Source organism: Actinomadura darangshiensis, from assembly GCF_004349235.1.
Taxonomy (GTDB): Bacteria; Actinomycetota; Actinomycetes; order Streptosporangiales; family Streptosporangiaceae; genus Spirillospora; species Spirillospora darangshiensis.
Genome location: NZ_SMKY01000015.1, coordinates 1 through 54693 on the forward strand (window position 1 = coordinate 1; position 54693 = coordinate 54693).

General features: G+C 71.3%; 61 protein-coding genes and 1 pseudogene (1 of these 62 only partly in view). 38 read left to right on the forward strand and 24 right to left on the reverse strand.

The genetic code is table 11. The features are described 5' to 3' along the window. Positions 1 to 21 precede the first annotated feature (21 nt). Genes E1293_RS05555 through E1293_RS05570 form a run of 4 tightly spaced genes read left to right on the forward strand, consistent with a single transcriptional unit; the run spans position 22 to position 4527 of the window. Positions 22 to 1239, forward strand: coding sequence for an ABC transporter substrate-binding protein (locus E1293_RS05555; protein ID WP_132194494.1), 1218 nt, complete (start codon positions 22 to 24; stop codon positions 1237 to 1239). A 14-nt stretch (positions 1240 to 1253) separates the two neighbouring features. Next, positions 1254 to 2048, forward strand: coding sequence for a class II aldolase/adducin family protein (locus tag E1293_RS05560; RefSeq protein WP_207938678.1), 795 nt, complete (start codon positions 1254 to 1256; stop codon positions 2046 to 2048). After that, positions 2045 to 3310, forward strand: coding sequence for an amidohydrolase family protein (locus E1293_RS05565; protein WP_132194496.1), 1266 nt, complete (start codon positions 2045 to 2047; stop codon positions 3308 to 3310). Before E1293_RS05560 ends, E1293_RS05565 begins: the two co-directional genes overlap by 4 nt. An 8-nt stretch (positions 3311 to 3318) precedes the next feature. Beyond that, positions 3319 to 4527: a cytochrome P450 gene (locus E1293_RS05570; RefSeq protein ID WP_165978087.1), complete on the forward strand. Its 1209-nt coding sequence runs from the start codon at positions 3319 to 3321 to the stop codon at positions 4525 to 4527. On the opposite strand, the gene E1293_RS05575 is transcribed toward E1293_RS05570, so the two are convergent. Next, complete coding sequence (locus E1293_RS05575; RefSeq protein WP_132194500.1) at positions 4524 to 5261, reverse strand: FadR/GntR family transcriptional regulator; 738 nt, start codon at positions 5259 to 5261, stop codon at positions 4524 to 4526. The two genes, E1293_RS05570 and E1293_RS05575, sit on opposite strands and share 4 nt — an antisense overlap. Positions 5262 to 5335: 74 nt before the next feature. Here E1293_RS05575 and E1293_RS05580 point away from each other — a divergent pair, with 74 nt between their 5' ends. Then, positions 5336 to 5773 (forward strand): acyl-CoA thioesterase, encoded by a 438-nt coding sequence (locus E1293_RS05580; protein ID WP_165978088.1) that lies wholly within the window; start codon positions 5336 to 5338, stop codon positions 5771 to 5773. On the opposite strand, the gene E1293_RS05585 is transcribed toward E1293_RS05580, so the two are convergent. Then, positions 5770 to 6390 carry a winged helix-turn-helix transcriptional regulator gene (locus tag E1293_RS05585; RefSeq protein ID WP_132194504.1) on the reverse strand — a complete coding sequence of 207 codons (621 nt, stop codon included), beginning with the start codon at positions 6388 to 6390 and terminating at the stop codon, positions 5770 to 5772. The two genes, E1293_RS05580 and E1293_RS05585, sit on opposite strands and share 4 nt — an antisense overlap. 78 nt (positions 6391 to 6468) lie before the next feature. Here E1293_RS05585 and E1293_RS05590 point away from each other — a divergent pair, with 78 nt between their 5' ends. Next, entirely contained in the window at positions 6469 to 7305 is an 837-nt protein-coding gene (locus E1293_RS05590; protein ID WP_132194506.1) for a maleylpyruvate isomerase N-terminal domain-containing protein, read from the forward strand. Here E1293_RS05590 and E1293_RS05595 read toward each other — a convergent pair. The 3 genes from E1293_RS05595 to E1293_RS05605 form a co-directional block, all read right to left on the reverse strand. After that, positions 7291 to 8463 (reverse strand): serine hydrolase domain-containing protein, encoded by a 1173-nt coding sequence (locus E1293_RS05595; RefSeq protein WP_132194508.1) that lies wholly within the window; start codon positions 8461 to 8463, stop codon positions 7291 to 7293. The two genes, E1293_RS05590 and E1293_RS05595, sit on opposite strands and share 15 nt — an antisense overlap. A 175-nt stretch (positions 8464 to 8638) precedes the next feature. Then, a complete protein-coding gene (locus E1293_RS05600; RefSeq protein WP_132194510.1) occupies positions 8639 to 8821 on the reverse strand; it encodes a DUF397 domain-containing protein in 183 nt (60 codons plus the stop codon). Beyond that, positions 8812 to 9618: a helix-turn-helix domain-containing protein gene (locus tag E1293_RS05605; protein ID WP_132194512.1), complete on the reverse strand. Its 807-nt coding sequence runs from the start codon at positions 9616 to 9618 to the stop codon at positions 8812 to 8814. Before E1293_RS05605 ends, E1293_RS05600 begins: the two co-directional genes overlap by 10 nt. 159 nt (positions 9619 to 9777) lie before the next feature. Here E1293_RS05605 and E1293_RS05610 point away from each other — a divergent pair, with 159 nt between their 5' ends. Beyond that, positions 9778 to 10173, forward strand: coding sequence for an ATP-binding protein (locus E1293_RS05610; RefSeq protein ID WP_132194514.1), 396 nt, complete (start codon positions 9778 to 9780; stop codon positions 10171 to 10173). A 7-nt stretch (positions 10174 to 10180) separates the two neighbouring features. Beyond that, on the forward strand, positions 10181 to 10381 hold the full coding sequence (locus tag E1293_RS05615; protein ID WP_132194516.1) for a hypothetical protein: 201 nt from the start codon (positions 10181 to 10183) through the stop codon (positions 10379 to 10381). A 69-nt stretch (positions 10382 to 10450) separates the two neighbouring features. Here the strand turns inward: E1293_RS05615 and E1293_RS05620 are convergent, their stop codons facing one another. The 3 genes and pseudogenes from E1293_RS05620 to E1293_RS05630 form a co-directional block, all read right to left on the reverse strand. Then, positions 10451 to 10873 (reverse strand): VOC family protein, encoded by a 423-nt coding sequence (locus tag E1293_RS05620; RefSeq protein ID WP_132194518.1) that lies wholly within the window; start codon positions 10871 to 10873, stop codon positions 10451 to 10453. 95 nt (positions 10874 to 10968) lie between these two features. Next, positions 10969 to 11067 (reverse strand): annotated as a pseudogene (locus E1293_RS50650) (IS5-like element ISMra2 family transposase); the annotation flags it as partial. Between the two features lie 189 nt (positions 11068 to 11256). Further along, positions 11257 to 11754 (reverse strand): MarR family winged helix-turn-helix transcriptional regulator, encoded by a 498-nt coding sequence (locus E1293_RS05630; protein ID WP_132194520.1) that lies wholly within the window; start codon positions 11752 to 11754, stop codon positions 11257 to 11259. A 125-nt stretch (positions 11755 to 11879) separates the two neighbouring features. Between E1293_RS05630 and E1293_RS05635 the strand changes: the two genes are divergently transcribed. Continuing rightward, positions 11880 to 12743, forward strand: coding sequence for an NAD(P)H-binding protein (locus tag E1293_RS05635; RefSeq protein WP_132194522.1), 864 nt, complete (start codon positions 11880 to 11882; stop codon positions 12741 to 12743). A 57-nt stretch (positions 12744 to 12800) separates the two neighbouring features. Here the strand turns inward: E1293_RS05635 and E1293_RS05640 are convergent, their stop codons facing one another. Continuing rightward, complete coding sequence (locus E1293_RS05640) at positions 12801 to 13697, reverse strand: zinc-binding dehydrogenase (RefSeq protein ID WP_132194524.1); 897 nt, start codon at positions 13695 to 13697, stop codon at positions 12801 to 12803. A 99-nt stretch (positions 13698 to 13796) separates the two neighbouring features. Here E1293_RS05640 and E1293_RS05645 point away from each other — a divergent pair, with 99 nt between their 5' ends. Further along, positions 13797 to 14189 (forward strand): winged helix-turn-helix transcriptional regulator, encoded by a 393-nt coding sequence (locus tag E1293_RS05645; protein ID WP_132194526.1) that lies wholly within the window; start codon positions 13797 to 13799, stop codon positions 14187 to 14189. Here the strand turns inward: E1293_RS05645 and E1293_RS05650 are convergent. Further along, positions 14186 to 15775, reverse strand: coding sequence for a class I adenylate-forming enzyme family protein (locus tag E1293_RS05650; protein WP_207938679.1), 1590 nt, complete (start codon positions 15773 to 15775; stop codon positions 14186 to 14188). The genes E1293_RS05645 and E1293_RS05650 overlap by 4 nt on opposite strands. A 98-nt stretch (positions 15776 to 15873) precedes the next feature. On the opposite strand from E1293_RS05650, the gene E1293_RS05655 reads away from it, so the two are divergent. From E1293_RS05655 to E1293_RS05690, 8 genes are all read left to right on the forward strand, one after another. After that, a complete protein-coding gene (locus E1293_RS05655; RefSeq protein WP_207938680.1) occupies positions 15874 to 16746 on the forward strand; it encodes a branched-chain amino acid ABC transporter permease in 873 nt (290 codons plus the stop codon). Between the two features lie 46 nt (positions 16747 to 16792). Beyond that, positions 16793 to 17821, forward strand: a complete 1029-nt coding sequence (locus E1293_RS05660) for a branched-chain amino acid ABC transporter permease (RefSeq protein WP_132194530.1) — start codon at positions 16793 to 16795, stop codon at positions 17819 to 17821. Then, entirely contained in the window at positions 17818 to 18597 is a 780-nt protein-coding gene (locus tag E1293_RS05665; protein ID WP_132194532.1) for an ABC transporter ATP-binding protein, read from the forward strand. The genes E1293_RS05660 and E1293_RS05665 overlap by 4 nt, the downstream gene beginning before the upstream one ends. Positions 18598 to 18661: 64 nt before the next feature. Beyond that, on the forward strand, positions 18662 to 19390 hold the full coding sequence (locus tag E1293_RS05670) for an ABC transporter ATP-binding protein (RefSeq protein ID WP_207938681.1): 729 nt from the start codon (positions 18662 to 18664) through the stop codon (positions 19388 to 19390). 49 nt (positions 19391 to 19439) lie between these two features. Continuing rightward, the gene (locus tag E1293_RS05675; RefSeq protein WP_132194534.1) at positions 19440 to 20261 is read left to right on the forward strand and encodes a FadR/GntR family transcriptional regulator; all 822 of its coding nucleotides are present in this window, start codon (positions 19440 to 19442) and stop codon (positions 20259 to 20261) included. A gap of 402 nt (positions 20262 to 20663) precedes the next feature. Continuing rightward, the gene (locus E1293_RS05680; protein ID WP_132194536.1) at positions 20664 to 23042 is read left to right on the forward strand and encodes an ATP-binding protein; all 2379 of its coding nucleotides are present in this window, start codon (positions 20664 to 20666) and stop codon (positions 23040 to 23042) included. A 99-nt stretch (positions 23043 to 23141) separates the two neighbouring features. Beyond that, the gene (locus E1293_RS05685) at positions 23142 to 23768 is read left to right on the forward strand and encodes a TetR/AcrR family transcriptional regulator (RefSeq protein WP_132194538.1); all 627 of its coding nucleotides are present in this window, start codon (positions 23142 to 23144) and stop codon (positions 23766 to 23768) included. A 28-nt stretch (positions 23769 to 23796) separates the two neighbouring features. After that, positions 23797 to 26001, forward strand: coding sequence for a beta-glucosidase (locus E1293_RS05690; protein ID WP_132194540.1), 2205 nt, complete (start codon positions 23797 to 23799; stop codon positions 25999 to 26001). 7 nt (positions 26002 to 26008) lie between these two features. Here E1293_RS05690 and E1293_RS05695 read toward each other — a convergent pair whose 3' ends face one another. Beyond that, positions 26009 to 26539 (reverse strand): family 1 glycosylhydrolase, encoded by a 531-nt coding sequence (locus E1293_RS05695; RefSeq protein WP_243716039.1) that lies wholly within the window; start codon positions 26537 to 26539, stop codon positions 26009 to 26011. Positions 26540 to 26548: 9 nt separating this feature from the next. Between E1293_RS05695 and E1293_RS50655 the strand changes: the two genes are divergently transcribed. Both E1293_RS50655 and E1293_RS05705 read left to right on the forward strand, forming a co-directional pair. Then, a complete protein-coding gene (locus E1293_RS50655) occupies positions 26549 to 26896 on the forward strand; it encodes an alpha/beta hydrolase family protein (protein WP_207938682.1) in 348 nt (115 codons plus the stop codon). A 41-nt stretch (positions 26897 to 26937) separates the two neighbouring features. Then, positions 26938 to 27495: a DUF6817 domain-containing protein gene (locus E1293_RS05705; protein WP_207938683.1), complete on the forward strand. Its 558-nt coding sequence runs from the start codon at positions 26938 to 26940 to the stop codon at positions 27493 to 27495. A 31-nt stretch (positions 27496 to 27526) separates the two neighbouring features. On the opposite strand, the gene E1293_RS05710 is transcribed toward E1293_RS05705, so the two are convergent. Both E1293_RS05710 and E1293_RS05715 read right to left on the reverse strand, forming a co-directional pair. Next, positions 27527 to 28378, reverse strand: coding sequence for an SDR family NAD(P)-dependent oxidoreductase (locus E1293_RS05710; RefSeq protein ID WP_132194542.1), 852 nt, complete (start codon positions 28376 to 28378; stop codon positions 27527 to 27529). A 52-nt stretch (positions 28379 to 28430) separates the two neighbouring features. Continuing rightward, positions 28431 to 29216, reverse strand: a complete 786-nt coding sequence (locus tag E1293_RS05715) for an SDR family NAD(P)-dependent oxidoreductase (RefSeq protein ID WP_132194544.1) — start codon at positions 29214 to 29216, stop codon at positions 28431 to 28433. A 102-nt stretch (positions 29217 to 29318) separates the two neighbouring features. Between E1293_RS05715 and E1293_RS05720 the strand changes: the two genes are divergently transcribed. After that, complete coding sequence (locus E1293_RS05720; protein WP_243716040.1) at positions 29319 to 29903, forward strand: TetR/AcrR family transcriptional regulator; 585 nt, start codon at positions 29319 to 29321, stop codon at positions 29901 to 29903. On the opposite strand, the gene E1293_RS05725 is transcribed toward E1293_RS05720, so the two are convergent. Then, complete coding sequence (locus E1293_RS05725; protein WP_132194546.1) at positions 29900 to 30226, reverse strand: cupin domain-containing protein; 327 nt, start codon at positions 30224 to 30226, stop codon at positions 29900 to 29902. The genes E1293_RS05720 and E1293_RS05725 overlap by 4 nt on opposite strands. 71 nt (positions 30227 to 30297) lie before the next feature. Here E1293_RS05725 and E1293_RS05730 point away from each other — a divergent pair, with 71 nt between their 5' ends. Beyond that, positions 30298 to 31269 (forward strand): GlxA family transcriptional regulator, encoded by a 972-nt coding sequence (locus E1293_RS05730; RefSeq protein ID WP_132194548.1) that lies wholly within the window; start codon positions 30298 to 30300, stop codon positions 31267 to 31269. Here the strand turns inward: E1293_RS05730 and E1293_RS05735 are convergent. From E1293_RS05735 to E1293_RS50115, 5 genes are all read right to left on the reverse strand, one after another. Then, on the reverse strand, positions 31255 to 33450 hold the full coding sequence (locus E1293_RS05735; RefSeq protein ID WP_132194550.1) for a DUF4132 domain-containing protein: 2196 nt from the start codon (positions 33448 to 33450) through the stop codon (positions 31255 to 31257). The genes E1293_RS05730 and E1293_RS05735 overlap by 15 nt on opposite strands. A gap of 37 nt (positions 33451 to 33487) precedes the next feature. Beyond that, positions 33488 to 34228, reverse strand: coding sequence for an MBL fold metallo-hydrolase (locus E1293_RS05740; RefSeq protein WP_341770174.1), 741 nt, complete (start codon positions 34226 to 34228; stop codon positions 33488 to 33490). A gap of 16 nt (positions 34229 to 34244) precedes the next feature. After that, on the reverse strand, positions 34245 to 34868 hold the full coding sequence (locus E1293_RS05745; RefSeq protein ID WP_165978089.1) for a TetR/AcrR family transcriptional regulator: 624 nt from the start codon (positions 34866 to 34868) through the stop codon (positions 34245 to 34247). Between the two features lie 10 nt (positions 34869 to 34878). Then, the gene (locus tag E1293_RS05750; protein WP_132194556.1) at positions 34879 to 35283 is read right to left on the reverse strand and encodes a hypothetical protein; all 405 of its coding nucleotides are present in this window, start codon (positions 35281 to 35283) and stop codon (positions 34879 to 34881) included. Positions 35284 to 35487: 204 nt separating this feature from the next. Then, entirely contained in the window at positions 35488 to 35958 is a 471-nt protein-coding gene (locus E1293_RS50115; protein ID WP_132194558.1) for an ATP-binding protein, read from the reverse strand. Positions 35959 to 36139: 181 nt separating this feature from the next. On the opposite strand from E1293_RS50115, the gene E1293_RS05760 reads away from it, so the two are divergent. The 3 genes from E1293_RS05760 to E1293_RS05770 are packed head-to-tail and all read left to right on the forward strand — an operon-like array spanning position 36140 to position 37277. Then, a complete protein-coding gene (locus E1293_RS05760) occupies positions 36140 to 36895 on the forward strand; it encodes a helix-turn-helix domain-containing protein (RefSeq protein WP_481725985.1) in 756 nt (251 codons plus the stop codon). After that, the gene (locus tag E1293_RS05765) at positions 36879 to 37067 is read left to right on the forward strand and encodes a DUF397 domain-containing protein (RefSeq protein ID WP_132194562.1); all 189 of its coding nucleotides are present in this window, start codon (positions 36879 to 36881) and stop codon (positions 37065 to 37067) included. The genes E1293_RS05760 and E1293_RS05765 overlap by 17 nt, the downstream gene beginning before the upstream one ends. Positions 37068 to 37091: 24 nt before the next feature. Beyond that, the gene (locus E1293_RS05770; protein ID WP_132194564.1) at positions 37092 to 37277 is read left to right on the forward strand and encodes a DUF397 domain-containing protein; all 186 of its coding nucleotides are present in this window, start codon (positions 37092 to 37094) and stop codon (positions 37275 to 37277) included. Between the two features lie 14 nt (positions 37278 to 37291). Here the strand turns inward: E1293_RS05770 and E1293_RS05775 are convergent, their stop codons facing one another. Then, positions 37292 to 37798 (reverse strand): GNAT family N-acetyltransferase, encoded by a 507-nt coding sequence (locus E1293_RS05775; protein WP_132194566.1) that lies wholly within the window; start codon positions 37796 to 37798, stop codon positions 37292 to 37294. Between the two features lie 11 nt (positions 37799 to 37809). Next, positions 37810 to 38259, reverse strand: coding sequence for a nuclear transport factor 2 family protein (locus tag E1293_RS05780; protein ID WP_132194568.1), 450 nt, complete (start codon positions 38257 to 38259; stop codon positions 37810 to 37812). An 88-nt stretch (positions 38260 to 38347) separates the two neighbouring features. Between E1293_RS05780 and E1293_RS05785 the strand changes: the two genes are divergently transcribed. The 6 genes from E1293_RS05785 to E1293_RS05810 all read left to right on the forward strand — a co-directional run bounded on the left by E1293_RS05785 (position 38348) and on the right by E1293_RS05810 (position 43991). Continuing rightward, positions 38348 to 38887, forward strand: a complete 540-nt coding sequence (locus E1293_RS05785; protein WP_132194570.1) for a PadR family transcriptional regulator — start codon at positions 38348 to 38350, stop codon at positions 38885 to 38887. Positions 38888 to 38917: 30 nt separating this feature from the next. Then, a complete protein-coding gene (locus tag E1293_RS05790; RefSeq protein ID WP_132194572.1) occupies positions 38918 to 39850 on the forward strand; it encodes a TIGR01777 family oxidoreductase in 933 nt (310 codons plus the stop codon). A 20-nt stretch (positions 39851 to 39870) separates the two neighbouring features. Further along, positions 39871 to 40386, forward strand: coding sequence for a potassium channel family protein (locus E1293_RS05795; protein ID WP_132194574.1), 516 nt, complete (start codon positions 39871 to 39873; stop codon positions 40384 to 40386). A 95-nt stretch (positions 40387 to 40481) separates the two neighbouring features. Continuing rightward, positions 40482 to 42977, forward strand: a complete 2496-nt coding sequence (locus E1293_RS05800; protein WP_132194576.1) for an ATP-dependent Clp protease ATP-binding subunit — start codon at positions 40482 to 40484, stop codon at positions 42975 to 42977. A gap of 37 nt (positions 42978 to 43014) precedes the next feature. Then, positions 43015 to 43563, forward strand: coding sequence for a CGNR zinc finger domain-containing protein (locus E1293_RS05805; RefSeq protein WP_132194578.1), 549 nt, complete (start codon positions 43015 to 43017; stop codon positions 43561 to 43563). After that, positions 43560 to 43991: a protein-tyrosine phosphatase family protein gene (locus tag E1293_RS05810; RefSeq protein WP_132194580.1), complete on the forward strand. Its 432-nt coding sequence runs from the start codon at positions 43560 to 43562 to the stop codon at positions 43989 to 43991. The genes E1293_RS05805 and E1293_RS05810 overlap by 4 nt, the downstream gene beginning before the upstream one ends. Before the next feature lie 27 nt (positions 43992 to 44018). On the opposite strand, the gene E1293_RS05815 is transcribed toward E1293_RS05810, so the two are convergent. Continuing rightward, positions 44019 to 45623, reverse strand: a complete 1605-nt coding sequence (locus tag E1293_RS05815; protein WP_132194582.1) for a GMC family oxidoreductase — start codon at positions 45621 to 45623, stop codon at positions 44019 to 44021. Positions 45624 to 45814: 191 nt separating this feature from the next. After that, positions 45815 to 46375 (reverse strand): dihydrofolate reductase family protein, encoded by a 561-nt coding sequence (locus tag E1293_RS05820; protein ID WP_132194584.1) that lies wholly within the window; start codon positions 46373 to 46375, stop codon positions 45815 to 45817. A 124-nt stretch (positions 46376 to 46499) separates the two neighbouring features. Between E1293_RS05820 and E1293_RS05825 the strand changes: the two genes are divergently transcribed. The 7 genes from E1293_RS05825 (at position 46500) to E1293_RS05855 (ending at position 54635) form a co-directional block, all read left to right on the forward strand. After that, complete coding sequence (locus E1293_RS05825; protein ID WP_165978092.1) at positions 46500 to 49169, forward strand: ATP-binding protein; 2670 nt, start codon at positions 46500 to 46502, stop codon at positions 49167 to 49169. Positions 49170 to 49461: 292 nt separating this feature from the next. Further along, entirely contained in the window at positions 49462 to 49983 is a 522-nt protein-coding gene (locus E1293_RS05830) for a lytic polysaccharide monooxygenase auxiliary activity family 9 protein (RefSeq protein WP_132194588.1), read from the forward strand. Further along, positions 49983 to 50774, forward strand: coding sequence for a chitinase (locus tag E1293_RS05835; protein ID WP_132194590.1), 792 nt, complete (start codon positions 49983 to 49985; stop codon positions 50772 to 50774). Before E1293_RS05830 ends, E1293_RS05835 begins: the two co-directional genes overlap by 1 nt. Before the next feature lie 348 nt (positions 50775 to 51122). Further along, a complete protein-coding gene (locus E1293_RS05840) occupies positions 51123 to 51680 on the forward strand; it encodes a SigE family RNA polymerase sigma factor (protein WP_132194592.1) in 558 nt (185 codons plus the stop codon). Between the two features lie 62 nt (positions 51681 to 51742). Further along, a complete protein-coding gene (locus E1293_RS05845) occupies positions 51743 to 53569 on the forward strand; it encodes a rhamnogalacturonan lyase (RefSeq protein WP_165978093.1) in 1827 nt (608 codons plus the stop codon). Between the two features lie 113 nt (positions 53570 to 53682). After that, complete coding sequence (locus tag E1293_RS05850; RefSeq protein ID WP_132194594.1) at positions 53683 to 54060, forward strand: VOC family protein; 378 nt, start codon at positions 53683 to 53685, stop codon at positions 54058 to 54060. 5 nt (positions 54061 to 54065) lie between these two features. Beyond that, complete coding sequence (locus tag E1293_RS05855; RefSeq protein ID WP_132194596.1) at positions 54066 to 54635, forward strand: dihydrofolate reductase family protein; 570 nt, start codon at positions 54066 to 54068, stop codon at positions 54633 to 54635. Here E1293_RS05855 and E1293_RS05860 read toward each other — a convergent pair. Next, positions 54614 to 54693 carry the 3' portion of an oxygenase MpaB family protein gene (locus tag E1293_RS05860; protein ID WP_341770175.1) on the reverse strand. It continues 1138 nt past the right edge of the window, so only the last 80 of its 1218 coding nucleotides appear in the window; its start codon lies beyond the right edge, outside the window; it ends in the stop codon at positions 54614 to 54616. The two genes, E1293_RS05855 and E1293_RS05860, sit on opposite strands and share 22 nt — an antisense overlap.

A 54693-nucleotide genomic window follows, 5' to 3' on the forward strand; every position in this document is an offset into this window, starting at 1 on the left:
ACCCACCCCTAGGAGGACCTCATGGCACGCAACAAGACGATCCCCCGTGGTAGAGCCACGATCCTGGTCGCGGCGGCGCTGCCCGCGCTGGCGGCGACCGCGTGCGCGTCCGGCTCCGGATCCGTCAAGTCCGACGACAACACGATCGTCATCGGCATGGACCAGGACACCTCCGGCGGCGCCGCGGCCTACGCGTCGATCGTCGGCAAGACGATCAAGGACGCGGTCGCGCAGCTGAACGACAAGGGCGGCGTCGGCGGCAAGAAGCTGAAGCTCGTCGTGAAGAGCGACGACAACGACCCGACGAAGGCGCCGACGATCGTCCGGCAGCTGATCAGCCAGGGCGCGCAGACCGTGATCATGAACTCGGGCGGGCAGTCGGTGATGCAGGTCCAGTCGCTGCTGAAGCAGCAGAAGATCCCCGCCATCGCGCCGGTGAACATCACCCCCGGCATCGGGGACGGCCCGAACTCCGCCTACACCTACTCCCTCGCCAACCCGACCGACGACTTCGGCAAGGTCTACGCCGAGGCGCTCAAGAAGGGCGGCTTCAAGCGGCTCGCCCTGCTCAAGGACGACAGCGCGTCCATCGAGGGGATGGAGAAGGCGCTGATGACCCCGATCAAGGACGCGGGCATCCAGGTCGTCGCGACGGAGACGGCGCCGGTCGACGCCAACGACGTCACCGCCCAGGTCACCCGCATCAAGCAGGCGAAGCCGGACGCGATGCTCGTCGCCGCGCTGGGCGGGCAGATGGAGGTGCTCGTCCACAACACCTCGCACCAGCTCATCCCGGACGTGGACCGGTTCTCGCTCGCGTCGATCGGCAACCAGCCGAGCCTGTGGGGGCAGGCGAAGCCGGGGTCGCTGGACAAGCTCGTCTTCGTCGGCTCCATCACCGACCAGAACGAGAAGAGCGTCGAGCTGGAGAAGTTCCTGACGTCCAAGCGCGGGAGCGAGGTGAGCCTGACCGCCTACGACGCGCAGGCGTACGACGCGGTCGGGATGCTCGCCAAGGCGATCGAGAAGGCCGGGCCGAAGGTGGACGGCGAGTCCATCAACAAGGGCCTGGAGCAGGTGTCGGGCTACCCGTCGTCGTTCGGCCAGAAGGGCTACACCCTGTCGTTCAAGCAGGGCAAGCACAGCGGCACCGACGGGATGTGCGGCCTGATCCTCATGCAGTTCGAGAACGCCAAGCCGGGCCGCCAGTGGCCCACCTACCAGCCGGCCTGCGGCTGACGGAAGGAGGAGCCGTGACAACGGACGTCGGAAGCCGCGCCGCACCGCGCCCGGTCGAGGGAGGTGCCGCCGAGTGGACGCCGAAGGTGATGCCGCCCATCGGCAGGGACCTCGACGACCGGCAGAAGCTCGCGTGCGCGTTCCGGATCCTCGGGCGCTCGGGGTTCACCGAGAACATCGCGGGCCACATCACCGTCCGGGTGGACGGGTCGGAGGACCTGCTGATCAACCCGTGGGGGCTGTGGTGGGAGGAGATCACCGCGTCCGACATCTGCCGGGTGTCCCCGGAGGCGGAGGTGCTGGACGGCAAATGGGACGTCACCCCCGCCATCCACATCCACACCGAGCTGCACCGCCGCCGCCCGGACGTGCGGGTCGTGGTGCACAACCACCCGTACTACGCGACCGTCCTCGCGGCGCTCGGCGTGCTGCCGGAGTTCCTGCACCAGACCGGGTCGATGTTCGACGGCGACCTGGCCTTCGTGGACGAGTACACCGGTGAGGTCGCCACCGCCGACCTCGGCGCCGACCTCGCCGACCGGATCGGCGACAAGTCGGTCGTGCTGCTCGCCAACCACGGCGTGATCGTGACCGGCCCGTCGGTCGAGGAGGCCACCTACCGGGCCGCGACGATCGACCGGCAGTGCCGGCTGATGTACGACGTGCTGGTCACGGGGCGTGACCACACCCTGGTAGCGCCTAGCCTGCGACGAAGCATGAAGGCGTCGCTCCTCGAACGCGGAACCGACTTCTTCTGGAACGGCGCGGTCCGCGCGCTGCTCCGCGACCACCCGGAGGTGGCGGAATGAGCATCAACATCGACGACCTCGCGGCCAACACCAGCTTCACCACGGGCGGCAAGGGCGCCGAGGGGCCGACCTGGCTGCCCGAGCCCGAGCGCCGCGACCGCGCGTACACGGTGATCTCCGTGGACGACCACATCGTCGAGCCCCCGGACACGTTCGAGGGGCGCCTTCCGGCCAAGTTCGCCGACCGAGCCCCCAAGGTCGTGGAGCGCGACGACGGCGCCGAGGTGTGGGTCTACGACGGCAACGACTTCCCGAACGTCGGGTTCAACGCCGTCGTCGGGCGCCCGGTGTCGGAGTACAGCTTCGAGCCGTCCCGGTTCGACGAGATGCGCCGCGGCGCGTGGGACATCCACCACCGTGTCAAGGACATGGACGTCGCCGGCATCTACGCGTCGCTCAACTTCCCGTCGTTCCTGCCCGGGTTCGCGGGGCAGCGGCTGCAGCTCACCACGTCCGACACCGAGCTGTCGCTCGCCGCCGTCCGGGCCTGGAACGACTGGCACCTGGAGGAGTGGGCGGGGTCGTACCCGGACCGGATCATCCCGTGCCAGATCCCGTGGCTGCTCGACCCGGAGCTCGGCGCGGAGGAGATCCGCCGCAACGCCGAGCGCGGCTTCAAGGCGGTGACGTTCTCCGAGGCGCCGCAGAAGCTCGGGCTGCCGTCCCTGCACACCGGATATTGGGACCCGATCATGCGGGCCTGCGCGGAGACGGGCACGGTCGTCAACCTGCACATCGGGTCGTCCGGGACGTCCCCGGCGACCGCCGACGACGCCCCGCCGGACACGGTCGGCGTGCTGTTCTTCGGGTACGCAATGTTCGCCGCGGTGGACTGGCTGTACTCGATGCTGCCCGTCCGCTACCCGGACCTGAAGATCTGCCTGAGCGAGGGCGGCATCGGCTGGGTCGCCGGCCTCATGGACCGGCTCGACCACATGCTCAGCTACCACGACATGTACGGGACGTGGACGAAGGACATCGGCCTCACCCCCGCCGAGGTCCTCAAGCGCAACTTCTGGTTCTGCGCCGTCGAGGACCAGTCGTCGTTCGTGCTCCGCGACCGCATCGGCGTGGAGAACATCCTGCTGGAGAGCGACTACCCGCACTGCGACTCGACGTGGCCGGACACCCAGTCGGTGATCGAGTCGGAGATCGGCGGCCTGCCCGCCGCGGACGTCCAGCGTTTCACCTGGCAGAACGCGTCCGAGCTGTACCGGCACCCGGTCCCGGCCGCGATCCAGGCCGATCCGAACGCGTACTGATGACGACAATGCGCCCACTGGGCTCCGGCGCCTCCGGGGAGTACGACCCCTTCTCCCCGGAGGTGCTGGAGGACCCGGCCTCCGCGCACCGCGCGCTGCGGGACGAATGCCCGGTGCACCACCACGCGGGGTTCGGCGAGAAGGGCTTCTACACGCTCTCGCGGCACGCCGACGTCAGCGAGTTCTTCGGCGACTGGGGCCTCTGGTCGTCGGAGTGGGGCCAGGGCCCGATCTACGTGCGGGAGGGCGGGCTGAAGTCCGACCCGCCGGAGCACACCGTCTACCGGAAGCTGGTGACGTCGGGGTTCACGGCCCGCCGCACCGCCGCCCTGGAGGACTGGATCACCGCGACGGCCGGCGAACTGATCGACGGCTTCGCGCCGGAAGGCCGCGCCGACCTGTGCGCGTCGTTCGCGATCCCGCTGCCCGTCATGGTGATCGCCAAGATACTCGGCGTGCCCGCGTCCGACCGTGCCGACTTCAAGGACTGGTCGGACCAGTTCATGGCGGGCCAGAACGCCGCCGACCCGGCGGTGCAGGGCGCCGCCCGAGCCAAGATCGACGCCTATTTCGGCGGGATCCTGGCGCAGCGCCGCGAGGCGGCCGCCGCCGACGGCCCAGAGGCGCTGCCGGACGACCTCCTCACCGCGCTCCTCCTCGCCGAGCACGACGGACGCCCGTTCACCGACGAGGAGTTGCTGCCGCTGATCCTGCTCCTCCTGGTCGGCGGCAACGAGACCACGACATCGCTGATCGCGAACGCGGTGTGGCGGCTTCTGCACCTCGGTTTGTGGGAGGACATCCGGTCACGTCCCGAACTGGTGGACGCGGCAGTGGAAGAAAGCCTCCGCTACGACCCGCCCGTCCTCGGCCTGTACCGGACGAACACTCGTCCGGTCGTCCTGCACGGCACCGAGATCCCGGAGAACTCGAAGGTGCAGGGGCTCTACGCGTCCGCCAACAGGGACCCGGACGCATGGGACGACCCCGACACCTTCCGCCTCGACCGCGACGTCAACGACCTGCGCCGCCGCCACCTGTCATTCGGCGTCGGCCAGTACCTCTGCCCCGGCGCGGCACTGGCACGCCTCGAGGCCCGTATCTCGCTGCAACTGTTCGCCGAGCGGCTACCCGGCCTGCGCCTGGACGGCGAGCCGACGCGCGTCGACTCGTTCATGATGTGGGGCCCGTCCGCTCTGCCCGTGGCCTGGGGTTAGTGCTCCAGGACGTGGCACTGGGCGGCGGTCAGGTGGCGCCGCGCGGCGCGTTCGGCGCCCGCGGCGTCACCGGCCGCGATCAGCTTGATCAGCCGGCGGTGCGCCCGCACGCCGTCGGAGCGCTGGTCGAGCCCGGGGAAGTCGCCGCGCCCGGCGGCGCCGCCCGCCCATTCCTGCTCGGCGGTGGTCCAGAGCCGTTCGAGCGCGCCCACTGCCACCGCCATCGCGGCGTTCCCGCAGCAGAACACGAGCTGCGCGTGGAACTCCCGCGCCGCACGGACGAAGCCGAGCGGATCGTCCACGCTCTCCTCGGCCTTCCGCTGCGCCGCCTCCAGTGCCGGGACCACGCCGCTCTCCCGGTCGGGACGCTCCGCGCACAGGCCCGCGCACAGCGGTTCGAGCCGCACCAGCGCGACCGCGATGTCGTCCGGCGCCGACTGCTGCGTGCGCAGCACGAGGTCAATGGCCTGCGCGGCCGTCTCAGTCCGGGGGACGTGCACGATCGCGCCGCCCTTGTTGCCGCGCAGCACCGTGATGAGCCCCTCGGACTCCAGGATGCGCAGCGCCTCCCGCATGGACGGCTTGCTGACCCCGAACTCGGCGAGCAGGTCGTCCTGCGGGCCGATGAGCTCACCGTCGGCGAGTTCGCCGCTCACGATCCGCTCGCGCAGGACGGAGGCGACCATGTCGGCGAGGCGGGGCTGGCGAATGCGCGCCGGGCGCGTTCCCTCCACCGATCCCCCGTGATGAGTGTGATGGGCCGACCGGCCCTTAACATATAAATCTTAGCACCTACAAGGGAGCGAATGTGCCGGACGAACCACTGCACCGGGTGACCTTCCGCCTGTCCTACGGCGACTGCGACCCCGCCGGGATCGTGTACTACGCCAACTACCAGCGCTGGATGGAACGCACCCACACCGAATGGTGGTTTCTGCAGGGCCTCCGCTTCGACGAACTCCCGTCCCGCCTAGGCGTCGCCGTCGTGACCCGAGCGTCCAGCGCCGAGTACGAACGCACGATCACCCTGTTCGACCAGATCGAATGCCGCCTCTACGCGTCCCGCCTGGGCCGCACGTCCTTCACGATGCGGGCCGACTTCATCCGCGAGGACGCCACCCGGGCTAGCACCGCTTCGCTGACCCTGGTCTGCGTAGACCCGTCCACCCCAGAGAAGCCGGTCCCCGTCCCAGAACCGATGCGCCGCCTGCTAATGGACGGCGGCGCCGAACCCGGCCGGTGTTAATGGAAGAGAGCTTGCGCGGCGCCTTCGTCGCCTTCGATGTCGAGGAGCCCGAGCGTGTCGTCGAAGGTGAGCGCACCCGCTGCCAGCCCGAGGACGACCGGAGCATCGGCGTGCACGACGGCGTCGAGATCGCGGCCATCATGCGGGCTCACCTCAACACCCGAGTGCGTCGCCCGTAGTTGGAGCAGTTGACCGTCGACCGCTATCCCCACCGTCGAGGACCGGTGGGCGGACGCCTTGCCGGCGAACAGGGCTCGTAGAGCGACGACGAGCCATTCGGTCTGGAATCGGTCGCCACCTGGTCCGCGCACCATGAGGGGCGTGGACCAGCGGATGAGGCTCTCGACCGGCTCCCGCAGTTCGGCGCCCCACTGGGTGAGCGCGTACACGATGGCGTTGCCCTCCTCGCCCAGCCGCCGCTCGACGACTCCGTCGGTCTCCAGCCCGCGGAGACGGTCGGTCAGCAGGTTCGTGGCCACACCGGGGAGCCCATCGAGCAGCTCGCGATAGCGGGCGGGAGCGATGAGGAGTTGGCGGACGATGAGCAGATTCCACCGATCGCCCACGACATCGAGCGCTCGGGCGAGCCCGCAGTACTGGCCATAGCTCCGACTCATGATGGTCACTTTACATTCTCAAGCGTACCTGACAATATCCAGCACTGACCAGGATGTGCTGCTTAGGAAGGTGCCGACATGGTCCAGGCTCCGACGCACAGTGATGCGCCCGACACCATGGCCCAGGCTCGTGCGGCGTTGCGGGATGTTGTCTCCAGCCTGGTCACACTGGTGCGGAGCGTCCCTGACGCCGACTGCGCTTCGGTCGGCACCTGGACGGTGGCCGATGTCGCGGCGCACCTTTCCCACGCCTTCCGCCTCGACACCGACGCCCTCGCCGGACGACCGGTCCCCGAAGCCAAGGTGACCACGGCGGGAATGGCCGAGGTCAACGCGAGGCTGCTGGCCGAGGACGGCGAACGCGACCCTGCCGCACTCGCAGATCGCATCAGCGCGCTGGCCCACGAGTTCGACGACGTCGCGTCACGTTCGCGAGCGGCCTCCGTCGACTGGTTGCAGGGGGCCCGCTTGCCGCCTCCGGCGGTCGCGTGTCACCTGCTAGAGGAATGCCTGGTCCACGGCCACGACATCGCCAGAGCCACCGGGCGCTCATGGCCGATCCAGCGCCACCACGCTCTGCTCGCGGTCGAGGGCGGCGTGCTTCCGCTCATCTCCGCCCTGCCGCCCACGGCCCTGCTGAACCAGGAGAAGGCCGGATCCTTCCGAGCTCGCTTCGACCTGCGCCTGCGTGGAGGTGGACGTACGTTGATGGCCTTCGACCACGGTTCGCTGACCCTCGGCGCAGGAGGCACGCGTGACGTCGACGCCCACCTCTCCGCCGACCCCGCCGCTCTCATGCTGCTCTTCATCGGCCGGCAAGGGATAGGAAAGCCGCTCGTCGGCGGCAAGCTCGCCGCATGGGGGCGCCGGCCTTGGAAACTCGCCCGCATGCTCACCGTCCTAAGCCCTCCGTAGCGTCCCCGCCCGGGAAGCGGTGGCGGCGCGGTGGACTGCGGCGGCCAGGTGGTCGTGTTCCGGGTAGGACCAGTTGAAGGAGAAGCGGCGGCGGGTGTAGCCGAAGGCGATGCCGTTATGGGGGTCGGCGAAGGCTTCCGAGCCCGCTGAGCCGTTGTGGCCGAACGCCCTGGCGCTGAGGAACGGGTAGCGCAGACCCTTGGCCTGGAATCCCAGCGCGTACTGGCCGTGGGGGCCGACGACCAGGTCGCCGCCGGTCGAATGGAGCATGGTGAACTCGCCGAGGACGTCGGGCTTGAGCAGCGGGGGTCGGCCGTCCAGGCCGGAGACCGCCGCCGTGTACATGGCGGCCAGCCCCCGCGCACTGGCCACGCCGCCGCCGGACGCCTGGCCGAGCGCCCGCACCCGCCGGGTGTTGGCGAAGGCGACCTGGTCCAGGGGCGGGGTGGAGTTGAGGCCGTATCCGATCCCGGTGATGCTGTGCGGGCCCGGGGCGTTCGCCCAGAACGCGGCGAGATCCTCCGGGTCGGCCAGGCCCGGTAGCACCTCCCGATACCGGTCCTCCAGTGCCTCCGGCAGCCCAAGGTGGACGTCCAGTCCGTGCGGTGCGCGGACCCGCTCCTCGAAGATCTCTTGCAGGGAGCGGCCGGTGGCCCGGCGGATCACCTCGCCGACGATCGCGAAGGACACGAACCCGCCGTAGCCGCAGGCCGTGCCCGGCCGCCAGTACGGACGCTGCCCGGCCAGCCGCGCCGCGATCACCCGGTCATCGGCGAGTTCGGCCGCCGTCAGCCCGCCGTCGACACCGATCACACCGGACCGGTGCGACAGGACGTCCCGCAACGTGATCTCGGCCTTGCCCGCCGCGGCGAACTCCGGCCAGCGCTCGGCCACGGGCTCGTCCACGTCGAGGACGCCGTCCTGTACGAGCAGCGCCACCACCAGCGTGGCCGCGCCCTTGGTCGAGGAGTACACCCCGGTCAGGGTGTCGCCGGCGACCCCGTCCCCGGCCCACAGATCCACCATCTGGCGGCCACCCACGTACGCCGCCAGTTGCGCCCCGGACTCGCCGTCCTCAGCGGCCACCGCGGCGGCGAACTCCTCGCGCACCTCATCGAAACCGTCGGCTACCGTCCCCTGGATCGCCAACTCGCTCATGGTTTTCCTCTCCCGCTCGTCCTTGATCGCAGCTATGACGGACAGGTCGTGGCGAATGTGACCGGCTGCGTGCGTCACCGCACCCGTGGTCGGGTTCGGATCGATGGTTAGGGGAGGGCATGCAAGAACCCCGGACCCTCGAAAGAGGCCGGGGCTCCAATTGCTGGTCGGGAGGTCAGTGCTTCAGGATCGCCGCGAGGGCCGCGAACTCGTCGCGTCCCATCAGCAGCTTCGGCCCGTCCGGGTCCTTGCTGTCGCGGACGGCGATGATTCCGGGGGCCGCCGCCAGCTCGACGCACTCCCCGCCGTTGGAAGCGCTGCGGGACGCCTTGCGCCAGTGAAGATCGTTCAAGTCCATCGTTCCTTCACCGTTCTGCGAATGAGGTCGGCCGACTGGCCAACGGGTAGTGCCAACGAGCGTATCTCCCGAAGGGCGCGACGCACCTCGGAGATGTCCTCCACCTCGCCCATCGTGAAACCACGCGCGACGGTCTCCACATACGCCACCTCTGTGAGGTCTTCCAGCGTCGCGACCGTGAACGACCCGACGTTGCCGATGTGCTCGCCGTGGGACGGGACCACCTGGACCGTGACTCGGTTGGAGGGGGGATTCAGCAAGTGCTCCAGTTGATCTCTCATCACCTCCGGTCCGCCGACCTCTCGGTACAGGACACCTTCGTCCATCAGGAAGGTGCAGTCCGGCGGGTCCTCGCGGACAAGGATCTCCTGGCGCTTCAGTCGTGCTTCGATCGCTTCGGTGTTCCCGTGCAGTAGGGCCGCTGCGTATGCAGGGGTCTGCAAGAGGCCGTGGATGAGCATCGTTTGCCAGCTCTCCAACGCCCGCGCCATCTCTTCGATGCTCACCCAGTCGAACCACACCGGGAAGGCCGCGTCCTTGACAAGGTCGTCCCACAGGGCGATCAGTTCGCCGTCGGCCTCAAGGATCTCGTCCATGGCTTCGGTGAATTCACGGGTACAGCGGGTTCGGCCCGTCTCGATCGCGCCGATGTACTGCGGGGTGACGCCCTCCCCGTCGCGAGCCCTGCGTGCGAGGTTCTCCTGACTCCAGCCCTTCGCCTCCCGGAACCTGCGGAACCTGCGACCGAACGGGAGGAGTGCAGGGCTCACCTTGGCCTTGTTACGGCGTGGCGTCATGTCGTCATCGTCCCTCAAGCAGGGCTCAACCGGCCAGCAAGTCCGGCGAACTCATGACCGGGATCTTGTCCAGCTTCACCTGCACTTCGTGACGCTGCGCGTTCGTCCGGTGGCTCAATTGGGGCGTCCATCCGGAGACCTTCCGAAGGAGTCGTACCGATGCCAGCAGCGGCGCTCGCTCCAGAGACCCCGCCCACAGTCGTCCTCGAACCCAACGCCCAGGCGCCGAGTTTGGCGCGGCGGTTTCTTGCCGCTCGGTTCGCCGAGTGGGGGATCGAGGACGACTACGTGGGGCGGCTCGTGGTCTGCGAGCTGGTGACCAACAGCTACCTGCACGGGGTTGGGCAGATCGTCGTGCGGGTGTTCCGGGACGAGCGGGACGGGCGGGTGGTCGTGGAGGTGTGGGACGCCGGGGAGGGGCGCCCGGCGATCCAGCCCGAGGACGACGGCGCCACCTCCGGACGGGGGCTGCTGCTCATGGCCGAGCTCGTCCACGACTGGGGTGTCCGTCCCCTCAACGAGGGCGGCAAGGCTACGTGGGCCAAGCTTCGCTGAGGGGACGATGAACGAGCCCGTGACGTTGCTGCTGCTCCGCCATCTGTTTCCTGAGTGGACGATCGCGCGGGTTGGTGAGGGTGGTTGGTGGGCCGCTGGCCGCGTCCTAGTCTCAGCGTCCGATCTGGACGAGCTGCTGGCTTCGCTTGTCGTCGCCGATCCTGATGCCACCAGGCGTGCCGTCGGGCTGCTGAGGGAGAGCGGTTGACCGGCTGGAGACGGTAGCGGGCCGTTCGACCGATGGGCCTAGGGCGTGTTTTGAAAGTGGGGGGAGCCGTTAACCGGTGATTGGTGGCTGCGATGCGATGCGGGGGCGATGGGCCCGGACATCCACAGGGCGTCCATCGGGATCGCGAGCCGTCATCGTCCACTGCGTGGGCAGTGTCTCGATCTCTCCGACCGGGCACCCGGCACCCAGGATTTGTTCGCGAATCTCACACAGTTGCGCGTATGTTCCGACGCGCAGTCCCCATCCCGCCCGGCTCAGAGGGTCGAGTTCAGTGGTGGGGGCGGTAGCGGTTTCGACGATCATCAGATGGTCGTCCCCGCCGACATCGATGACGGCGATCCGAGGATCAGAAGCAGTTGCAGCGCGCCCGAACGCGAGCCGTGCTCCGAGCAACTCCGTGTAGTACGTCACGAGCCGGTCGAGGTCGGTCGTGGATAGCGTCAGATGGTTGATTCCGTGCAGGTCAGGCATGATCAAGCAACTCTAGTGCAACCGCCATCCGGCGCCTGGGGCTTGTTTTGGAACCGATCACAGCCACTCGTTGATACAGGCGATCTGCACGGTCGCCCCCGCTGCCCGGCCGTCAACACCACCGACAGCGGTTTCTGTCCCTGCTCGGCAGCCAGGTGCAGCTTGGTGGTCAGCCCACCCCGCGAGCGGCCGAGCCCATGGTCGTCCGGCTCGGGGGCACCGGTCCCGCCGGGCGGTTCCTTCTGCAGTTCCCTCTTTTGCGGGCACCGGCGGCATGCTGGTGGGCCCGCGCGATGGTGGAGTCCACGCTGACATCCCAGGTGATCAGCCCCCAAGATCATCCAGAAGTGGACCACCTTGGTGATCCACTTCTGAAACACGCCCTAGAGGCCGTGCCTGTCAGTCGCGGCTCGGGACTTCGGGTCCGGGGCGGCCGAACCGTCGGGTTCCGCCGGGTCGCCGTTGAGCAGGTCGCCGGCCGATCGGTGGATCTTTGCCAGCGCGCTCATGAGGTACTTGCGCTCGGTCGCGGTGAGGTTCTCGGTGAGCTTCTCCTCTAGGAGTCGCCGTTCCGTCTCGACCGGCTCCTGCAGTGCGCGGCCCGCATCGGTGAGCCAGAGACGGACGAGGCGGTTGTCCCGCTCGTCGCGTCGCCGGGTGAGCAGCCCGGCTTCGGACATCCGGGCGGCCACCTTGGTGACGGCGGGCGTGGTGACGTTCGTCGCCGCGGCGATCTCGCCGGGGGTACGGCCATCCTGCTCCCACAGCGCCGCGAGCAGGTGGTCGTGACCGAGGCGCAGCCCGTGGCGGCGCATCGCGGCATCCGCCGCGGCCCGGATCGCCTTGGTCGTTCTGCTGTGCAGGTCCAGGAGTTCGGGCACCACGTGCCTCCGGTGGAGTGTGCGGAGCGGGTCGAGGCCGCCGGGCCGTTTGACGACAAATCGTTTACCGGTTAACGTTCCATCCGACGCAAGACGTTAACCGGTAAACGATTCTAGGGAGCCTCATGTTACTGGTCACCGGCCCCACCGGGCGCGTCGGACGTGAACTCGTCCGCGAGCTCGACGTCGGCGGCGCGGCCTTCCGCGTCCTGGTACGCGACCCCGGCCGCGCGGCCGGCCTGCCGGAACGGGCCGAGCGCGTCGTCGGCGACCTGGACCGGCCGGCGACGCTGGCGGCCGCCCTCGACGGCGTCGAGCGGCTGTTCTTGCTGGTGCCCGGCACCGGCATCGAGCACACCGAGCACGCGATCGCCGCCGCACAGAAAGCCGGCGTACGGCACATCGTGTACCTGTCGTCTTACGCGGTCATCGGCGACCCGATTCCTGCGATGGGCCGCTGGCACCACGAACGTGAGCGGCTGATCCGGGCCAGCGGCATTCCCGCCACGTTCCTGCGGCCGTGCGGCTTCATGACCAATGCCTTCGACTGGTTGCCCACCCTCCGGGAGGGGGGCTACGTCCTGGATCCCGTCGGCCCCGGCCGCTCCGCGCCGATCGACCCCGCGGACATCGCCGCAGTCGCCGCCCTCGCACTGACCGAGGACGGCCACGAAGGCGAGGAGTACCTGCTGACCGGCGATGAGGCGTTCACCGTCGCGGAGCAGGCCCAGATCCTGGCCACGGCGATCGGCCGCGACATCGAGGTCCGGACGGCGGCCACACCGGCCGAGGCGGTCCGGTTCCGTTACCCCGAAGGGGCCCCGCCGGCGCTCGCCGAGGCCATCGTCGAAGGGCTCACGCTGATGCGCGCCGACACCGAGGGAGTGCGCGGCGACACCGTGCGCCACCTGCTGGGACGCCCGCCCCGAACGTTCGCGGACTGGTGCACGCGCAACGCCCGCGCGTTCCCCGGGCCGGCCGTCGCCTGAGCGGGTACCGCTCCTCGGAGCGGCGCCGTCCGACCGCGCCGCGACCCGGCGTGCCGGTCAGGGGAGGAGCAACCAGCGGCCGCGTTGGGCGCCGCCGGCGACCTTGTCGTAGGCCGTTGCGGCGTCGGTCAGGGGCACTCGGCCCGCTACCCGTGGTTCTAGGACGCCGTTGGCGGCGAGGGTGAGTAGTTCGGCGAGTTTCGTGCGGTTTGGCTCGACGCTCACGATGCCGATGTCGATTCCCCGTTCGGAGGCCGCAGGGGACGCCGAGGGCACGCCCGCGAACGATCCGCCGTCGCGGATTGCTGCGAGGGACGCGGCATGCAGTACGGCGCCGTCGACTACGGCGTCGAAGGTCGGGCCCGGCAGTTCGGTGACCAGTCCACGGGCGCCGGCCCTCAGCACGAAGTCGCGGTCGGACTCGCGTGCCAGTCCGGTGACGGTCCAGCCGGCGTGGGCGGCCAGTGCGACGGCGTATCCGCCCACGCCGCCGGCGGCGCCGGTGACCAGGAGGGTCCGCCCGTCGGCTGGGCCGAGGTGGTCCAGCAGGAGCGCCGCGGTCAGGGCGCCAATCGGGACGCAGGCCGCGGTGACCGGATCGAGGGCGGCGGGTAGTGGCGCGGCGGTCGCTGCGGGTACGACGGTCTCCTCTGCGTGTGCGCCGACCGGGGCCGTGAAGTCGAGGTGGAGGGCGGCGACCGGGTCGCCCGCCGAGAAGCCGGTGGTCTCGGCGCCGGTTTCGGTGACGACGCCGGTGAGGGAGAGGCCGAGGCCGACCGTGCCCGTGAGCCCGAAGATCGTCCGGCCCGGACCCGCGGCGATGAGGGTGTCGACGCGTTCGACCGGTGCCGCCGTGACGCGGACCCGCAGGTCGGTGGGGCCCAGCGGGGGCGGCGCCGCTTCCTGGAGGGTGGGCGCGGAGGTGTCGGGGTTGGAAACGAGTGCGAGTGTCATGGGCTCCCCTTGCGATGGCTGGATTACACCACCATCGGTGACCTACTCTCCATTGGGAAGAAGGCACTTTGAAGTGGGGTAGGCACCCGGAGGTGGGCCATGGACGCTGTTGACGAGTCGGCACCGCGGTTCGACGCGTTCGCCGCCTCGTGTCCCAGCCGGCGGCTGCTCGACACGATCGGCGACAAATGGGCGAGCCTGGCGGTCGTGGCACTGGGCCTCGGGGGCCGGATGCGCTACTCCGAGCTGTCCGCGCGGATCGAGGGCGTGAGCCAGAAGATGCTGACGCAGACCTTGCGGAAGCTGGAGCGGGACGGGTTGCTGACCCGCACGGTGACCCCGTCGGTGCCCGTCCGCGTCGACTACGAGCTCACGCCCCTGGGGCTGACATTGCTGGAGCCGATCTGCCACCTCAAGGAGTGGGCCGAGGCGCACATGGCCGAGGTGGACAGGGCCCGCGACGAGTACGACCGGGAGAAGCTCCAGACCTAGCGGCGGGCGCGGATGTCCTCGCGGAGGGTGCCCTTGGCCACCTTGCCGCCGGAGGAGCGGGGCAACTCGTCCAGGACGATCAGGTGTTCGGGGTGCCATTCGCGGGAGACGCCGCGTTCGGTCAGGTGGGCCGTGAGGTCTTCCAGGGTCAGTTTCGTGCCGGGGCGGAGTTCGGCGTAGACGCAGACGCGTTCGCCGAATACCTCGTCCGGCATGGCCACGGCGGCGGCCAGGGCGACGGAGGGGTGCGTGCCGACCTCTTCCTCTACGGCGGCGGCGCTGATGTTCTTGCCGCCTCGGATGATCAGGTCGGTGAGTCGTCCGACGACGCGGAGGTAGCCGTCGTCGTCGATCTCGACGATGTCGGCCATGAGCATCCAGCCGTCCTCGGTGAAGAGCGACCCGTTCGCTTCCGGGTCGTCGTAGTAGCCGGGGCAGGTGGCGGGGCCGCGGCAGCCGGGCTGTCCGGGACGGCCCGAGCCGGTGATGTCGGAGCCGTCGGACGGGTCGAACAGCCGCACCCGCATCTCCGGGATGATCCGGCCGGCGGTGCGGAGGCGGTGCTCGCGGGAGTCGTCCAGGCTGGTGTAGCTGAGCGCGCCGGTCTCGTTCGAGCCGTAGAACTGCAGGACCTTCGCGCCCGTCGCCTCCTCGAAGCGGGCCGCCCGGTCGTAGGGGACGGCCTCGCCGCCGGTGAACATGCAGCGCAGCGACGACAGGTCGCGCTCCCGTTCGGCCTGCGCGTTCAGCAGCATGATGAACTGCGTGCTCACGCAGTGCAGGACGGTCACGCGATGCTCTTCGATCAGGTCGAGCGCGGTGTGCGCGTCGAACCGCTCCATGACGACGGTCGGGACGCCTAGCGCGGCGGGGGAGAAGTGGGCCGTCCACAGCCCGAACCCAAATGGGGACGGGACGGCGCCCATGAACACGTCGGACGAGTCCAGTGCGCCGGCTCGGCGGGCCAGCTCGTGGAAGTAGAACCAGCGGTTCTGGGTGTGGGACACGCACTTCGGCAGGCCGGTCGTGCCGGAGGTCGAGTTCAGCATGGAGAAGTCGTCCGGGCCCAGAGCTCGGCCGGTGATGTCGGCGGTGCGCGGGTCCGATGGGAGGCCCGCACGGTCTACGACCACGTGGTGGGCCAGGTCGACGCCGTCCGCGCGCAGCTCGTCCACCAGGGCGGAGGACGGCTCGCCACGGTGTTCGGCGAGCGTGACCAGGGCGCGTGAGCCGGTGCGGTCCAGGAGGAAGCGCAGTTCGCGGCGGCCCGCCCGCGCGCCCACGCCGACCAGGACCAGCCCGGCCTTCTCCGCCGCCACGGCCGCGACGTGCCAGGCCGGGCCGTCCGGGAGCTGGGTCGCTATGCGGTCGCCGGAGGCGAGGCCGAGCGCGGCCAGGTGGCGCGCCAGGGCGGTCGAGTTCGCCTCGTACTCCGCCCACGTGAGGGTTCCGTCAGGGGTCACATAGGCGGGGTCGGCGGGGCGTTCCGCCGCGTGCCGCCGGACGTGGTCGGCGACGGTTTCGGCGCCCCACCATCCGGCGGTCCGGTACTCCGCGACGGTCGCCTCGTCGAAAGGACTGGTCACACGTGCCTCCCGGGTCTCCGCAAGCTGCCTCGAAGTTAGCATTGTCATAGCTTTCTTTTAAACATAAGATCCCACAGAAGCGCCTCAGAAGGAGCGTGATGTCAGCGCAACTGTGGGTTTCGGTCGTCCAGATCGGCTGCTTCTTCGGACTGGTGGCCCTCGGCTACTACCTCGTCCTCGAAGGAGCCGACTTCTTCAACTTCGCCCTCGGCCCGTTCGCGATGTTCTCGGGCCTGACGGCGTCCTGGCTCATGGCCGAGCAGGGGTGGCCGCTCGGGCTCGCCGCCGTGCTCGGCATCGCGATCGCCGCCGTGCTCGCGGTCGTCACCGAGGTGGCGCTCGTCCGGCCGATCGACGCCCGCACGGGCGGCGGCGAACTGCCGTCGCTCATCGCGGTCGTCGCGGTCCTGTTCGCGGTCGAGCAGCTCGCCGGCACCCTGTTCGGACGGCAGCTGATGCCGGGCCGGTCGTGGCTGCCGCACACGTCCCTCGACCTCGGCTTCGTCACCGTCGACGGGCAGACGCTCGCGCTCGTGTTCTGCACGGTCGTCGCGTTCACCGGCGTGTGGCTGTGGATGCGCAAGTCCCGGTACGGGCGCATCCTGCGCGCGGTCGGCAGCAACCGGGAGGCGGCCAAGACGCTCGGCATGCCGGTCGGACGGGTCAGGCTGGTCGCGTTCGCGCTGGCCGGCGGCGTCGTCGGGCTCGCCGGGCAGCTGTTCGCGGCCAAGGCCGGGGTGAGCTTCCAGTCCGGTTTCGGCTGGGCCCTGTCGGGGTTCCTCGCCCTGGTCATCGGCGGGACGGGCTCGGTGTGGGCGCCGCTCGCCGGCGGGATGCTGCTCGCGCTCGCGCAGACGCTCGTCCCGTACTACCTGGGCAGCGCGTCGCTCGACTACGCCGTCCTCGCGGTCGCGATCCTGTTCTTCGCGCTGCGGCCGAGCGGGCTGTTCGTCAGGAAGGTCCGAGTATGAGTGCGGCGGACCGAGGGGCCGCCGCCGCTTCGGAAGGAGGCGGAGCATGAGTGCGGTAACGGCTCGGAAGTCCTCCGGGGCGCTCGGGTGGGCTCGGTCGGCGGAGACGGGGCGGATCCTCGGGACGCTCGCGCTGACGCTGGGCGTGATCGCCTGGGCGGGCGCGGACCTGTTCCGGCAGGACCTCGCGCTCCTCGGCGCCACCTACGCGCTGCTCGCGCTCGGCATGTACCTGCCGTTCAACCTGGCGGGCGCCCTGTCGCTCGCCTACAGCGCCTACGTCGCGATCGGCGGGTACGCGGTCGGGCTCGTCGCGACCAAGACGGGCTGGCCGCTGCCGCTCGCCTACCTGCTCGGCGCCGTCGCGTCCGCCGCGCTGGCGGTGCTGCTCGGGTTCGCGACGCGGCGGCTGTCCGGCTTCTACCTGGCGGCCGTCACGCTGCTGTTCGGCGTCGCGTTCCAGAGCTTCCTGCTGGACGCCAAGGACATCACCGGCGGGGCGCTCGGCATCGGCTCGATCCGTCCGCTCACCCTGTTCGGCAGCGAGCTGGACCGGCGGACGTTCATCGCGCTGACGCTCCTCGCCGTGTGGATCGTCGCCGTCGCGGTGGACCGGGTCCGCCGGTCGCCGTTCGGGGTGGCGCTGCAGAGCTCGAGGGACGTCCCGGCGGCGGTGGAGGCGGCGGGAGTCGGCGTCCCGGCGATGCGGCTGACCGTGCTCGGCGCCGGCGCGGCCATCGCGTCGCTCGGCGGCGGCCTGTTCACCACCGCCAACCAGACGATCGGCCCGGACACCTTCACCCTGCACCTCGTCATGCTGGCGATCTTCATGCCGCTGCTCGGCGGGCAGGGCTCGGCGTGGGGCGCGGTGCTCGGCGCGGTGCTGGTCGTCGAGCTGACCTTCAACCTGCAGATCTTCGAGCGCTCCGGGTCGCTGATCTTCGGCGTCGCGGTGCTCGCGGTGCTGCTGATCGCGCCGGGCGGGATCCTCGGCTTCGCCGGGCAGGCGACGCGATGGCTGCGCGGACGGCTCGCCCGCGGCAAGGGGGCACAGGAGAAGGGAGCACGGCCATGACCGTCCTGCTGGAAGGGGCCGGGCTCGGCAAGAGCTACGGCGGCGTCCACGCGGTCGACGACGTGTCGCTGCGGCTGTCCGCCGGGGAGGTGCTCGGCCTGATCGGCCCGAACGGCGCCGGGAAGACGACCCTCGTCGACCTGCTGGACGGCGCGCAGCCCGCCGACAGCGGGACGCTCTCGATCCGGGGGCGCCGGCTCACCGGGCCGCCGTCGCGGCGGGCCCGCGCCGGGCTTGCCCGGACATTCCAGCATCCGCACCTCGCGCTCGACCTGACCGTCCGGGAGAACGTGCTGCTGGGCGCCGCCGCGCCGAAGCTCGCGGGGGTCGGCGGGCTGCTCGGCGGGCTGGTCGCGGGCGCGTTCCGTCCGTCCGGGTCCCGGTTCGACGGCACGCTGCACCGGGTCGCGGAGGCGCTCGACCTCGGCGACCTGCGGCGCCGCTGCGGCGACCTCACGCTCGGCGAGCAGCGGCTCGTCGAGGTCGCCCGCGCGCTCGCGCAGGAGCCGTCGGTGCTGCTGCTGGACGAGCCGTTCGCGGGCGCCGACGCGGCCGGGATCGCGGCGATCTCGGCGGCGGTGCGCGCGGTCCGCGAGCAGGGGTGCGGGATCATCCTGGTCGACCACAACGTGGACATCGTCGCGTCCCTCGTGGACCGGATCATGCTGCTGCGCTTCGGCTCGGTCGTGTTCGACGGCGACCCGGCCGAGTGCATGGCGAGCCCCGAGATGCAGGACGTCTACTTCGGAACCGGTGGTGAGCGCGTTGTCCCATAACGAGCGGAGCGTTCCTGTGGGGGGTCGTCCCCCCACAGGAAAACATGAACTGACGCTGGAGGGCGTGTCGGTGCGGTACGGCGAGTCGATCGCCGTGGCGGACGCGTCGGTCACGTTCACCGGGGGTGCGATCAGCGCGCTGACCGGGCCGAACGGGGCCGGGAAGTCGAGCCTGCTCCTCGCCGCCTACGGCTCGGTCGCGGCCAAGGGCCGGGTGGTCCTGGACGGCGAGGACATCGGCGGGCTCAGCGCCGCCCGCCGGGCCGGCCGCGGGCTCGCGCTCGTCCCGCAGGGCCGGCAGATCTTCCCGCGCCTGACCGTCCGGGAGAACCTGCAGGTCATGGCCGACACGCTCGGCCTGCCGGGCGCGGAGGTGGAGACGGCGCTCGACCGGTTCCCGGTGCTGCGGGAGCGGGCCCGCGCGCTCGCCGGGGTGCTCAGCGGCGGCGAGCAGCAGATGCTCGCCGTGTCCCGCGCGCTGATGGGCTCGCCGAAGGCGCTGCTGCTGGACGAGATGTCCACCGGCCTCGCGCCCCTCATCGTCGCGGAGCTGATGGACACGGCCCGGCGGCTCGCGGACGAGGGCACCGTCGTGGTGGTCGTGGAGCCGTCCATCGGCGCGATCCGGGACCGGCTCGACCGCGGCTACGTGCTGCTTCGCGGCACGGTGTCCGAGCCCGTCGACGGCGGACGGGAGCTGGACGCCGCCTACCAGCGCGCGATGGGCGTCACGGCCGCCGCGAGCCCCGCGGACGCGGCGCCGCAGGCCGTTTCGCAGCGCGGCGGAAGATGAGATACATGTGAGGGCCGGAAGCGACGACAGTCGAGAGGACAACCACGCCGTGGAGGACACGGGGACCCCGGAGCCGCGCGCCCAGATGCGCCAGCCGCGGGTGGCGGACCTGCTCGCCGACACCCTGCGGGCGCGCATCCTGCGGGGCGAGCTGCCCGACGGGAGCCTGCTGCCCAAGCAGTCGGACCTGCTGGAGGAGTTCGGGGTCAGCAAGCTCGCCGCCCGGGAGGCGCTGCGCATCCTGGAGACCGAGGGGCTGATCACCGTCCGGCGCGGCAACACCGGCGGGTCGGTGGTGCACGCGCCGAAGCGGGACAGCGTCGCCTACATGCTCGCGCTCGTGCTGGAGTCGCGGCAGGCCGCGCTGCCGGACGTGGGCTTCGCGCTCCAGCAGATCGAGCCGTTCTGCGCCGCGCTGTGCGCGCAGCGCCCGGACCGGCGGACGGCCGTCGTGCCGGAACTGCGCGAGGCGCACGAGAGCCTGGTGCACGCGGTCGAGACGGGGGACGAGAAGCGCGCGACGCCGGCGTCCCGCGAGTTCCACGAGGCGATCGTCCGGCTGTGCGGGAACGAGACGCTGTTCGTCGTGGCCGGGGCGCTGGAGACGCTGTGGACGGCGCAGGAGAGCGACTGGTCCGAGCACGCGACCCGCGCCGGGTTCTTCCCGGAGCCGGAGCTGCGCAAGCAGGCCCTGGACGAGCACGCGGAGGCGCTCGCGCTCATCGAGCAGGGCGACGCCGACGGGGTCGCGCGGCTGCTGCGCGGCCACCTGCGGGTCGCGCAGAAGTACCCGCTGACCGGGGTCAGCCCCGACCAGCGCGTGCAGGCGGCGCTGCTGCGGCCGCTGGTGCAGCCCGCCGACCACGTCTGACCCTTCTGGTGCCGGCGGCCGGGGACCTCCCCAGATCCCCGGCCGCCGGGCCGGCGAACCGCGCGGGGACGCCGGGTGGCCGGCCCGCCATGGAGCGCGCCGCGGAATCGGTTCTTCTCCCGCCTCGCAGAGGCGGCCCGTCCCCCGCCCCGGGACGGCCCGCTCCGGTCCGGCCGCGAGTCATCCTGGCGAGGACGCGGGCCGGCGCGCATCGGTAGATGAACCGATGCGCGTACCGATTCCGGGCGGCCGGCGGCAGAGGTCCGCGACCGGGCGGCCACACAGAACCGGACGGTACGCCACAACTCCGGAAAACAGGGGTTGCCGTCCGTGACAGGCCGCTTACACTCCAAGAGTCCCCCTGGCAGCCGGTCTTCCGGCGGGAGCTCACTGGAGGCGGCCGTGTCGCTGACCGCGACGCTGGAACGACAGACGGGAAGACTGCCGGCGGAGCTCACCAGCTTCGTCGGCCGCAGGGCCGAACTGGAACAGACGCGGCGCCTGCTCGACGGCCACCGGCTGGTCACCCTGACCGGGCCGGGCGGCGTCGGCAAGTCCAGGCTCGCGGTGCGCGCCGCGCGCCAGGCGCAGGACGCCTTCGACGACGGCGTGTTCTTCGTCGGCCTGTCGGGGCTGACGGAGCCGTCGCTGCTGGCCCAGACGATCTGCGACGCGCTGGGGCTGGGCGAGCGGGGCGGCGAACCGGCCGCCGACCGCCTCGCCGGCCACTTCGCCGACCTGCGGCTGCTGCTCGTGCTCGACACCTGCGAGCACCTGGTCGACGAGTGCGCGATGCTGGCCGAGGTGCTGCTGCGGGCGGCCCCGGGGCTGAACGTCCTGGCGACCAGCCGGCAGCCCCTCGACGTCATGGGCGAGTACACCTTCATGGTCGCGCCGCTTGGCCGGCCGGGTTCCGGCGCCTCCCGCGGTCTGGACGGCATGAGCGGTCTGGACGGCATGGACGGCCTGGACGGCGCGGACGGCGAGGAGTGCGAATCGGTCAAGCTGTTCGCCGAGCGTGCCGCCGCGACCGTCCAGGGGTGGACGCTCACGGGCGCCGACCGCGACGTCGTGTTGCGGCTGTGCGACCGCCTCGAAGGCATCCCGCTGGCGATCGAGCTGGCCGCGGTGCAGTTAAGGGCGTTCTCGCCCGACCAGGTGCTGGGCCGGCTCGGCACCCACCTGTTCCAGGCGCGCGGTATGCGGACGAGCCTGCAGCGCCAGCAGACGCTGCGCGCCACGGTCGACTGGAGCCATGACCTCTGCTCGGCGGAGGAGCGGCTGCTCTGGGCGCGGCTGTCGGTGTTCGCCAACGACTTCGACCTGGACGCGGCCGAGCACGTCTGCTCGGGGGACGGGCTGGCCGCCGAGCGCGTCGTCGAGGTGCTGTCGGGCCTCCTGGAGAAGTCGATCGTGCAGCGCGCCGACCGCGGCGGCCACGTCCGCTACCGGATGCTCGACACCCTGCGCGAGTACGGCGCCGAGTCCCTCGCCGGGCAGGGCCGGCTGGAGGAGAACCGGCGGCGGGACCGCTGCTTCGGCTGGTACGCGGGGCAGCTGCGCCGCGCCCGCACGGAGCTGGCGAGCGCGGCGCAGGTCCGGTGGCTCGGATGGTTCGACCGCGAGCGCGCCAACATCCGGGCGCTGCTCGGCCACGTCCTGGAGACGGCCGACACGTCCACGATCCGGGAGGCGATGGGCACCCTCGGCCGGTTCTGGGCGCTGCACGGCGTGCTGGGCGAGGGCCGGCTCTGGGCGGACCGGGTGCTGGAATCGCGCGACACCACCGGGGAGGGCTGGTCGGGCGTCCTCACCGTGGCCGCGCTCGCGATGACGCTCCAGAACGACCTCGGCCCGGCCGGTGAGCTGCTGGACCGCGCCTTCGAGCAGGCCCACGCGGAAGAGGACCGCGACGGGATCGCGAGCGCGCTCTCGGGCCAGGGGTTCGTGGCGCTGTTCGCGGGCGACTTCGACCTGGCGCTGCGGCGGCTCACCGCCGCCGACGAGGTGTACGGCGACACCGGCCACGACGACGTGCTCGTCCTGCTCGTCGAGGTCTTCCGCGGGGCGGTGTACCTGTTCAGGAACGAACTCCCCGCGGCGGTCGCGCACGCCGACCGGGCCGTGCGGATCGGCGAGGAGCGCGGCGAGCTGTGGGTCCGCTCGTACGGCACGCTGGTGGGCGGGCTCGCGCTGTGGCTCGCCGGCGACCTCGACGGGTCGCTGCCGCGGCTCCGCGAGGCGCTGCGGGTCAAACGCGACCTCGACGACGGGCTGGGCATGACCCTCGCTCTGGAGGGGATCGCCGGGTGCCTGTGCAGCCGGGGCGAGTACGTCCGCTCCACCAGGCTCCTTGGGGCCGCCGACCGGTTGCGCGAGTTCACCCAGACGGCGTGGTTCGGCCCCCACCACGCGGTCCTGCGGGACGTCTACATCGACCAGTCGGTGCGGGCGCTGGGGCAGGAGCCGTACCGCATCGCCTTCAAGGAGGGGGAGCGCCTCCCGCTGGCGGACGCGATCGGCGACGCGCTCGATGAGCCCGCGAACGGGCCCGCCCCGCTCCCGGACGCCGCCGTCCGCGGGGGCTCGCCGCTCACCGAACGCGAACTGCAGGTCGCGGAGCTGGTGGCGGAGGGGCTGTCCAACCGCGACATCGCCGACCGGCTGACGATCGCCAAACGCACGGCCGACTCGCATGTGGAGCACATCCTCGCCAAGCTCGGCTACTCCTCGCGCGCGCAGATCGCGGTGTGGATCACTGCGCGGGAGACACCGCCCTAAGGTCGCGGTCGGGGAGGGGCACAGGCCGTAGCGTTGGCGCTGCACGCCGGGGGGCACGCGGCCCCCGGCACCCCCCGAGATCCTTGAGAGGCCCCGCCGATGACCGAACAGACCCCCCGCAAGCCGACCAAGGGCGAGCGGACCCGGGCGAGCATCCTCGACTCGGCGGCGGAGCTGTTCTCCAAGTCGGGGTTCCACGCGGTGTCGCTGCGCGACATCGCCGCGCACGCCGGGCTGACCCACGCCGGGCTGCTGCACCACTTCCCCGGCAAGGACTCCCTGCTCATCAAGGTCCTGGGGCGCCGTGACCGGGTGGACGCCGAGCTGCTGTTCGGGCCCGGCGTCCAGGACCGTCCGGAGGAGCTGCTCGGCATCTTCGTCGGCATCGTGTGGCGCAACATGCAGACGCCGGGGCTCGTCGGCCTCTACGTGAAGATCTCCGGCGAGGCGGCCGACCCCGGGCACCCGGCGCACGACTACTTCGTCCAGCGGTACCGGCTGCTCCGCGAACGGCTGACGCAGGCGTTCACCGCGCTGTTCGCGCAGGCCGGCCCGCCGCTGACGCACGACCCGGCGCTCGTCGCGGGCCAGTTGCTGGGGCTGATGGACGGCCTGCAGACGCAATGGCTCCTGGAGCCGGACGCGGTCGACATGCACGCGTCCGTCATCGCCTTCCTCCAGCAGCTCGGCCTCAGCATCGACTCCGCATCCCCGGGGAACCTCTGAGGAGGACTCAGTTCACCCGAGGAGCCGTATGAGCCAGACCGAGCCCGTGTCCGTAAACGAGCTGACGCTGGAGGAGAAGGCGTCGCTCACGTCCGGGAACAGCACGTGGCGGACGACCGCCGTCCGCGACGTGGTGCCCGCCCTCACCCTCGCTGACGGCCCGCACGGCATCCGCCGCCAGATCAAGGGATCGGGGGACGCGCTGGGGCTGCTCGACAGCGTCCCCGCCACCTGTTTCCCGCCGGCGGTCGCGCTCGGCTCGTCCTGGGACGCGGCGTTGGCGCGGCGGGTGGGCGCGGCCCTGGCGCGGGAGGCGTCAGCGCTGGGCGTCGACGTCGTGCTCGGGCCCGGGGTGAACATCAAGCGGTCCCCGCTGTGCGGGCGGAACTTCGAGTACTTCTCCGAGGACCCGCACGTGACGGGGGTGATGGGTGCGGCCTTGGTCGACGGGATCCAGTCGCGGGGGATCGGCGCGTGCGTGAAGCACTTCGCGGTCAACAACCAGGAGACCGACCGCATGCGGATCAGCGCGGACGTCGACGACCGGACGCTCCGCGAGATCTACCTGGCGGCGTTCGAGCACATCGTCCGCGAGGCCGGGCCTTACGCGGTCATGTCGTCCTACAACAGGATCAACGGCGTGCACGCGAGCGAGAACCACTGGCTGCTCACGGAGGTGCTGCGCACCGAGTGGGGCTACGACGGGCTGGTGGTCTCCGACTGGGGCGCCGTCAACGACCGGGTGGCCGCGCTGGCGGCGGGGCTCGATCTGGAGATGCCGCCGACCCGCACCGACCAGGAGGTCGTGGACGCCGTCCGGGAGGGCCGCCTGGACGAGCAGACCGTCACGCGTTCGGCGTCGCGGCTGCACGCGCTGACGCGGCGGGTGGCGTCGGCCGAGCGGTTCGAGGACTGGGACGTCGGCGCCCACCACGAGCTGGCCCGGGAGGCGGCGCGCGGGTCGGCCGTCCTGCTGAAGAACGAGCATGACGTCCTGCCGCTGCCGTCGCTGTCGCGGGTGGCCGTCGTCGGTGAGCTGGCCCGGAACCCGCGTTACCAGGGGTTCGGCAGCTCCCACGTCGTCCCGACGCGGCTCGACTCGGCGTGGGACGCGCTGGAGGCGGCCGGGGCCTCGACGTTCGCGGCCGGCTACCGGCTGGACGGCGCGGCCGACGACGCGCTGCGGCAGGAGGCGGTCGAGGCGGCCGCCGATTCCGACGTGGCGCTGGTGTTCCTCGGGCTGCCGGGCGAGATCGAGTCGGAGGGGTTCGACCGGACGTCCCTCGACCTGCCCGGCGTGCAGGTGCAACTGCTGCGCGCGGTCGCGAAGACCGCCCCGAAGGTCGTGGTGGTGCTGACCAACGGCGGTGTCGTGTCGGTCGCGGACTGGGAGGCGGACGCGATCCTGGAGGCGTGGCTGCCAGGCCAGGCGGGCGGCTCCGCGATCGCCGACCTGCTGCTGGGCGTGTGCAGCCCGTCGGGGCGGCTCACGGAGACGATTCCCCGGCGGCTGGCGGACGTCCCGTCCCATCTGCACTTCCCGGGCGGGGACGGGCACGTCGTGTACGGCGAAGGCCGGTATGTCGGTTACCGGTACTACGACACGCTCGACGTGGACGTCGCGTACCCCTTCGGGCACGGCCTGACCTACACGCGGTTCGAGTACTCCGATCTGGACGTCACGGAGACGGGCCCGAACGAGTGGGCGGTCGAGTGCACCGTGACCAACGCCGGGACGCGGGCCGCCGCCGAGGTCGTCCAGCTCTATGCCGCCTTCGACGAGGACCGGCCGACCCGGCCCCGGCACGAGCTGCGCGGCTTCGCCAAGGTGGAGCTGGCCGCCGGCGCCGGGACGCGGGTGTCGTTCACGCTGTCCGGGCGCGACATCGCCTGGTGGTCGGTGTCGCGCGGCGGCTGGCGGATCGACGCGGGTCCCTTCGCGGTGGAGGTGGGCGCCTCGTCCCGCGACATCCGGCTGCGCGCCTCCCTGACCGCCGCCGGGGACGGGCAGGTCGACGCGCTCGGCCGGATGTCCACACTCGGCGAATGGCTTGACCATCCGGTGGGCGGCCCGGTGCTCAGGGAGCGGATCGGGACGAAGTTCACCGACGCGGACATGCCCCCGGCCCTTCTGGAGCTGATGCGGAACATCCCGCTGGCGAAGTTCAGCACGTTCGGCATCGGCCTGTCCGCGGAGTTCGTAAACGGGCTCGTCGCCGCCGTCTCCGGTTAGGAGGCCGTTAGGGGGCCCGTCCGGAGGCGACATCGCCGAACCAGTGGGCGCTGGGCTTGATGGCTCGCGCGAACGTCGTCCGGTCGACGGCGACGAGCCCGAACGTCGGCTCGTAGGTGCCCCACTCGTAGTTGTCGAGCAGCGACCAGTGGAGGTATCCGCGCACGTCGATGCCGTCGTCGATGGCGTCGCGCCGGCCGTTCAGCGCGCCGTCCGGGCCGATCCGCACGCGCGTGTACGCCTGGACGCCGATGAAGTCGTCGTTCGCGGCGACGTCGAGGAACTGGTCCTCGCGCGACCAGGCCCATCCCTCGGCGTCGCCGCCGTCGACCGCCTCGAAGTTCTGGTTCGCGATCGTCCAGCCGGCCTTGAACCCGGTGAGCTCCTCGCGCTCGGCGCCTACCGGGGAGTGAGCGAGGCTCCGGCCGACCCGTCCCGGCTCCTGGGCTGCCCCAACTTCCCGACGGCCCTCTGCCAGGCCGTAGGCGAAAGCCTCTGGTACGGGACGCCCCGCGCGGGCAGCCTGTCGTACCTGCACTCGGCTTCGGTGGCGTCCTACCTGCCCCGCATCAAGGCGCCGACGCTCCTCGTCCAAGGGCAGACCGACACCCTGTTCAACCTCCAGGAAGCCGCCGCCACATACCGCGACCTGAAGGCCCAGAACACCCCGGTGAAGATGATCTGGCACTCGGGCGGCCACAGCGGGCCCAACGCCCCCGGCGGACCTGGACCTGGATCACCCCACCGAGAACTACGTGGGCCAACGGGTCCTGACCTGGTTCGACCACTACCTCAAGGACGCCCCTGCCCGGACGGGCCCGGCACGATCCTCCCGGTGACCGTGCACACCACACCCAAGGCCCCGGGCGCCCTGAGCCTCCCCACGACCGGTTAGGTACGGTGGCGGTCCCCGCGTCCGGCAGGACGGAGATGTTCATGGCGATCGATCGGCGCGCGGCCGCCGAGACATGGCTCCGAACCCGTGGCGCGGACGGCATCGACCATCCCGGGGGCACGCTCCTCGCTCATCTCGGACGGGTGCGGACGCTTCTGGCCGAGTGGGGCGCCGCCGGGGACGTCCAGCTGGCGGGCCTGTGCCACGCGGCATACGGCACCGACGGGTTCGATGTCGCGCTGCTCCCGCCGGACGAGCGTCCGGTGCTCGCCGAGGTGATCGGCCCCGAGGCCGAGGCCCTGGTCTACCTGTACGGCGGCTGCGACCGCGGGCGGACCTACCCGGAGCTGGCGCGGCCGGTCGTCACCTTCACCGACCGGTTCGGCGGCGGCCGGCACGTCCCGCCGGAGTCGGATCTCCGCGCGTTCATGGAGATCACGGCCGCGAACGAGCTCGACGTCGTCCGCCACAACTGCGAACTGGCGGACCGGCACGGCGCCGCGCTGGCCGCGCTGTTCGACAGGACGCGGCGGCACCTGTCCGCCCCGGCCACACATGCCTGGACCGCCTTCGCGTCGCGATCGCGTCCAGCGACCTGACCCACCTGGGCCGCCGAGAACCCGGACGCTCTCACCCGCCCGGCCACCCCTTGACGTCTCGCTGAGGCGCGAGCCCGAAACCGCGCCGCACCAACCGGTCAAGCAGGCGCTGCGGCAAGAGGACTTTGAGCAGCGGCACCCAGCGTCCGTCACGTCCGGCCCCGTAGCGGTACCGGGGTGTCCGGGCCTCGGCGATGCTGACGATGAGGGCGGCGACCTTTCCCGGGTCGCCGCCCCGCCGCAGGCTCCGCTGGAGAGCGTCGCGGGCGGCCTCACGCGAACCGTCGTAGTCGGTGACGGTCGGCGCGGCGGCCGACGACGCGTCGAGGACGCCGGTGGTGAACGCGCCGGGCTCGACCAGGCTGACCGAGATGCCCAGCGGCCACACCTCATGCCGCAGAGCCTCGGTGTACCGGGCAAGGGCGGCCTTGGACGCCGAGTAGAACGCCTCGCCGGGCTCACCCACCCACGCCCCCAGCGACCCGACGTTGATGACGCGGCCCCGCCGCCGGTCCCGCATTCCGGGAAGGACAGCGTTGGTCACCCGCACGGCGCCGAACAGATTGGCCGCGAAAACCGCGTCGGCGTCCTCCAGGGTCGTTTCCTCCGCGAACCCGAGATGCATGACCCCGGCATTGTTGACCAGGACATCGACGCGTCCGGCGCGCTCCAGCACTTCGTTCACGCACTGGGCGACGGACGCATCGGAGCACACGTCCAGCCGCAGCATCTCGACACCGTGCTCACCGACACCGTGCTCGTCGTCCCGGTCCCGCCGGCTGGTACCGAACACCCGGAACCCGCGCTCGGCGAACATCAGGGCCGCCGCTCTTCCTATCCCGGACGAAGCGCCGGTGACCAGCACGACCCGGCCGGACCCCATCGCCACTCCAATGTCTCGACCATCCCAGTCTCGCCCAGACGATTCGCCGTCGTCAGGCGGTTTTCACGACGCCGGCGTCGATGGTGTGGTCGGCGCCCACGATGCTCGCGGCGAGCGGCGAGGCGAGGTAGGCGATGAGCGCGGCGACCTCCGCCGGTTCGATGATGCGGCCGGTGAGCATGCCGCTGCGGTCCGGGAGCGCCGCGACGAGCTGGTCGAGCTCCACGCCCATGGACGCGGCCAGTTCCGCGCCGTAACCGTCCGGGGACTCCCACATGGCGGTGCGCGTGACGCCCGGCGACACGGTGTTGACGCGGACGCCGCGCGGCCCGAACTCCCCGGCGAGCGCCTTGCCGAACGCGGTCAGCGCGGCCTTGGCCGTCGTGTAGGGCATGGGCCCCAGATGCGGGACGCGGGCGGCGTTCGACGAGACGTTCACGATCGCGCCCGAGCGTTCCAGCAGGCTCGGCATCGCGGCCCGGGTGACGCGGACCGCCGCGAAGAGGTTCAGCTCGTACACGCCCTGCCAGAAGGCGTCGTCGAAGGACAGGAAGCCGCCGGTGGCGCCGTCGCCGTCCCCGCCGCCGACGTTGTTGACGAGCACGTCGATGCCGCCGAGCTGGTCCAGTGCGGCCTCGATCAGGCGGGCCGGTGCCTCCGGGACGGACAGGTCGACCGGGACGGCGATCGCGCCCGTCTCCTTCAAGGCGGGGGTGATGGTGCGGGACGCCGCCACGACGCGCATTCCCTCGGCGGTCAGCGCCTCGACGGTGGCGAGGCCGATGCCCTTGCTCGCACCGGTCACGACGGCGGTCTTGCCGGTCAATCGCAAGTCCATGACGACTCCTTCTTGCGTCAGTGATGATGCGCTCAAGCTAATAGATGCGACATCGATGTAGCAAGTAGATTCAGAGCTGAGACGTTGCTGTACTGTTTCTGTGTGAGCAGAGCTTTGCGTGCGGACGCGGAACGGACCGTCCGGACGATCCTGGAGGCGGCCGAGCGGGTCCTGTCCGCCGATCCGGCGGCGACGATGGAGCAGATCGCCGAGGCGGCCGGGGTCGCCCGCACCACCGTGCACCGGCGGTTCGCGACGCGGGACGCGCTGGTCGGCGCGCTCACCGCCTGGGCCGCCCGGCGGTTCGCGGAGGCCGTGGACGCCGCGCCCCTGGAGAGCGCGCCGCCGCTCGTCGCGCTGTACCAGGTCACCGCGAACGTCTTGGAGGTCAAGACGGGCTGGGGGTTCGCGATGGGGGCCGCCACGGCCTCGTCCGACCCCGAGGTCGTCCGGGCGCACTCCGACGTCCTGGCCAAGTGCGACCGGCTCTTCCGCCGCGCCCAGGACGCGGGCGTGGTGCGCGCCGACGTCGACCTGGCCTGGGCGCGGCGCGTGTACTACGCCCTGATCCACGAGGTGTGCGTAAGCGGCGGGAGCGTCGGTGGCGAGGACGCGAACGCCCTGGCAAATCTCGTCGTGGACACGCTGATGCGGGGCATCGCCCCAGCGAGTCCGCCGGTGGTCTAGCCCTCGGGGTAGAACAGGAAGAGCGTGCAGCCCGTCGTCGTCTGCGGGACGTGCGAGGAGCCTGCGGGGGCGTGGATGAAGGTGCCGGCCGGGTAGTCGCGGTCGCCGTCGTTGAAGGTGCCTGAGACCACGTAGACCTCTTCGGGGCCGGGTTCGTGGACGTCGACCCCCTCCCAGCAGGTGTTCGCGTCCATCTCCAGGACGAACGCCTTCGCGCCGCCGTCGCCCTTCCACAGGGGGTGCAGGCGGATGCCGGGGAAGATCTCGCGGACCGGTGCGTCCTGGACGGCCGACCACACGTAGGTGCTCTGTTGTGTCGTCATAAGGCCAGCCTGGTTCGGCCTCCGCCGTCCCGTCGCGTGTCAGGAAAGACACGATGGGGTATTTTTCTGCCATGCATCGAGTGGTAGCGCTGGTCCGGCCACCGCAGTCGAGTTTCGAGCTCGGCTGCGCGGCCCAGGTGTTCGGGATCGAGCGGCCGGGCCTGGCGACGCGCTACACCTTCGGGGTGTGCACCGAGCGGCCCGGTCCGGTCGCGACGTACGCCGGGTACGACATGCTGGTGAACGATGGGCTGGAAGCGCTTGACCTGGCCGACACCGTGGTCATCCCGGGCTGGCTTCCCCCGACCGAGCCGCCCTCGCCCGCGGTCGTCGAGGCGCTGCGGCGGGCGCACTCTCGCGGCGCGCGGGTGGCCAGCATCTGCTCGGGCGCCTTCGCGCTGGCGCACGCCGGGCTGCTGGACGGACGCCGCGCGACCACCCACTGGGCGCGGGCGGACGAGCTGGCTGAGCGTTTCCCGCAGGTCCAGGTCGACCCGGACGTCCTGTACGTGGACCACGGCGACGTCGCCACGAGCGCCGGAGCCGGGGCCGGCATCGACCTGTGCATGCACCTGGTCCGCGCCGACCAGGGCGCCCGGTACGCCGCCCACATCGCGCGGACCATGGTCATGCCGCCCCATCGCGAGGGCGGGCAGCTGCAGTACGCGGCGCCGCCGCACCCCGAGCAGATCGACGGCACGCTCGCGCCGCTCCTGGAGTGGGTCACCGAGAGGCTGGCCGAGCCGGTCTCCGTCGAGGGCCTGGCCGCGCATGCGGGCCTCTCGACCCGGACCCTCGCCCGGCGGTTCGCCGACCAGCTCGGCACCAGCCCGGGGCAGTGGCTGCTCGCCCAGCGGATCACCGCCGCCCGCGACCTGCTGGAGACCACCGACCTCCCACTGGACGCCATCGCCCGCCACGTGGGCCTTTCCTCGGCCACGAACCTCCGCAGGCGCTTCCTGGGCGCCCTCGGCACGACCCCGGGCGCCTACCGCCGCGCCTTCCGCACCCGCCCGGCCCCGGACTCGTCAATCAGTGCGTAGCGACGCCAGGTCGACCAGGATCTCGGAGACGGTCGCCGGATCCAGTTCGCCGAACAGGGGCGCGGCGGAGTCCTCGGCGTCCGGGGCGTCCCACCACCAGAGGTCGAGATCGGTCACCAGCTGCACGCGGCGGATCTTGTGCTCGGGGAAGGCGCCAGGCTCGCCCGCGACGAGCCCGGGATCGAGCTCGACGGCGATGTGGAGCTTCTCGCCGACCGCCCGGAAGATGCCCGGCTCGACCCCGCTGTCCAGCGGATACGCGCGTTCCCACCCCTGCCTCGCCAGGCGGAGCACGGCACCGAACGAGGTCGTGGCGCCTTCGAACCGTGCCAGCCGCCGGACGCCGCGCGCCTCCTCGTCCAGCGTCGCCACCGGGCGTGCGAGCTGCGGGAACGGCTGCAAGATCTCGTAGTCCCGGAACAGCCGCGACCAGGCCGCCACGTCGAGGTGCAGGGGGTGCGCGATGCCGATCGGCGCGCCGCCGGGCGGCTCGTACGCCTCGTCATCGGCGGTGGCGAAGGTGCCGTCCTCGGCGATGCGGAACGGCTCTTCGCCGGCCGTCCAGACGAGCCGCCGCGCCAGGTGCCGGATCAGCGGGTGCGCCACCACGAACGTCCGGAACTCCTCGTCCGTCCAGCGGCGGCCGGTCACCATCGCCGTCTCCAGCCGGACGATCTGGTCGGCGGCGATGGCCCGGACGTCCTTCTTCATGGCGGCGAAGCGGCGGTGAGCGTCCGGGGCCAGTTCGGGGTCGTCCTTGGCGCCGGGCTTGGGGAGCGTCTTGCGCTGCCGGCCGTCCTCGCCGGTCACGAAGGGTTTGAGCTGCTCGTCGAAGCCGACCGTGAACCGGCGCGGGCCGTAGTCGAGCGTGAGCGTCCCGTCCGCGTCCAGGCCGAAATCCGGTACGAGCCGGTCGGCGAGCTGGCCGTCGGTGAGCCCGCGCCGCCGCGCCGCCTCCAGCAGCGCCAGCCGCGCGTCCTCGCGGGCCCCGCCCGGGAACGAGCGCCGCGTCATCAGGTTGAGCTGGGTGAGGGCGGCGTCGGTGCCGATCCTGGCCAGGACGTCGTCGACCACGCGCGCGGCCTTGAGGTGCTTGCGCTTCGCGATCCACTGGCGGACCAGCGGCGCCGCCCGCCGCACCGTCTCGTCGTCGCCGAGCTCGCCCAGCTGGGTCAGCACCCACGCGTGCCCGTTCGGCTCGCCCGCCGACCGCCACGCCTCGAAGATCGCCCAGGCGAACTCCGGAAGGCCCGTGCACGCGGCGCGCAGCGCCTCACGTTCCCGCAGCGGCGGTTCCTCCGCCAGCATTAGCAACCCGACGAGGTTGCGGACGAGGACGTCGTCCAGCTCCCCCGGACGGGGAAGCGCCGCGACGTCCAGCCACCGGGGGATCTTGGGCTCCTTCACCGGCACGGCCGCGACTCCCGCGTCCAGCAGCCCCGCGACCGCCTCGGCGGCCTGGTCGCCGTGCACACCGGCCGCCTGGACGACGGCGTCGCGGCCGTACTCCTCCGCGATCAAGCGCAGCCCGGCCGCGGCCTTGTCCCGCGCCGCGCGCCGCCGGCCGACCGCGTCGGGAACGAGGTAGGGGACGGCGTTCGGGCCGTGCCGCAGCAGCCACTGGCGTCCCACGTCCCTGGCCGACTTCAGCCGGACGAGCCAGTCCACCATCACGCGCGCGACCTCGACGTCGAGGTAGGGCAGCAGGACCTCGCCGTTGTCGACCGGCCGCCGCTTCGCAGCCCGCAACGCCAGATCGCGCACCCGCATGCCGTACTGCGCCACGAGCGGCTTCACCTTGAAGTCATCCAGGGCGTAGAGGTTGATGCCCTGCCACGAGGGCTCGTCGGCACGCTCCAGGAACAGGGGGAGAAGGTCGCCGAACGCCCGCTCCGGACCGATGACCAGCTTGATCGCCTGGTGACCGTAGTCGATCTCCCCGGACAGGAAGCGGTCGCGCGCCTCGTCCCAGAACGGATCGTCCTCCGAGTACTCCACGAAGATCATGAGCCGGGCCAGCTGGAACCACTGCTCCTGCTCGTCTTCGGCCCAGGCGAGCGCACCGGGACCGGGTGGCGTGAGGTCCGGGAGGACGACCGGGGCCCTCTCGTCCTTCGCGGCCTCCTTCCACGGCGGATCGACCAGCACGTTCGGAACCGAGGCGGGGGCAAGATCATTCATGCGGGCCCACTGTAGACGCCGCTGCCGACAGTCGCGGTCATGCAGGGCGCCGCGGCTCCAGCGGGAGGACGAGGCCCTCGTCCGCCGCCCACACGTCGCCGCCGAACGCCGTCCGGGCCGCCGCGATCGCCGCCGTCCTGTCATTGCCCGGCCAGAAATGGGTCAGCAGGAGGCTGCGTGCATTGGCGCGCCGGGCCCATTCACCGGCTTCGGTGGAGGTCATCAGGTTGCGGGTGGTGTGCTCGGTCTCGCCCGGACGGTCGGTGGCCTCGACGATGAACAGGTCCGCGTCCCGGCCGAGGTCGGCGAGCACGGGACTCGGGCCGGTGTCTCCGGAATAGGCGAGGACGGTCCCGTCCGCCTCCAGGCGGATGCCGGACGTGGGGACGTAATGGGGGACCTCGACCCCGGTCAGGGAGAAAGGTCCCACGTTGTAGGCGCCTGGCAGCGGGTGCGGGTCGAACACGGCGCGGAGATCGACGTCGGGTTCCAGTCCGCCGAGGCGGTCGAGAACACCGGGCGGGCAGTACAACGGCACCCGCGGTGTACGGGACGGCCCGTAGTACCGCATGCGGAACAGCCCGTGCAGGTCGATGCAGTGGTCGGGATGCTCGTGGCTGATGACGATCGCGTCCGGTGTGGCGTCCGCCCAAAGATCGAGCAAGCGCGGCAACGTGCCATAGCCCAGGTCGAGGACCAGGCGATAACCGTCCCAGTCCACGGCAAAACCACTGCACGCTCGTCCCGGCTCAGGAAAGGCGCCGCAACCACCCAGCACGGTGACTTGTCGCATCTCAACTGACCTCTCGGCGCGGCCGGGCGATGGCGGCTGTGAGGAGGTCGGCGAGGGCGTCGGCGTAGTGGTGGGCGTCGGTTTCGGGGTGCTCGTGGAGGTAGGTGAGCATGGTGTCGATGGCGCCCTGATAGGTGACCGCCATGACCCGGGTGTCGAAGTCGCGGAGCGTCCCCTCGTCCTGGCCGCGACGGAACAGCGCCTCCTGCCCTTGGTAGGTCTCTTCGTACTCAGCGAGGCCGAGCCGCAGGGTGCCGTCGGCCTCACGCAGGTTGATGCTGATCTGCCGGAGCGCCTCCAGTTCGGCCTGATGGGTGACGCTCAGCCGGGCGGCGCTGTGGATCGCGGCGCGGATGATGTCGGGGACCGGATCGTCCAGGACGAGAGCGTCGGCGATGGTCTGGCGCAGGGTCACCAGGGTGGTCCTGGCGACCGTCTCCATCAGGCGGTCCTTGTCGGTGAAGTAGTGCGAGACCAGGCCCTTGGAGACCTCGGCCCGCTCGGCGATCCGGGCCAGGGAGGCGCCCTCGTAGCCGAGTTCGGCGACCACCGCGACGGTGGCGTTGATGATCTGTCTTCGGCGGACGTCCTCGCTGAGGCGCCGGCGCGGGCGGGGTGCGGTCACACCCTCATTCCTAGCGGGTCTGCGGGCGGCGTGCCGACTGACGCACAAGGACGAGCAGCGCCGCCATCAGGATGGCGATGCCCACCATCTCCACCCGCATCCACCCTGGGAAGACGCCCGGCAAGGCGGCCTCCACCAGGTTCACGACGAGCAGCACGGCGGCGATGATCGCGAGCGCCCGGACGGCCCCCGCGCTCCCCGCCCTGGCGGACCGGAGCCGCAGCAGCAGGACGACCGCGAGCACCGTGACGATCACCGCGTGCCCCCACGCCTCGTCGGTCGCCTGCCCTGGAGCGGTGGACGCCATGATCGCCAGCGCCGCGACCGTCCCGACCATCCCGACGACGTAGACGGAGACCAGCACACTGACGGCCCCGAGCGGGTGAGCGGTCCGCACCTCACTTTTATTGACCATGTGGCCAATATTATTGACCAACTGGTCAATGTCAAGCCTGCCGACCGGGCGTAGAGAGGCCCCCGAAGGTCGTCCACCTCGGGGGCCTCTCGGCTTCACGACCTACGCCCAAAGGGCTCGAGCCATGAACCACCTGCCTCTCGGTATCGCCAGGTCTCGGATCCCGGTCGCGCCGGGGCGGCGGCCCTCCACGCGGCCGGGGAGTCAAAGGACGGCGTAGACGACCTTTCCGCCGTTCCCTTGCCGCACCCCGGAGTGGACGGCCAGTGCCCCGACGATCCAGAGCCCCCGTCCGCCGAGGTCCGTGGGTGCGGCCGGCTTCCGCTGCGGCATCTCGTCGGACCCGTCCCAGACCTCGACCGTGATGTGGCCGGAAACGTCCTCGGCGAGGGACACCCGGATCTCGCCATGGGACGCGGCCGTCACGGAATTCGTGACCAACTCGGAAACGACAAGGCAGACATCGTCGACCTTTTCCCCGGTGAATCCCCAGGCGAGCGCCGTCCGCATTGCGGCTTTTCGGGCGATACCGACCGAGGCTTTGGTTGCCAGGTAAGTACAAGAAAAATTACGTGCGTGGGTGGGCGAAAGTCCGCTTTGACCCGTCGAATATGAGAGGGGTCGGCCGGACGGCCCGACCGTTCCAATCCCGCTGTGTTCTGGGGACGCGCTCATAAGTTCGCTTTCGTTGTTTCTCGGCTTCTGGCTCCCATGGTCGACCCTTATGACTTACGCTGACTAGACGAATGCTTGGTACTTCGCGATATACCAACCGTGGAGGATCAGAATGCCCCCGTCTGTCCCCATAGATCCCCGCCGGAGCATGCGCGCCCAGCTGGCTTACGCGCTGCGCCTGATGCGTGAGGCAAGGAGCATGAGCCAGAACGACCTGGCGAAGGAGCTCTACATCACCCGCGAGACCATCGCGGCCTACGAAAGCCAGCGGAACCGTCCGGACGAGGACTTCTCCAGGAAGCTGGACGCGTTCTTCACAACCGGCGAAATGTTTCAGGGCCTCTGGTACCACGCCCAACGCGAACACATCAACGAGTGGTTCGAGGCGTACGTCGCCCACGAGAACGAAGCGACCGAGATCCGCACCTTCCAGCCCCTCTACATCCCCGGTCTACTCCAGACCGAGAGTTACATGCGAGCGACCGCCTACAAAGGGCAGGCGGATGAAGAGCTGATCGCTAAGCGCTTGGTACGCCGGGACGTCCTTAGTCGGGACGCGAGCCGCCCACACTTGTTCGTGGTGCTCGATCACGCTGCAATTCTCCGTCGGTGGCATGACGAAAGCATCATGCGGGAGCAACTCGGGCATCTACTTGACGTCGGGGAACTGTCTCAAGTACACATCCAGGCCGTACAGATCGCTGATGGGTGGCACCCCGGCCTCGATGGAGCGATGGTCGTCCTTACCAAGTCGGACCGAAGCCGCATCGGGTATGTCGAAGCCCAATTCGGTGGGAGACTGATCGAAGATCCGGCAGAGGTCACTCGGCTGGGGCTTCGGTTCGACGAGATCAGATGCCACGCGCTGTCCGAAGAGGCCACCAGGCATCTGATCCGGAAGACGATGGAGATGATGCAGGATGATCTACTGGCGTAAGAGCAGTCATAGCCAAGGTGGCGGCCAGGGCGAGTGCGTCGAAGTCTCGACCAACACTGCGAATCTTCTCGTTCGTGACTCCAGGGATCCGGAGGGGCCGCGGCTGGCGCTTGAGGCCGGTGCGCTGGCGACTCTGGTCAGCAAGATCAAGTCCGGCGACCTCGACCTGTAGTGCTTCGCGTGGAGGTGATGCAAGGTGATCCACTGGCGGAAGAGCAGCTACAGCCAAGCGAGTGGGGGCGAGTGCGTCGAGGTGTCGACCAACACTGCGGCTCTCCTCGTTCGTGACTCCAAGGACCCCAAGGGGCCGTGGTTGGTGCTTGAGCCCGGTGCGTTGGCGGCTCTCGTCGGTCAGATCAAGTCCGGAGTCCTCGACCTTTGAACCCGCTCGGGGTGTCAGGGGGTGAGGGTCTTGGAGAAGACGATGGCGTGGCGTTCGTAGCCCATCCGCTCCTCGTAGAACGGGACGGAGACGGGGCTGGCGGCGAAGGTCTCGAGGGTGAGCAGCTCGGCGCCGCGGTCGAGGCCCCACTGCTCCACCGCCTTCATCAGTGCGGTGCCCGCGCCGCCGCGCCAGTGCCGGCGCTGTAGCGCGAGCGCGTTCACGTAGACACGGGGCAGGCAGGCGTCCAAGGTGACCTGGCGGTCGGCTTCCTCATGCGGTGGCATGAAGGTCGCGTGGACGAAGCCGACCGCTTCGCCGTCGTGGTCGCATACGCGGACGAACGAGTCCTCTCCGCCACCTAGCAGCTTCGTCTCCATCCACGCTGGGAGGCCATCGCCGCGCGGTGCCTGGAAGGCGTCGGGTGCGATGGCCCGGTAGTAGTCCGCGAAGTCCAGCCAGGTCTTCGCGGCTCCGGCGCCGTCCCCGGGACGCGCCGGACGAATCGCGTAGGTGCTCACATCTGATGGTCTCACCGCGGCCCAGGACCGCCGGGGTGGAAGGGGCGGCCTTCTTTCCCGCCGGAGACGGACCAGACTTCGGTGATCAGGCCGTCTTCGAGGCGGAGCATGTCGATGCCGCTGATGTGCCGTTGGCGTCCGGTCTCGTCGGTCAGGTGCGCCAAGTAGGGGCGGGCGACCTTGCCGGTGGCGCGGCCGCCGGTGAGGTGGAGTTCGGTGACGGGTTCGCCGTCGGGGGCGAAGGTCAGCCCGTGGCGGGCCTGGCGGAAGCGGGTGATCATCTCGGCCAGCTGGGGGCGCTCCCTGATGTGGTCGAAGGCGTCGGTGCCCGGGGTGGGCTGGGCGTAGCGGAGCCGGAACCGCGGCGCCATGATCTGGTCGACCAGGGCCACCTCGCCGTTCCACATCCGCGACCACAGCTCGAAGGTCTGGGTGCCGATCGCCTGGGTCTCTGCGGACATCGCGTGTTCCAATCGTCTCATTGATACGGTTTCGTTGGAAGGACGGTAACCGTCTCATTGAGACGATGTCAATGTGAGGGTGTGGAGTGTGCCGGAGTTGACGCTGCCGGGGTACGTGGTGCTCGGGTTGATCGCGCGGCACGGCGCGATGACGCCGTACGAGCTGAAGGCCAAGGTGGAGGAGTCGGTCGAGAACTTCTGGCCGATCCCGCACGCGCAGCTGTACCGGATCCCGGCGCGGCTGGCCGAGCTGGGGCTGTTGCGCGAGGAGGCGGAGCAGACCGGCCGGCGACGCCGTGTCTTTCACCTCACCGACGGCGGGAGCGCGGCGTTGCGGGAGTGGCTGACCGACCCTGACACCCCCCAGCCGGAGACCCGCGACCCCGGGCAACTCAAGCTCTTCTTCGCCGACCTTGGTGAACCCGGCGATGTGGTCGCGCTTGCGCGTCGGCAGGCGGCTCAGCACCGGCATTGGCTCGATCTCTATCGCGAGCGGCGGGCCGGGCTAGACCTCGCTGACGTCTCGCGCGCCCGCATCCTCAAGCTCGGCATCCTGCACGAACAGGCTTACGTGGACTTCTGGGAGGCCCTTGCCGCCGATCCGCATCGCCTCGACCCGGACGCTTGAACGTGTTCAAAAGTGCATTAGGCTCGGGTGATGAAGGTTGTGCTTCCCGGGGGGACCGGGCAGGTCGGCAGGGTCTTGGAGCGGGCGCTCAGCTCCAAGGGGCATGAGGTCGTGGTGCTGACCCGGAAGCCGGTGCGCGCGGGCGAGGTCGGGTGGGACGGGCGGAGCCTCGGGGCCTGGGCCGAGGTGATCGACGGCAGCGACGTCGTGGTCAACCTGGCCGGAAGGAGCGTCAGCTGCCGGTACACGCCCGGGAATCTGCAAGCGATGATGGATTCGCGCGTGCACTCCACGCAGGTCGTGGGCGAGGCCATTGCCGGTGCCGCGCGGCCTCCCCGGGTGTGGCTGCAGATGAGCACCGCCACCATCTACGCGCATCGGTTCGACGCTTCCAATGACGAGGCGACCGGCGTGATCGGCGGGGACGAATCCGGTGTGCCGCGGTACTGGGAGTACAGCGTCAGGATCGCCAGGGAGTGGGAGCGGGCGCAGGAGCGGGCGGAGACGCCGGGGACCCGGAAGGTCGCCCTGCGGGCGGCGATGGTGATGAGCCCCGATCGCGGCGGGGTGTTCGATGTGCTGTCGTGGCTTGCGCGGCTCGGGCTCGGGGGGCCGGTCGCGGGCGGTGCGCAGTATGTGTCGTGGATTCACGACCGCGACTTCGTGCGCGCGGTCGAGTTCCTGGTCGACCGGGACGACATTGCCGGGGCCGTGAATCTTGCGGCGCCCGAGCCACTGCCGCAGCGCGGGTTCATGCGGGAGTTGCGGGCCGCGTGGGGGATGCCCGTGGGGCTGCCGGCGACCGCGTTGATGGCGGAGATCGGAGCGCTGGTGATCCGGTCGGATACCGAGCTGCTGCTGAAGAGCCGGCGCGTCGTCCCGGGCCGCCTGCTCGAAGCGGGATTCGACTTCGAATACGGCCGATGGCCGGAGGCCGCCCGGGATCTTGTGCGACGCGGGTGAGTCCGGGGCATGGATGAGGCGTGGACGCTCGCACGCCGCGCGGCGCCGTGCTCTGGACGGTCGCGCGCATGACGCTCAGCTCGCTGGGGCTGCTGGGCGTGTACTTCGCGGCCCCGCTGACCAGGTCGTTCACGACGGTCACCTTCGTCGCGCTGACCGGCGCGCTGGTCGTCCTCGGCGTGCTCGTCGCGTGGCAGGCGCGGGCGATCGTGCGGTCGCCGTCACCGCGGCTCCGCACCGCGGAGGCGCTCGGGACGTCCATCCCGCTGTTCGTGGTCGTGTTCGCCGCGTCCTACTGCCTGATGGGCAACGCCACGCCGGACGCCTTCACCGAGCCTCTGACGCACATCGACGCCCTGTACTTCACCATCACGGTCTTCTCGTCGGTCGGCTTCGGTGACATCGCGCCCCGGTCGCAGGCGGCGCGGGCCCTGACGACCGTCCAGATGCTCGGTGACCTCGTCATCCTGGGGGTGGCGGTGAAGGTCCTCTTCGAGGCGATGCGCCGCGGTGTCGAGCGGCACCAGGACGGCTGAGCCCGTGCCGTGACCTGGGGTTTCCGGGAGCATGCCACGGGCACGTGAGTCACCGTTGCTATGACGTTTCCTTCGATGACCGGGGGGTTTCGGAGATGACCGCGGGTTGGTACGGATCCGGAGGAATGGACCCGTTCGAGGAGATGCTCGCCCGCTTCTTCGGCGCGCGGGCGCATCGGCGGCCGACGGAGCGGATCAGTATCGGGCGGCTGATGAGCGAGCCGGCGCGGGAGCTGGTGCGGGACGCGGCCACGCGGGCCGCGCAGTGGGGCAGCGGCGACCTGGACACCGACCACCTGCTGTGGGCGGCGACGCGGCAGCAGGGGACGCGGCAGTGGATGGCGCGGGCCGGGGCGGACCCCGACAAGATCCAGGAAGAGATCGAGGACCATGCGCGGCGGGGCGAGCCGCGGGAGGCGCTGCCGGAGCTGACGCCGTCGGCGAAGCGGGCGCTGCTCGACTCGCACCAGGTGTCGCGGGCGCTCGGGTCGTCCTATATCGGGCCCGAGCATCTGCTGTTCGCGCTGGCGCTCGACCGCGGGTCCAGTGCGGGGCGGATCCTCGACCACGAGCATGTGACACCCGATTCGCTGCAGCAGGCGGCGTCGGGGGGAGGGCAGCCGCCCGGCGGGTCCGGCGGCGGGCAGCCGACCGGCACGCCGACGCTGGACGAGTTCGGCAGCGACCTGACCGCCCTGGCGCAGGAGGGCCGGATCGATCCCGTGATCGGACGCGAGGACGTGATCGAGGAGACGGTCGAGGTCCTCTCGCGGCGCACCAAGAACAACCCCGTGCTGATCGGCGATCCGGGGGTCGGGAAGACCGCGATCGCGGAGGGGCTCGCGCAGCGGATCGTCGACGACGACGTGCCGGAGACGCTGCGCGGCAAGCGGATCGTCCAGCTCGACCTGAGCGGCGTCGTCGCCGGGACCCGGTACCGGGGCGACTTCGAGGAGCGGCTCAAGAAGCTCGTGGACGAGATCCGCGAGCACGCCGACGAGCTGGTCGTGTTCATCGACGAGATCCACACGATCGTGGGTGCGGGCAGCGCGGAGGGCGCGGTGTCCGCGGGGAACATGCTGAAGCCCGCGCTGGCGCGCGGCGAGCTGCACGTGGTGGGTGCGACCACGATCGACGAGTACCGGCGCAACATCGAGAAGGACGCCGCGCTGGAGCGGCGCTTCCAGCCGATCATGGTGCCGGAGCCGAGCACCGACGACAGCATCGAGATCCTGCGGGGCCTGCGTGACCGGTATGAGGCGCACCATCAGGTGCGGTTCACCGACGAGGCGCTCGTCGCGGCGGTCGACCTGTCCAGCCGCTACCTGACCGACCGGTTCCTGCCGGACAAGGCGATCGACCTCATCGACCAGGCCGGCGCGCGGGTGCGGCTGCGGTCGACGCGGGACGGCGGGCGCCGCGACATGGAGCGGCGCCTCGAACAGCGGCGCAGGGAGAAGGACCAGGCCGTCGCGGACGAGGACTACGAGAAGGCGTCCGAACTGCGGGACGAGGTCGTCCGGCTGGAGAAGGACATCACCGAGACGCGCGACAACGGCGGGCCGGCCGCGGTCCCGGAGGTCACCACCGAGGACATCGCCGAGGTCGTCTCGCGGATCTCCGGCGTGCCCGTCACGCAGCTCACCCAGGCCGAGCGGGAACGGCTCGCGAGCCTTGAGGAGCACCTCCACGAGCATGTGATCGGGCAGGAGGACGCGGTCGCGGCGGTGGCGCGGGCGGTCCGGCGGTCGCGCGCCGGGATGGGCGACCCGGACCGTCCGATCGGCGGGTTCATGTTCCTCGGCCCGACCGGCGTCGGCAAGACGGAGCTGGCGAAGGCGCTGGCCGAGGCGCTGTTCGGCAGCCGGGACCGGCTGATCCGGTTCGACATGAGCGAGTTCCAGGAGCGGCACACCGTCAGCCGCCTGATGGGCGCACCGCCCGGATACGTCGGATACGAGGAGGCGGGGCAGCTGACCGACGCGGTCCGCCGCCAGCCGTACTCGGTGATCCTGCTGGACGAGATCGAGAAGGCGCACCAGGACGTGTTCAACGTGCTGCTCCAGCTCCTCGACGACGGCCGGCTCACCGACGCGCAGGGCCGCACGGTCGACTTCCGCAACACCGTGGTGATCATGACGAGCAACCTCGGCTCGGAGCTGATCACCGGCACCACCGAGATCGGGTTCGGCACGGCCGGCGGGGACGGCGGCGCGCTGCGCGACCGGATCATGCGGCGGCTGCGCGAGTCGTTCCGGCCCGAGTTCCTCAACCGGATCGACGAGATCATCGTCTTCCGGCGGCTGGAGGCCGCGCAGCTCCGCGACATCACCGACCTGCTGCTGGACGAGACGCGCCGCCGCCTCCGCGCGCAGGGCGTGTCCGTCGTCTTCACCCCGGAGGCGGTGGACTGGCTCGCCGAACGCGGCTACCAGCCCGAGTTCGGCGCCCGCCCGCTGCGCCGCACGATCCAGCGCGAGGTGGACGACCGGCTCTCCGACCTGCTGCTGGCCGGCGACCTGGGGCACGGCAAGCACGTCGAGGTCGCCGCGGCGGACGGGGGCCTCCAGTTCGACGTCGCCACCGCGTAATGGCTACAGTCCTCCTATAACCCTTACAGGAGGACGTGTGCTCATCCCCATCGCCGATTACGCGGCGGGCGTCGAGGTCGCGAACGACCTGGTCGGCACGTCGCCGGACGTCCGCGGGTCCGAGGCGATCCCCGGCGAGCTGGCCGATCTGCTCGCCGCGCACGACTTCCGGGCGCCGGACGCCGCGGACGCCGAGAAGATCCGCTTCCTCCGCGGCGAGGTCCGCGCCGTCATGGAGTCCGCGACCGAGGACGAGGCGGTCGAGCGCGCGTCGCTGCTGGCCGGGCACGCCGGGCTCGCCCCCGTGCTGCGCCGCGACCCGTCCGGCCGGTGGCAGTGGTACGTCCCGACGGCCCGGGACGCGTCCCTCGTCGGGGAGCTGGCCGCCGTCATCGGCGTCGCGCTGCTCGGCCTCGTCCGGGCGCTCGGCCACGGCCGCTTCCGCGCCTGCGCCGCCCCCGGATGCGGCGGCGTGTTCGCCGACGCCAGCCGCGCCGGGCGCCGCCGCTACTGCACGCCCGAGCTGTGCGGCAACCGGCTCAACGTCGCCAACCACCGGGCGCGCCGCCGGGCGGTGGCCCGATGACGCTCACCGGCGCGATCCGCCTCCCCGGCGGGACGTTGATCCGGGGGCGCGGCCTCCGGAACCCGCTCCCGGACGGGCCCGCCCCCGACTTCGGCCTCTACCTGGGGTCGGGCCGCCTCCGCCGCCGGCACGAACCGGACATCGGCTGGCCGTCCGCGTGGATCGCCTGGCCCGACTTCCTGCTGCCCCGGGACCGGGACGACGCCGTCCGGCAGATCCGCGCCCTGCACGAGCGCGCCCGCGAAGGCGGTTCGGTCGAGGTCGCCTGCGGAGGCGGCGTCGGGCGAACCGGGACCGTCATCGCGTGCCTGGCCGTCCTGTCCGGGCTCGACCCGTCCGAGGCCGTCGCCTGGACGCGCGAGCACCACCACCCGCGCGCGGTCGAGACGCCCTGGCAGCGCCGCTGGGTGACCGGCTTCCCGGCCTGAGCCCCCGGAGGCCCAGGCCGGGAGGTCTCAGTCGCCGAGGATCAGCTTCGCGGCGTGCTCGCCGATCATCATGCTCGGGGCGTTGGTGTTGCCGCCGATGATGCTCGGCATGATCGACGCGTCCGCGACGCGGAGCCCTTCGATGCCGCGGACCCGGAGCTCAGGATCGACGACGGCCCGCTCGTCCGTCCCCATCCGGCAGGATCCGACCGGGTGGTAGACGGTCGTGGCGCGGTTCGGGAGCTCCTTGGCCAGTGCGGCACGGTCCCCGTACTTCGCCCCAGGCGACAGCTCCGTCTTCACATCCCCGGCGATGACCTTGTTGGCCATCACCTCGCGGACCAGCTCGATGCCGTCCAGCAGCAGCCGCGCGTCGTCCGGATCGGACAGGTAGCCCGGGTCGATGACCGGCGCGGCGAGGGGGTCGGCCGACCCCAGCCGGACCGTGCCGCGGCTCTTCGGGTAGATCAGCGTCGGCATGATCGTGAGCGCCGGGCGCTTGTCGACCGCGTGCCGCACCGGCGCGTCCTGGTTCGGGAACGGGTACGACCAGGGCAGCGCGTGCAGCTGGATGTCCGGGATGTCGCCGGCCTGGCCGCTGCGGACGAAGCCGACCGCCTCGAACACGCTGCGGGCCACCCACGTCCCGCCCCTCGTCCACTCCTTGGCGACGCCCTTGGCGAAGTAGGGCGCGGTGCCCTTGTGGCGGGCCGTGTCCATGACGAACGTCATCGGCACGAACATGTGGTCGTGCAGGTTGTCGCCCACCGGCAGGTCGGCGCGCACCTCGATGCCGTGCTCCTTCAGGTGCCCGGCCGGGCCCACCCCGGACAGCAGCAGCAGGTGCGGCGAACCGAACGCCCCGGCCGCCAGGACCACCTCCTTGGACGCCCGGATCGTCCCCTTCCCCTTCTTTCCGGCGACCTCGATGCCCGTGGCGCGGCCCTTGTCGATCGCCACGCGCGTCACGGTCACGTCCGTCAGGACCTTCAGGTTCGCCAGGCCGTGGTCGTCCAGGTAGCCGACGGACGAGCTGTACCGCAGCCCCTTCGCCACGCTCTGCTGGAAGATCCCCACGCCCTCCTGCTCGGCGCCGTTGTAGTCGTCGTTCCGCTTCACGCCCGCCGTCTCGGCGACCGCCTCGATGAACGCCTCCGACGCCGGCGTGAGGTCCTTCTGCCGCGTCACCTCGATCGGGCCGCCCGCGCCGCGCAGGTCGGACGCGCCGTCCTCCCAGTTCTCCAGCCGCTTGTAGCTGCCGAGGACGTCGTCGAAGCCCCACCCGGTGCAGCCGTCGGCGGCCCAGTCGTCGTAGTTCCTGCGGTGCCCCCGGACGAACAGCATCCCGTTGATCGACCCGGAACCGCCGAGCACGCGTCCCCGCGTCTGCGGGATCTTCCGGTCGAGCGCGCTCTTCTGCGGGCTGCTGTAGAAACCCCAGTCCAGCTTCTTCTTCAGCTGCGGGACATTGTGGAAGACGGCGATCAGCCCAGGCTTGCGCACCAGCGGACTCCGGTCCGGCCCGCCCGCCTCCACCAGGACGACGCTCGCCCCGGACTCGGCCAGCCGTTTCGCCAGCACGCACCCGGCGCTCCCGGCCCCCACCACGACGTAATCAGCGGTCTGGTCCATCACGTTCCTCTCAGCGGCCGCCGCGCAGCGAGGCGACCACCCCTGGAGGGCCCGCGCCCGGCCCGGTCGGCGCCGCCGTCCCGGCCGGAAACGGGCGTCCCCGCCGGTCAGGCGACAGAATGGGTGCGCCGATCGTAGGAGTGCGGTGGACGCCGGTCCAACCCCGTGTCCCGATCACCGGAACGTTCCGCTCACGCCCCCGCGGACTTCGGCCGGTAGGTCAGCAGGACGACGCCCGACTCGAACGTGCGCGCCCCGACGACGTCCAGCATCGAGCGGGTGCCCTCGTGGAACAGCAGGCCGCCGTCGGCGCCGCCGGCCTTCCCGACGAAGAACGGGTGGACCCACAGCTGCATCTCGTCGAGCAGGCCGTGCGCCATCAGGGTGTGCGCCAGCCGCCCGAACCCGTACTGGACGATGTCGCCGCCCGGCCCCTCCTTCAGCCGCGCGATCTCCGCCGGGACGTCGCCGCCGATCACGGTCGTCCGGTCCCAGTCCGCCTTGTCCATGGTGGTCGAGACGACGTACTTCTCGGCGGCGTTCATCTTGTCGGTGTACGGGTCGCCGGACCGTCCCTGCCACACCCCGGCGAAGCTGCGGTAGGTGTCGCGGCCCAGCAGGACGCCGTCGCAGCGCTGGAGCAGTTCCAGGACGGCGCCGGAGTCGTCGCCCGTCTCCAGCGACGGCCAGTCCTGCGGGTCCTTGATGACGCCGTCGACCGAGACGAACGTCGAGTTGATGATGCGTCGCATGGTCTTCTCCGATCTGGAAGGTGTTTCCCCTGTGCACGCAAGCCTGCTCCGCGGAGACCGTGCGAATCTTCCGTGCCGCCACGGAGACACCACGGAAACCTCTGGGCCCGGGCACACTGGGCGGATGGCGCGCCAGGTGGAGATCTCCAAGCGGGAGGCGGAGGTGCTCGCGGCGGTCGGCGAGCGGCTGTCCAACGTCCAGATCGCCGGCCGGCTGCACATCTCCGTCCGGACGGTCGAGAGCCACATCTCCTCGCTGCTGCGCAAGTACGGCGTCGACGACCGGTGGGCGCTCGCCGAGGAGGCCCGCCTGGGCACCCCGCCGCCCGGCCACATCGCCGGGCTGCCGGCCGCGCGCACCACGTTCGTCGGACGCGCCGGTGAGACCGCCACGGCCCTCGGCCTGCTCGACGACGCCCGGCTGGTGACCCTGCAGGGCGCCGGCGGCATCGGCAAGACGCGGCTGGCGGCCGTCGTCGCCGAGTCGGCCGCGTCGTCGTTCCCGCTGGGCGGCGCGTTCGTCGACCTCGTCCCGGCGGGCGACGCGTTCGTCGCGCAGGCGGTCGCGTCCACCCTCGGCGTCACCGAACGGCCAGGTCAGGTGCTGGAGGACGCCATCGCGCACCGGCTCGCCCGCGGGCGGACGCTCCTCGTCCTCGACAACTGCGAGCACCTCCTCGACGCCGTCGCCGGGTTCGCCGAGCGGCTGCTGGCCGCCTGCCCCACCGTGACCGTGCTGTGCACCAGCCGGGAGCGCATCGGCGTGCCGGGCGAGCGGACCGTCCCCGTCCCACCGCTGCCGCTCGCCTCCGACGCCGAACGGCTCTTCCTCGACCGGGCCACCCTCGCCGACCCGGGCTTCGGCGCCGCCCGCGGCGACGTCGCCGAGCTGTGCCGCCGGCTCGACGGGATCCCCCTCGCCATCGAGCTGGCGGCGGCGCGCGGCGCGTCGCTGGGCGCCACCGGCCTGCTGTCCGCCCTCGACGACGTGCTGCGGCTGCTGACCGGCGGCCGCGGCCCGGTCGCGCGGCACCGGTCGCTGCGCGCGGTGATCGAGTGGAGCCACGACCTGCTCACCGCGGACGAGCGGGCCATGTTCCGCCGCCTCTCGGTGTTCGCCGGCGGGTTCGACCTGGCCGCCGCCGGCGCCGTCGCGCCCGGCCTCGGGCCCGGCGCGGTCGCCGACCTGGTCGGACGGCTGGTCGGCAAGAGCCTCGTCGTCCGGACGGCGGAGGGCAGGTGGCGGCTGCTGGAGACGATCCGGGCGTTCGCGGCGGAGCGGCTCGCGGCCGACGCCGAGCGCGCGGCCGTCCGGCAGCGGTACCTGCGGTGGGCCGCGGCGACCGGCGCCGACCTCGAGACCCGGCTGGACGGCGACTGGCGCGACGCGTTCGACCTGGTCGCCGACGACCTGCGCGCGGCGCTCGCCGGCGCGCCGCCCGGCCGCGGCGCCGTCCCGCACCGCCTCGCCCGCTCCCTCGCGCACCTGACCTACGCGCGCCGGTTCCTGCACGAGGTCCACGGCCACTACCAGGAGGCGGCGCGGCGGGCGCCCACCCCGGAGGAGGCCGCCGCCGACCTGCGGAACGCCGCGGACGCCGCGCACGCCCTGATCGACACCGGCCGGGCCTTCGAGCTGCTGCTGGCGTCGGCGGAGCAGGCCCGCGCGGCCGGCGACGGCAACGCCGAGGCCATCGCGCTCGCCTTCGCCGTCACGACCGCCGACCGGCACCCGTCCGGGTTCGAGGCGGAGGTCCCGCACGGGCGCCTCCGGGAGCTGCTCGACCGCGCCGCCGCGGCCGGCGACCGGCGCGACCCGTTCGTCGCCGCCCACCTCGCGGCGGCCCGCGCCTGGAACTCCCGCGCGGAGAAGGTCACCCCCGAGCCGGCGCTGATCGGCGAGGCGGTGGCCGCCGCCCGCGCCACCGGCGACCCGGTGCTGGTCTGCGGCGCGCTCGACGCGGCCGGCTGCGCCGCCCTCGCCGCCGGGCGGTTCCGCGAGGCGCGCCGGATCACCGCCGAGCGGATCGAGCTGGTCGCCGCCATGCCGCGCGACGTCCCGTACCCGGCGCCGGAGATCACCGACGCGTTCCACATGGCGTCGGCCTGCGCCGTCGCCGCCGGCGACCTGCGCGCGGCGCTCGTCGCCGCCCGGCTCGCCGCGTCCGACGACCTCCTCGGCGACCGGTCGCCGGTCGCGCTGAGCACGCTGATCCCGCCGCTCGTTCTCATGGGCGACCTGCCCGGGGCGCTGTCCCGCGCGTCCACGCTGTGGGACGTCTGCGAGGGCGCCGGCAGCCCGCTCGCCTGGATGGCCCCGGCGGTCGCCTCGCTCGCACTGGCGCACGGGCTGCGCGGCGACGTGGACGGCTTCCGGTCGTGGCGGGCGCGCGCGGAACAGGTCGCGAGCGGAGCCCGGACGCGCTACCTCGCGTCCTACGCGGCATTCGTGGACGCCCGCACCGCCCTGCACACCGGACAGACCGACGACGCCCCCGTCCTGGTGGAGCGGGCTTTCGCCGACTTCCCGCCCCAGGACTGGTACCGGGCGTACGCCCGTGCCGCCGGTGCCGAACTCGCCGTCGCCGCGGGCCTGCCCGACGCTTCCGACCGCCTGGCCGCCGCGGCGGGTGCCTCCGCAGAGAACGACTGGGGCGCCGCCTGCCTGACCCGCGCGTCCGGTCGCCTCCATGACGACAAGACACAGCTCACCGAGGCCGTCCAGGCATGGGACCGCATCGGCGCGGGTTTCGAACGCGCCCGCACGCTTGACCTGGTGTCTCGGCTGCCCTAGGCGAGAAGTGCCAGCCGATCGGCGTTCCGACGGGAAACGTTGACGAAATCGGTGGCCGGACCCGGCTGGTTCGGGCCCCGGCCTGCGCTGGTCCTGCCGCGCCGGATCGGCGGCGGGCTTCGGAGCCTTGCCCGGCATCTCGCCGGGCGTTACCGTGCCAAGAATCCGATAGGAAAGTTTCCTGTCAGATGGGGTTCTCGATGTCCCGCTCCCGCTCCCCGCCACCCGTCCCCCTGCGGCGCCCGGCGCCGCGACGACGACATGACCACCCCAGCACGCAAGGACCCCCCGCATGAAGAAATCAAGGCGCAAGCTCGCCGCCGTGACGGCCGGCCTCGGCCTCGCTCCCCTCGTCGCCGTGGTGCTCCCCGCGACCTCGGCCTGGGCGCACGGCTACGTCTCCGCACCGATGAGCCGGCAGGCCCAGTGCGCACAGAAGATCGTCGACTGCGGAGCCATCACGTGGGAGCCGCAGAGCGTCGAGGGCCCGAAGGGCCTGCAGAGCTGCAGCGGCGGAAACTCCCGGTTCGCCGAGCTCGACGACGACGGCAAGGGCTGGCAGGCCACCACGGTCGGCCAGAACGTGACCTTCACCTGGACGTTCACCGCCCGGCACCGCACCTCCAGCTACGAGTACTACGTCGGCGGACGCAAGGTCGCCACGATCGACGGCAAGGGCGAGCAGCCGCCCGCGACCCTGTCGCACAACGTCAACCTGGGCGGCGTCACCGGCCGGCAGAAGGTGCTGGCCGTCTGGAACATCGCCGACACCACCAACGCGTTCTACGCCTGCATCGATCTGCAGGTGCAGTGATGCGGAACCGGATCCCGAGCCTGCTCGGAGCCGCGTTCCTCGCGGCGGGAACGCTGTCGGCCGTCCTGCCGGCAGCCTCGGCCTCCGCTGCGGACTGCGCGGCACGCAACGTCTCCTCCTACGCTGCCGACCAGGGAGCGTGCGGCGGGACGACCGACTCGCCGGCACTCAACGCGTTCGTCGTGAACGAGTCGCAGTTCAACCAGATGTTCCCGAACCGCAACTCGTTCTACAGCTACGGCGGCCTCACGGCCGCCATGAGCGCCTACCCCGCGTTCGCCAACACCGGCAGCGACACGGTGAAGAAGCAGGAGGCGGCGGCCTTCCTGGCCAACGTCAGCCATGAGACCGGCGGACTCGTCTACATCGTCGAGCAGAACACCGGGAACTACCCGCACTACTGCGACGCGAGCCAGCCCTACGGCTGCCCGGCCGGGCAGGCGGCCTACTACGGGCGCGGTCCCATCCAGCTGAGCTGGAACTTCAACTACAAGGCCGCCGGGGACGCCCTCGGCATCGACCTGCTGAACAACCCGTACCTGGTGGAGCAGGACTCGGCGGTCGCGTGGAAGACCGGGCTCTGGTACTGGATGACCCAGAACGGCCCCGGCACCATGACCGGGCACACCGCCATGGTCGACGGCCACGGCTTCGGCGAGACCATCCGCAGCATCAACGGCAGCCTGGAATGCGACGGGAAGAACCCGGGCCAGGTGCAGAGCAGGGTGGACGCCTACCAGCGCTTCACCCAGATCCTCGGCGTCCCCGCCGGCGGCAATCTGACCTGCTGACAGGACCCGACCTCGGCAGACGACCCGCGTCCGGCGACCCCGGACGCGGGTCGTCCGCGTTCCGTCGGGTCACCGGACGCGCGCCGTCCGCGTTCCCGTCGGGTCACCGGACGCGGGCCAGGAGGCCGTCGAGGAGCATCTCCAGCCCCTGGGTGGGTCGGGTGAGCGGGGCCGGGGGCGCGGGTGTTGCGTGTTCTGGTCGCAGGGTCGCGGAAGCGGTCCGGGTCGGGCCGTGGCGGTGGTGTGAAAGGGGTGTTGACGGTCGCGGGTCCCGTCCGTAGCTTCTCTGAAAGCGCTTTCTCGAACGCGGGAGGGCGCGCGTCGCTGATCGCCATGAGGGTGGTGAGGATGCTTTCGCAGCAGCGATGGGAGCGCTCCCAGACCGCGCGTGAGACCGCGCGCACCGAGTTCCACTGCTTCTTCGCGCGGCACCATCGCGACCTCGCCCGGCTCGCCTACCTGATGCTGGGCGACCCGGACGGCGCCGACGACCTCGCCGCGGACGCGATGACCGCCGCCTGGCAGCGCTGGGACCGGGTGCGCGCCGCCGACCAGCCCCTCGCCTACGTGCGCCAGATGGTCGTCAACATGTCGCGGAGCCGGATCCGCGCGCTGGTCCGCGAGCGCGACAAGCTGGCGCGCCTCGGCGCCCGGCTGGACGAGCGCGGCCGCGAGCCGGACGTCCCCGCGGTCGTCGACGTGCGCGCGGCGCTGGCGCGGCTCCCGCAGCGCAAGCGCGCGTGCGTGGTGCTGCGGTTCGGCCTCGACCTGTCCGAGAAGGAGACCGCGCGCCGCCTCGGCGTCGCGGTCGGGACGGTGAAGAGCCAGACCGCGAAGGGCACCGCCGAGCTGGCCAGGCAGCTGGCGGACGGCCGCGGCAACCTTCCGGGCGCCGCCGGCGACTAGGAGGAAAGCCCTTTCCGGGGTGGCGAAACCGCCCCCGCCCTCACTCCCAAGGAAGGCGCCTCGTGAAAACGAACCCCCTCTACCTGGCCGTGGCCGTCGCCGGAGCGGCGGCACTGGCCGTGCCCGGTGCCGTGCCCCGGCCGGTCCCCGTGGCCCACCGGGCCGCAGCCGCGCGGCAGGTCGAAGCGCTCGACCGCGGGCTGATCAGCGTCCGGTCCGGCAACGGCAACTATGTCGGCTGGCGGCTGCTCGGCACCGACCCGTCCGGGACGACGTTCGCCCTGTACCGCGGGTCGACCCGCGTCGCCACGGTCACCGGCTCCACCAACTACTGGGACGAGGGCGCGCCCGCCGACGCGTCCTACACCGTGCGGCCGATCGTGAACGGCGGCGAAGGCGCGGCTTCGGAGAGCTCGCTGCGGTTCGGCGACGGGTACCTGGACGTGCCGATCCAGTCGCCCGGGTCCGAATACAGCGCCAACGACGCGAGCGTGGCCGACCTCGACGGCGACGGGCGGCTGGAGTTCGTCCTCAAGTGGGACCCGTCCAACTCCAAGGACAACTCGCAGAGCGGCTACACCAGCGACGTCTACATCGACGCCTACCGGCTGGACGGCACCCGCCTCTGGCGCATCGACCTGGGACGCAACATCCGCGCCGGCCAGCACTACACGCAGTTCCAGGCGTACGACTACGACGGCGACGGCCGGGCCGAGGTCGCCATGAAGACCGCGGACGGGACGGTCGACGGCACAGGGAAGGTCATCGGCAACGCCTCCGCCGACTACCGCAACTCCAGCGGATACATCCTGAGCGGCCCCGAGTACCTCACCATGTTCGACGGGCGGACGGGCGCCGCGATGCAGAGCGTCGACTACGTCCCGGCGCGCGGCAACGTCTCGGACTGGGGCGACTCGTACGGCAACCGCGTGGACCGCTTCCTCGCCGGCACCGCCTACCTGGACGGCCAGCGCCCCAGCCTGATCATGGCGCGCGGCTACTACACCCGCAGCGTGATCGCCGCCTGGGACTGGCGGGACGGCCGGTTCACCCGCCGCTGGACGTTCGACACCAAGAGCTCCACCAACACCGGCCGCGGCTACGACGGCCAGGGCTCGCACAGCCTGTCGGTCGGCGACATCGACGAGGACGGACGCGACGAGATCGTCTACGGCGCCATGGCCGTCGACGACAACGGCTACGGCCTGTGGACGACCCGCACCGGCCACGGCGACGCCCAGCACCTCGGCGACTTCGACCCGGCGCGTCCCGGGCTGGAGTACTTCAAGGTCAGCGAGTCGTCCGGCCAGCCGTCGTCGCTCTACATCGACCCGCACAACGGGCAGGTCCTGTGGTCGACGTCCGCGTGCTGCGACAACGGCCGGGGCGTCGCCGGCGACATCTGGAACGGGCGGCCCGGGGCCGAGTTCTGGTCGGCGTCGGTCTCCGAGCTGCGCAGCGTCACCGGCAACAACGCGGGCCGCAAGCCGTCGTCCGTCAACTTCCTCGTCTGGTGGGACGCCGATCCGGTGCGCGAGCTGCTGGACGGCACCCACATCGACAAGTACGGCCCGTCCGGCGACACCCGGCTGCTGACCGCGTCCGGCGTGCACTCCAACAACGGGACGAAGGCCGTCCCGTCGCTGTCCGGCGACCTGTTCGGCGACTGGCGCGAGGAGGTCGTCTGGCCGACCGGCGACAACAGCCGGCTCCGGATCTACACGACCCGGGAGGTCACCGACCGCAAGATCTACACGCTCCTGCACGACACCCAGTACCGGACCGGGCTGGCCTGGCAGAACACCGCCTACAACCAGCCGCCGCACCCGGGCTTCTTCCTCGGTGACGGCATGTCCGCCCCATCCCAGCCGCAGATCTACACGCGCTGACGAAGGGCACGCCACCGCTTCAACGGCGCAGCGGTGGCGCGTTGACTAGACGGAGGATAATCCTCCAGTTATGGTGGGGAGGAGGGATTTCCTACGCAGCGGGGAGGCCGACCATGGCCGTCAAGCTCAACCACACCATCGTCCACGTCACCGACAAGGCGGCGTCCGCCAGGTTCTACTCCGAGATCCTCGGCGTGGACCCGCCGGTGCCCTTCAGCCACTTCCTGACCGTCGCGATGTCCAACGACATCACCCTGGACTTCCTGGACGCGCGTCCCGACCCTTCTCCGCAGCACTACGCGTTCCTGGTGGGCGAGGACGACTTCGACGCGATCTACGGCCGCGTCCGCGACCGCGGCCTCACCTACTACGCCGACCCGATGCGCAGCCGTCCCGGCGAGATCAACCACAACGACGGCGGCCGCGGCGTCTACTGGGAAGACCCGGACGGCCACATGCTGGAGATCATCACAGTCCCCTACGGCGGGTGAGCGCAATGGCCAAGATACGGCTCTACATGACGATGTCCCTGGACGGTTTCGTGGCCGGCCCGGATGACGTGCGGGAGATGCCGCTCGGCCGCGGCGGCGGCCGGCTGTTCAACTGGATGGACGACCGGCTGTCGGACGGCCCGAGCGGGCAGGTGTACCGCGAGGCGCTGGACACCGGCGCCGTGATCTCGGGCCGCCGCACGTTCGAGCTGGCCGGACGCTGGCAGGGCGACCACCACGACGGCGTCCCGGTCCTCGTCCTCACCCACGCGGTCGACGACGGCGACGAGCCGCCCGGCGTCACGCGCTTCGTCACCGACGTCAAGGCGTGCGCCGACCAGGCGCGGGAGGCCGCCGGCGACCGCGACGTCATGGTGCACGGCGCCGGGGCCGCGCAGTCGCTGCTGCGGGCCGGGCTGCTCGACGAGATGGAGATCCACCTCGTCCCGGTGCTGCTCGGCGAGGGGCGGCGGCTGTTCGACGCGCTCGGCCCGGACCGCATCGAACTCGAACTCACGCGGACGCTGCAGGACCGCGACGTAACCCACCTCCGCTACCGCATCGCCGCGCCCTGACGTCGTCGTAGGGAGTCGTAACGGCTGTGGGAGCGGTCGCCGTGCTGTTCGCGGACCA

Excerpts from the sequence above, each read along its gene's own strand:
- E1293_RS05555 (WP_132194494.1), top strand. The coding sequence starts at position 22 with ATGGCACGCAACAAGACGATCCCCCGTGGTAGAGCCACGATCCTGGTC.
- E1293_RS05565 (WP_132194496.1), top strand. The coding sequence starts at position 2,045 with ATGAGCATCAACATCGACGACCTCGCGGCCAACACCAGCTTCACCACG.
- E1293_RS05570 (WP_165978087.1), top strand. The coding sequence starts at position 3,319 with ATGCGCCCACTGGGCTCCGGCGCCTCCGGGGAGTACGACCCCTTCTCC.
- E1293_RS05585 (WP_132194504.1), bottom strand. The coding sequence starts at position 6,390 with ATGAGTCGGAGCTATGGCCAGTACTGCGGGCTCGCCCGAGCGCTCGAT.
- E1293_RS05590 (WP_132194506.1), top strand. The coding sequence starts at position 6,469 with ATGGTCCAGGCTCCGACGCACAGTGATGCGCCCGACACCATGGCCCAG.
- E1293_RS05595 (WP_132194508.1), bottom strand. The coding sequence starts at position 8,463 with ATGAGCGAGTTGGCGATCCAGGGGACGGTAGCCGACGGTTTCGATGAG.
- E1293_RS05600 (WP_132194510.1), bottom strand. The coding sequence starts at position 8,821 with ATGGACTTGAACGATCTTCACTGGCGCAAGGCGTCCCGCAGCGCTTCC.
- E1293_RS05605 (WP_132194512.1), bottom strand. The coding sequence starts at position 9,618 with ATGACGCCACGCCGTAACAAGGCCAAGGTGAGCCCTGCACTCCTCCCG.
- E1293_RS05610 (WP_132194514.1), top strand. The coding sequence starts at position 9,778 with ATGCCAGCAGCGGCGCTCGCTCCAGAGACCCCGCCCACAGTCGTCCTC.
- E1293_RS05615 (WP_132194516.1), top strand. The coding sequence starts at position 10,181 with ATGAACGAGCCCGTGACGTTGCTGCTGCTCCGCCATCTGTTTCCTGAG.
- E1293_RS05620 (WP_132194518.1), bottom strand. The coding sequence starts at position 10,873 with ATGCCTGACCTGCACGGAATCAACCATCTGACGCTATCCACGACCGAC.
- E1293_RS05635 (WP_132194522.1), top strand. The coding sequence starts at position 11,880 with ATGTTACTGGTCACCGGCCCCACCGGGCGCGTCGGACGTGAACTCGTC.
- E1293_RS05640 (WP_132194524.1), bottom strand. The coding sequence starts at position 13,697 with ATGACACTCGCACTCGTTTCCAACCCCGACACCTCCGCGCCCACCCTC.
- E1293_RS05645 (WP_132194526.1), top strand. The coding sequence starts at position 13,797 with ATGGACGCTGTTGACGAGTCGGCACCGCGGTTCGACGCGTTCGCCGCC.
- E1293_RS05655 (WP_207938680.1), top strand. The coding sequence starts at position 15,874 with ATGTCAGCGCAACTGTGGGTTTCGGTCGTCCAGATCGGCTGCTTCTTC.
- E1293_RS05660 (WP_132194530.1), top strand. The coding sequence starts at position 16,793 with ATGAGTGCGGTAACGGCTCGGAAGTCCTCCGGGGCGCTCGGGTGGGCT.
- E1293_RS05665 (WP_132194532.1), top strand. The coding sequence starts at position 17,818 with ATGACCGTCCTGCTGGAAGGGGCCGGGCTCGGCAAGAGCTACGGCGGC.
- E1293_RS05685 (WP_132194538.1), top strand. The coding sequence starts at position 23,142 with ATGACCGAACAGACCCCCCGCAAGCCGACCAAGGGCGAGCGGACCCGG.
- E1293_RS05690 (WP_132194540.1), top strand. The coding sequence starts at position 23,797 with ATGAGCCAGACCGAGCCCGTGTCCGTAAACGAGCTGACGCTGGAGGAG.
- E1293_RS05705 (WP_207938683.1), top strand. The coding sequence starts at position 26,938 with ATGGCGATCGATCGGCGCGCGGCCGCCGAGACATGGCTCCGAACCCGT.
- E1293_RS05710 (WP_132194542.1), bottom strand. The coding sequence starts at position 28,378 with ATGGGGTCCGGCCGGGTCGTGCTGGTCACCGGCGCTTCGTCCGGGATA.
- E1293_RS05715 (WP_132194544.1), bottom strand. The coding sequence starts at position 29,216 with ATGGACTTGCGATTGACCGGCAAGACCGCCGTCGTGACCGGTGCGAGC.
- E1293_RS05725 (WP_132194546.1), bottom strand. The coding sequence starts at position 30,226 with ATGACGACACAACAGAGCACCTACGTGTGGTCGGCCGTCCAGGACGCA.
- E1293_RS05730 (WP_132194548.1), top strand. The coding sequence starts at position 30,298 with ATGCATCGAGTGGTAGCGCTGGTCCGGCCACCGCAGTCGAGTTTCGAG.
- E1293_RS05735 (WP_132194550.1), bottom strand. The coding sequence starts at position 33,450 with ATGAATGATCTTGCCCCCGCCTCGGTTCCGAACGTGCTGGTCGATCCG.
- E1293_RS05750 (WP_132194556.1), bottom strand. The coding sequence starts at position 35,283 with ATGGTCAATAAAAGTGAGGTGCGGACCGCTCACCCGCTCGGGGCCGTC.
- E1293_RS50115 (WP_132194558.1), bottom strand. The coding sequence starts at position 35,958 with ATGAGCGCGTCCCCAGAACACAGCGGGATTGGAACGGTCGGGCCGTCC.
- E1293_RS05760 (WP_481725985.1), top strand. The coding sequence starts at position 36,140 with ATGCGTGAGGCAAGGAGCATGAGCCAGAACGACCTGGCGAAGGAGCTC.
- E1293_RS05765 (WP_132194562.1), top strand. The coding sequence starts at position 36,879 with ATGATCTACTGGCGTAAGAGCAGTCATAGCCAAGGTGGCGGCCAGGGC.
- E1293_RS05780 (WP_132194568.1), bottom strand. The coding sequence starts at position 38,259 with ATGTCCGCAGAGACCCAGGCGATCGGCACCCAGACCTTCGAGCTGTGG.
- E1293_RS05790 (WP_132194572.1), top strand. The coding sequence starts at position 38,918 with ATGAAGGTTGTGCTTCCCGGGGGGACCGGGCAGGTCGGCAGGGTCTTG.
- E1293_RS05800 (WP_132194576.1), top strand. The coding sequence starts at position 40,482 with ATGACCGCGGGTTGGTACGGATCCGGAGGAATGGACCCGTTCGAGGAG.
- E1293_RS05810 (WP_132194580.1), top strand. The coding sequence starts at position 43,560 with ATGACGCTCACCGGCGCGATCCGCCTCCCCGGCGGGACGTTGATCCGG.
- E1293_RS05815 (WP_132194582.1), bottom strand. The coding sequence starts at position 45,623 with ATGGACCAGACCGCTGATTACGTCGTGGTGGGGGCCGGGAGCGCCGGG.
- E1293_RS05820 (WP_132194584.1), bottom strand. The coding sequence starts at position 46,375 with ATGCGACGCATCATCAACTCGACGTTCGTCTCGGTCGACGGCGTCATC.
- E1293_RS05825 (WP_165978092.1), top strand. The coding sequence starts at position 46,500 with ATGGCGCGCCAGGTGGAGATCTCCAAGCGGGAGGCGGAGGTGCTCGCG.
- E1293_RS05830 (WP_132194588.1), top strand. The coding sequence starts at position 49,462 with ATGAAGAAATCAAGGCGCAAGCTCGCCGCCGTGACGGCCGGCCTCGGC.
- E1293_RS05835 (WP_132194590.1), top strand. The coding sequence starts at position 49,983 with ATGCGGAACCGGATCCCGAGCCTGCTCGGAGCCGCGTTCCTCGCGGCG.
- E1293_RS05840 (WP_132194592.1), top strand. The coding sequence starts at position 51,123 with ATGCTTTCGCAGCAGCGATGGGAGCGCTCCCAGACCGCGCGTGAGACC.
- E1293_RS05850 (WP_132194594.1), top strand. The coding sequence starts at position 53,683 with ATGGCCGTCAAGCTCAACCACACCATCGTCCACGTCACCGACAAGGCG.
- E1293_RS05855 (WP_132194596.1), top strand. The coding sequence starts at position 54,066 with ATGGCCAAGATACGGCTCTACATGACGATGTCCCTGGACGGTTTCGTG.